This window comes from Glaciecola sp. HTCC2999 (assembly GCF_000155775.1).
Lineage (GTDB): Bacteria > Pseudomonadota > Gammaproteobacteria > Enterobacterales > Alteromonadaceae > Opacimonas.
The window spans coordinates 365,928-423,598 of the sequence record NZ_DS989811.1; the positions used below are offsets into that span (position 1 = coordinate 365,928).

The 57,671-nt window shown below is 40.4% G+C and carries 53 protein-coding genes and 1 tRNA gene (2 of these 54 cut by a window edge); 24 read left to right on the forward strand and 30 right to left on the reverse strand.

The annotated features are described in order from the left end of the window. The 7 genes from G2999_RS05585 to G2999_RS05615 form a co-directional block, all read left to right on the forward strand. A protein-coding gene (locus G2999_RS05585) for a DUF2982 domain-containing protein (RefSeq protein ID WP_010179593.1) crosses the window boundary here: on the forward strand, positions 1-521 show its 3' portion. It extends 178 nt beyond the left edge of the window; only the last 521 of its 699 coding nucleotides appear in the window; its start codon lies off the left edge, out of view; its stop codon occupies positions 519-521. Between the two features lie 143 nt (positions 522-664). Further along, positions 665-1,819, forward strand: a complete 1,155-nt coding sequence (locus G2999_RS05590) for a DUF6538 domain-containing protein (protein ID WP_010179595.1) — start codon at positions 665-667, stop codon at positions 1,817-1,819. Positions 1,820-2,403: 584 nt separating this feature from the next. Next, on the forward strand, positions 2,404-3,378 hold the full coding sequence (locus G2999_RS05595) for a hypothetical protein (RefSeq protein ID WP_010179597.1): 975 nt from the start codon (positions 2,404-2,406) through the stop codon (positions 3,376-3,378). A gap of 117 nt (positions 3,379-3,495) precedes the next feature. After that, entirely contained in the window at positions 3,496-5,220 is a 1,725-nt protein-coding gene (locus G2999_RS05600; protein ID WP_010179599.1) for a DUF4041 domain-containing protein, read from the forward strand. Between the two features lie 379 nt (positions 5,221-5,599). Further along, entirely contained in the window at positions 5,600-6,865 is a 1,266-nt protein-coding gene (locus tag G2999_RS05605; protein ID WP_010179601.1) for a hypothetical protein, read from the forward strand. A gap of 18 nt (positions 6,866-6,883) precedes the next feature. Beyond that, positions 6,884-7,549, forward strand: a complete 666-nt coding sequence (locus G2999_RS11960; RefSeq protein ID WP_010179603.1) for a hypothetical protein — start codon at positions 6,884-6,886, stop codon at positions 7,547-7,549. 2 nt (positions 7,550-7,551) lie between these two features. Then, on the forward strand, positions 7,552-7,908 hold the full coding sequence (locus G2999_RS05615) for a hypothetical protein (protein WP_010179605.1): 357 nt from the start codon (positions 7,552-7,554) through the stop codon (positions 7,906-7,908). Between the two features lie 424 nt (positions 7,909-8,332). On the opposite strand, the gene G2999_RS05620 is transcribed toward G2999_RS05615, so the two are convergent. Then, complete coding sequence (locus G2999_RS05620; RefSeq protein WP_010179608.1) at positions 8,333-9,154, reverse strand: response regulator; 822 nt, start codon at positions 9,152-9,154, stop codon at positions 8,333-8,335. A gap of 332 nt (positions 9,155-9,486) precedes the next feature. Between G2999_RS05620 and parC the strand changes: the two genes are divergently transcribed. Beyond that, the gene (parC, locus tag G2999_RS05625) at positions 9,487-11,853 is read left to right on the forward strand and encodes a DNA topoisomerase IV subunit A (RefSeq protein ID WP_010179610.1); all 2,367 of its coding nucleotides are present in this window, start codon (positions 9,487-9,489) and stop codon (positions 11,851-11,853) included. A 60-nt stretch (positions 11,854-11,913) separates the two neighbouring features. Here parC and G2999_RS05630 read toward each other — a convergent pair whose 3' ends face one another. The 7 genes from G2999_RS05630 to rpe form a co-directional block, all read right to left on the reverse strand. Next, positions 11,914-12,720: a DUF1338 domain-containing protein gene (locus tag G2999_RS05630; protein ID WP_010179612.1), complete on the reverse strand. Its 807-nt coding sequence runs from the start codon at positions 12,718-12,720 to the stop codon at positions 11,914-11,916. Positions 12,721-12,755: 35 nt separating this feature from the next. After that, the gene (gene astD / locus G2999_RS05635; protein WP_029257406.1) at positions 12,756-14,234 is read right to left on the reverse strand and encodes a succinylglutamate-semialdehyde dehydrogenase; all 1,479 of its coding nucleotides are present in this window, start codon (positions 14,232-14,234) and stop codon (positions 12,756-12,758) included. A gap of 24 nt (positions 14,235-14,258) precedes the next feature. Beyond that, a complete protein-coding gene (gene astA / locus G2999_RS05640) occupies positions 14,259-15,275 on the reverse strand; it encodes an arginine N-succinyltransferase (protein ID WP_010179616.1) in 1,017 nt (338 codons plus the stop codon). A gap of 5 nt (positions 15,276-15,280) precedes the next feature. After that, entirely contained in the window at positions 15,281-16,510 is a 1,230-nt protein-coding gene (locus tag G2999_RS05645; RefSeq protein WP_010179617.1) for an aspartate aminotransferase family protein, read from the reverse strand. A 241-nt stretch (positions 16,511-16,751) separates the two neighbouring features. Beyond that, the gene (locus G2999_RS05650; protein ID WP_010179620.1) at positions 16,752-17,369 is read right to left on the reverse strand and encodes an aminodeoxychorismate/anthranilate synthase component II; all 618 of its coding nucleotides are present in this window, start codon (positions 17,367-17,369) and stop codon (positions 16,752-16,754) included. 29 nt (positions 17,370-17,398) lie between these two features. Then, positions 17,399-18,403: a tryptophan--tRNA ligase gene (trpS, locus tag G2999_RS05655; RefSeq protein WP_010179622.1), complete on the reverse strand. Its 1,005-nt coding sequence runs from the start codon at positions 18,401-18,403 to the stop codon at positions 17,399-17,401. A gap of 10 nt (positions 18,404-18,413) precedes the next feature. Further along, positions 18,414-19,082, reverse strand: coding sequence for a ribulose-phosphate 3-epimerase (rpe, locus tag G2999_RS05660; RefSeq protein WP_010179624.1), 669 nt, complete (start codon positions 19,080-19,082; stop codon positions 18,414-18,416). 414 nt (positions 19,083-19,496) lie between these two features. Here rpe and G2999_RS05665 point away from each other — a divergent pair, with 414 nt between their 5' ends. The 3 genes from G2999_RS05665 to G2999_RS05675 all read left to right on the forward strand — a co-directional run bounded on the left by G2999_RS05665 (position 19,497) and on the right by G2999_RS05675 (position 20,886). After that, positions 19,497-20,108 (forward strand): TorF family putative porin, encoded by a 612-nt coding sequence (locus G2999_RS05665; RefSeq protein WP_010179626.1) that lies wholly within the window; start codon positions 19,497-19,499, stop codon positions 20,106-20,108. 184 nt (positions 20,109-20,292) lie between these two features. Beyond that, the gene (locus G2999_RS11965) at positions 20,293-20,673 is read left to right on the forward strand and encodes a hypothetical protein (protein WP_010179628.1); all 381 of its coding nucleotides are present in this window, start codon (positions 20,293-20,295) and stop codon (positions 20,671-20,673) included. A gap of 3 nt (positions 20,674-20,676) precedes the next feature. After that, complete coding sequence (locus G2999_RS05675; protein ID WP_010179630.1) at positions 20,677-20,886, forward strand: DUF2970 domain-containing protein; 210 nt, start codon at positions 20,677-20,679, stop codon at positions 20,884-20,886. Positions 20,887-20,888: 2 nt separating this feature from the next. Here the strand turns inward: G2999_RS05675 and G2999_RS05680 are convergent, their stop codons facing one another. The 8 genes from G2999_RS05680 to pilM all read right to left on the reverse strand — a co-directional run bounded on the left by G2999_RS05680 (position 20,889) and on the right by pilM (position 27,938). After that, positions 20,889-21,731, reverse strand: coding sequence for a Dam family site-specific DNA-(adenine-N6)-methyltransferase (locus G2999_RS05680; RefSeq protein WP_010179632.1), 843 nt, complete (start codon positions 21,729-21,731; stop codon positions 20,889-20,891). A gap of 196 nt (positions 21,732-21,927) precedes the next feature. Further along, on the reverse strand, positions 21,928-22,998 hold the full coding sequence (gene aroB, locus G2999_RS05685; protein ID WP_010179635.1) for a 3-dehydroquinate synthase: 1,071 nt from the start codon (positions 22,996-22,998) through the stop codon (positions 21,928-21,930). A gap of 18 nt (positions 22,999-23,016) precedes the next feature. Then, positions 23,017-23,532, reverse strand: coding sequence for a shikimate kinase AroK (gene aroK, locus G2999_RS05690; RefSeq protein WP_010179636.1), 516 nt, complete (start codon positions 23,530-23,532; stop codon positions 23,017-23,019). A 179-nt stretch (positions 23,533-23,711) separates the two neighbouring features. Further along, on the reverse strand, positions 23,712-25,097 hold the full coding sequence (locus G2999_RS11970; protein ID WP_369769858.1) for a type IV pilus secretin PilQ: 1,386 nt from the start codon (positions 25,095-25,097) through the stop codon (positions 23,712-23,714). A 28-nt stretch (positions 25,098-25,125) separates the two neighbouring features. Further along, positions 25,126-25,614 carry a pilus assembly protein PilP gene (locus tag G2999_RS12640; RefSeq protein ID WP_010179640.1) on the reverse strand — a complete coding sequence of 163 codons (489 nt, stop codon included), beginning with the start codon at positions 25,612-25,614 and terminating at the stop codon, positions 25,126-25,128. Positions 25,615-25,682: 68 nt separating this feature from the next. Further along, entirely contained in the window at positions 25,683-26,288 is a 606-nt protein-coding gene (locus G2999_RS05705) for a type 4a pilus biogenesis protein PilO (RefSeq protein ID WP_010179642.1), read from the reverse strand. Continuing rightward, complete coding sequence (locus G2999_RS11980; protein WP_010179644.1) at positions 26,288-26,881, reverse strand: PilN domain-containing protein; 594 nt, start codon at positions 26,879-26,881, stop codon at positions 26,288-26,290. Before G2999_RS11980 ends, G2999_RS05705 begins: the two co-directional genes overlap by 1 nt. After that, a complete protein-coding gene (gene pilM, locus G2999_RS05715; RefSeq protein WP_010179645.1) occupies positions 26,868-27,938 on the reverse strand; it encodes a type IV pilus biogenesis protein PilM in 1,071 nt (356 codons plus the stop codon). Before pilM ends, G2999_RS11980 begins: the two co-directional genes overlap by 14 nt. 205 nt (positions 27,939-28,143) lie before the next feature. Here pilM and G2999_RS05720 point away from each other — a divergent pair, with 205 nt between their 5' ends. Next, positions 28,144-30,852 carry a penicillin-binding protein 1A gene (locus tag G2999_RS05720; RefSeq protein ID WP_010179647.1) on the forward strand — a complete coding sequence of 903 codons (2,709 nt, stop codon included), beginning with the start codon at positions 28,144-28,146 and terminating at the stop codon, positions 30,850-30,852. Positions 30,853-30,892: 40 nt separating this feature from the next. Then, positions 30,893-32,575: an NAD-dependent malic enzyme gene (locus G2999_RS05725; RefSeq protein WP_010179649.1), complete on the forward strand. Its 1,683-nt coding sequence runs from the start codon at positions 30,893-30,895 to the stop codon at positions 32,573-32,575. Positions 32,576-32,624: 49 nt separating this feature from the next. Here G2999_RS05725 and argA read toward each other — a convergent pair whose 3' ends face one another. From argA to argC, 6 genes are read right to left on the reverse strand one after another with little or no spacing between them, the layout of a single operon-like run. After that, positions 32,625-33,956: an amino-acid N-acetyltransferase gene (gene argA, locus G2999_RS05730; protein WP_010179652.1), complete on the reverse strand. Its 1,332-nt coding sequence runs from the start codon at positions 33,954-33,956 to the stop codon at positions 32,625-32,627. Between the two features lie 12 nt (positions 33,957-33,968). Beyond that, the gene (gene argH / locus G2999_RS05735) at positions 33,969-35,363 is read right to left on the reverse strand and encodes an argininosuccinate lyase (RefSeq protein WP_010179654.1); all 1,395 of its coding nucleotides are present in this window, start codon (positions 35,361-35,363) and stop codon (positions 33,969-33,971) included. Positions 35,364-35,374: 11 nt separating this feature from the next. Beyond that, entirely contained in the window at positions 35,375-36,598 is a 1,224-nt protein-coding gene (locus G2999_RS05740) for an argininosuccinate synthase (protein WP_010179656.1), read from the reverse strand. A 27-nt stretch (positions 36,599-36,625) separates the two neighbouring features. After that, on the reverse strand, positions 36,626-37,546 hold the full coding sequence (locus G2999_RS05745; RefSeq protein ID WP_010179658.1) for an ornithine carbamoyltransferase: 921 nt from the start codon (positions 37,544-37,546) through the stop codon (positions 36,626-36,628). A gap of 19 nt (positions 37,547-37,565) precedes the next feature. Beyond that, positions 37,566-38,345 carry an acetylglutamate kinase gene (gene argB, locus G2999_RS05750; protein WP_010179660.1) on the reverse strand — a complete coding sequence of 260 codons (780 nt, stop codon included), beginning with the start codon at positions 38,343-38,345 and terminating at the stop codon, positions 37,566-37,568. After that, on the reverse strand, positions 38,342-39,379 hold the full coding sequence (argC, locus tag G2999_RS05755) for an N-acetyl-gamma-glutamyl-phosphate reductase (RefSeq protein WP_010179662.1): 1,038 nt from the start codon (positions 39,377-39,379) through the stop codon (positions 38,342-38,344). Before argC ends, argB begins: the two co-directional genes overlap by 4 nt. A 519-nt stretch (positions 39,380-39,898) precedes the next feature. Between argC and G2999_RS05760 the strand changes: the two genes are divergently transcribed. After that, positions 39,899-40,906, forward strand: coding sequence for an alpha/beta fold hydrolase (locus tag G2999_RS05760; RefSeq protein ID WP_010179664.1), 1,008 nt, complete (start codon positions 39,899-39,901; stop codon positions 40,904-40,906). Positions 40,907-40,981: 75 nt separating this feature from the next. Continuing rightward, a complete protein-coding gene (gene trmL, locus G2999_RS05765) occupies positions 40,982-41,446 on the forward strand; it encodes a tRNA (uridine(34)/cytosine(34)/5-carboxymethylaminomethyluridine(34)-2'-O)-methyltransferase TrmL (RefSeq protein ID WP_010179665.1) in 465 nt (154 codons plus the stop codon). 9 nt (positions 41,447-41,455) lie between these two features. On the opposite strand, the gene gpsA is transcribed toward trmL, so the two are convergent. The 4 genes from gpsA to G2999_RS05785 all read right to left on the reverse strand — a co-directional run bounded on the left by gpsA (position 41,456) and on the right by G2999_RS05785 (position 43,709). Continuing rightward, the gene (gpsA, locus tag G2999_RS05770) at positions 41,456-42,454 is read right to left on the reverse strand and encodes an NAD(P)H-dependent glycerol-3-phosphate dehydrogenase (RefSeq protein ID WP_010179667.1); all 999 of its coding nucleotides are present in this window, start codon (positions 42,452-42,454) and stop codon (positions 41,456-41,458) included. A 10-nt stretch (positions 42,455-42,464) separates the two neighbouring features. Next, positions 42,465-42,956 carry a protein-export chaperone SecB gene (gene secB / locus G2999_RS05775; RefSeq protein WP_010179669.1) on the reverse strand — a complete coding sequence of 164 codons (492 nt, stop codon included), beginning with the start codon at positions 42,954-42,956 and terminating at the stop codon, positions 42,465-42,467. Positions 42,957-43,017: 61 nt separating this feature from the next. Further along, entirely contained in the window at positions 43,018-43,272 is a 255-nt protein-coding gene (gene grxC / locus G2999_RS05780) for a glutaredoxin 3 (protein ID WP_010179671.1), read from the reverse strand. 11 nt (positions 43,273-43,283) lie between these two features. Continuing rightward, on the reverse strand, positions 43,284-43,709 hold the full coding sequence (locus G2999_RS05785) for a rhodanese-like domain-containing protein (RefSeq protein WP_010179672.1): 426 nt from the start codon (positions 43,707-43,709) through the stop codon (positions 43,284-43,286). A 173-nt stretch (positions 43,710-43,882) separates the two neighbouring features. Between G2999_RS05785 and gpmI the strand changes: the two genes are divergently transcribed. The 3 genes from gpmI to G2999_RS05800 all read left to right on the forward strand — a co-directional run bounded on the left by gpmI (position 43,883) and on the right by G2999_RS05800 (position 47,230). Beyond that, positions 43,883-45,421 carry a 2,3-bisphosphoglycerate-independent phosphoglycerate mutase gene (gene gpmI, locus G2999_RS05790; protein ID WP_010179674.1) on the forward strand — a complete coding sequence of 513 codons (1,539 nt, stop codon included), beginning with the start codon at positions 43,883-43,885 and terminating at the stop codon, positions 45,419-45,421. 103 nt (positions 45,422-45,524) lie between these two features. After that, positions 45,525-46,598: a murein hydrolase activator EnvC gene (locus G2999_RS05795; RefSeq protein WP_034955400.1), complete on the forward strand. Its 1,074-nt coding sequence runs from the start codon at positions 45,525-45,527 to the stop codon at positions 46,596-46,598. A 203-nt stretch (positions 46,599-46,801) separates the two neighbouring features. Then, positions 46,802-47,230 carry a MerC domain-containing protein gene (locus G2999_RS05800; protein WP_010179678.1) on the forward strand — a complete coding sequence of 143 codons (429 nt, stop codon included), beginning with the start codon at positions 46,802-46,804 and terminating at the stop codon, positions 47,228-47,230. A 12-nt stretch (positions 47,231-47,242) separates the two neighbouring features. On the opposite strand, the gene G2999_RS05805 is transcribed toward G2999_RS05800, so the two are convergent. The 4 genes from G2999_RS05805 to rsgA all read right to left on the reverse strand — a co-directional run bounded on the left by G2999_RS05805 (position 47,243) and on the right by rsgA (position 50,821). Continuing rightward, entirely contained in the window at positions 47,243-47,950 is a 708-nt protein-coding gene (locus G2999_RS05805; protein WP_029257411.1) for a glycerophosphodiester phosphodiesterase, read from the reverse strand. Positions 47,951-47,971: 21 nt separating this feature from the next. Beyond that, entirely contained in the window at positions 47,972-48,835 is an 864-nt protein-coding gene (locus tag G2999_RS05810) for a DMT family transporter (RefSeq protein WP_010179682.1), read from the reverse strand. Positions 48,836-48,847: 12 nt separating this feature from the next. Continuing rightward, positions 48,848-49,714, reverse strand: a complete 867-nt coding sequence (gene asd, locus G2999_RS05815) for an archaetidylserine decarboxylase (protein ID WP_010179684.1) — start codon at positions 49,712-49,714, stop codon at positions 48,848-48,850. Between the two features lie 84 nt (positions 49,715-49,798). Next, positions 49,799-50,821, reverse strand: coding sequence for a small ribosomal subunit biogenesis GTPase RsgA (gene rsgA, locus G2999_RS05820; protein WP_010179686.1), 1,023 nt, complete (start codon positions 50,819-50,821; stop codon positions 49,799-49,801). A 96-nt stretch (positions 50,822-50,917) separates the two neighbouring features. On the opposite strand from rsgA, the gene orn reads away from it, so the two are divergent. The 6 genes from orn to G2999_RS05850 all read left to right on the forward strand — a co-directional run. After that, complete coding sequence (orn, locus tag G2999_RS05825) at positions 50,918-51,493, forward strand: oligoribonuclease (RefSeq protein WP_010179688.1); 576 nt, start codon at positions 50,918-50,920, stop codon at positions 51,491-51,493. A gap of 54 nt (positions 51,494-51,547) precedes the next feature. Beyond that, positions 51,548-51,623: transfer RNA gene (locus tag G2999_RS05830), tRNA-Gly, on the forward strand. Between the two features lie 157 nt (positions 51,624-51,780). After that, positions 51,781-54,225: a TonB-dependent receptor gene (locus G2999_RS05835; protein ID WP_010179690.1), complete on the forward strand. Its 2,445-nt coding sequence runs from the start codon at positions 51,781-51,783 to the stop codon at positions 54,223-54,225. Positions 54,226-54,337: 112 nt separating this feature from the next. Continuing rightward, a complete protein-coding gene (locus G2999_RS05840) occupies positions 54,338-55,936 on the forward strand; it encodes a sulfotransferase (protein WP_010179692.1) in 1,599 nt (532 codons plus the stop codon). A gap of 92 nt (positions 55,937-56,028) precedes the next feature. Continuing rightward, the gene (locus tag G2999_RS05845) at positions 56,029-56,517 is read left to right on the forward strand and encodes a DUF4442 domain-containing protein (protein ID WP_010179694.1); all 489 of its coding nucleotides are present in this window, start codon (positions 56,029-56,031) and stop codon (positions 56,515-56,517) included. Between the two features lie 243 nt (positions 56,518-56,760). Continuing rightward, a protein-coding gene (locus G2999_RS05850) for an acetolactate synthase 3 large subunit (protein ID WP_010179696.1) crosses the window boundary here: on the forward strand, positions 56,761-57,671 show its 5' portion. 808 nt of this gene lie beyond the right edge of the window; only the first 911 of its 1,719 coding nucleotides appear in the window; it begins with the start codon at positions 56,761-56,763; its stop codon lies off the right edge, out of view.

Below are 57,671 nucleotides of genomic sequence, written 5' to 3' on the forward strand. Positions count from 1 at the left end.
TCGCAGGGGTGATTGGTTTTTTTAAAATCAAAGAACCAGACTATTCTGTTATTTTCACTGAAGACGGTATTCACTATCAGCATCGTCACGGTAACTGGGTCATTGCTTGGAATAACCTCCAGCGAGTAGACGCACCGAGAGTGACTCGAGGGGTTGAGCAAGTTGATTTAAGTATGGTGGGATTTAAAATCAAAGACTATGCCCCTTTCTTAGCGCACATTTCACAGCGATTAATGACCAATACGTTAATGGAGCAACGTCCCTTATTGATGCAAAATATGGAAGCTAACTGTAATACTGGTCAGTGTGCAGGGTCCGATCTTATTGAAGACCAAAAATTTAAACTACCCGATGGGAAACTATTAACAGGTGTACAAGGAATGTTTGCCAATCGTATGAACAAACTCAGAGACCGTTTAGGGTATGATGTTTATATCAATGAAGCTGAATTAGATAGAACCGCGGGTGAGTTTGTAGCACTCGTGAAAGCACTTCAAGAAGATGTTAATTTACCTACTTAACGACTTTTTAATTTAGCTAACAATGCTTGCCCATGTTCGATAAGGCTAATTGATTCTTTCATTAGGCGTTAAATAGACCTAAACAGAATCTATACAGCCCTTGTCTAGTCTGCATTCCTTATGACTTAGAAGGGCTTAATTTTATGACTGTGGAAGGCTATGTAGAAGCTAAATACGTTTATCGTCGAAACAACATCTATTATTATTGTCGTTGGATTCCAGCTGACATCAAACCTTATTATTCCAAGCAGAAGATTGTTCATACGCTAAAAACCAAGTCTCATAAAAGAGCCTTAGTAATGGCTAAGTCTATAAATGCTAAAATTGAGGATTACTGGCTTGGAATACGACTCAAAAACTACGATATTGAGACATCCATCTCTATCGATTATTCTGAAAAGCACGATACGCCTACTTTGTTAGAATGTCTTGAGCATTACTTGAAGATTAAAGGCAAAAATAAGCCTAAATCATTTGAAAATACACCTAAACGCGTAGTTAGGTATTTTATAGATAACGCAAAAAACCGCCCTATCAGTTCCTACACCTCAAAAGACGCAATTAACTTTCGAGACATGCTTGTATCTAGAGACTTAAGCCATGCAAGTGTTAAAAGATTACTTGCAACTTTAAAAGCTATCGTTAATTTCTCAATTAAAGAACTTAGTTTAGATATAAAGAATCACTTTTCAGGTATATATTTATCTAAAGATTCTAAGGTATCGAAGAGACCAAGCATTGCGAATGAGCTAATAAACAAAATACAACTTGAATGTAAGGCTATTGATGACGATATTAGCTGGATGCTAGGTTTAATTTCAGATTCAGGAATGCGACTTGCTGAAGCAGCAGGTCTCAAATTAAGCGACATCAACTTAGATGACGAAATACCTCATATAAAGCTAATACCTCACAAGCATAGAACATTAAAAACCTTATCTAGCCAAAGGTTGATACCACTGGTTGGAACTTCGCTTTGGGCAGCTAAACAAGCAGTAAAGAATTCAACAACAGAATTCCTATTTCCACGATATACCGATAGTAATAGTTGCCGTAGCAGCAGCGCTAGTGCTTCAGCTAACAAACTATTAAAAGCTATCATTGGTGATGAGTATGTTATTCATTGCTTCCGCCACAGCTTAAGAGACAGGCTAAGAAACAACAATACGCCAACTGAAATGATTGACCAAATTGGTGGGTGGAGTATGCAAACTGTTGGGCAGACTTACGGTGAAGGATTTAACTTAGAGAACTTACATAAGCAGATGAAGCTTATAGAAATAAGGAATGCAGACTAGACAAGGGCTGTATAGATTCTGTTTAGGTCTATTTAACGCCTAATGAATACTTATACAGCACCGTTTAGGCGTCTTGCTCAGCCTGCAGCTGCGTAAACATAAGGTTATCATGCGAATAACTCATTCTCAACATGCGCATTTTCTTCCTCAGTTTCTTCCACACTTACTAAACAGCCTAATCACCCACTAAACAGTCTGCTAACCCTTGTCTAAACAGGCTAATCAGCACTGCAGCCTATTCAGCTCAACACCACTTCAAGCATGCTTATGTGCATAGGGCTAAACAGCCCTGTATCGCACTGTACAGGGCTTTATGGCTAGCTTTTTAGCTATCTGTAAAGTTTGTATAGGGGGCGGGAGGGGGGCTGTGTAGGGCTTTGTAGTTGGTGTAGGTTGATAGACTTGCTAGAGGCGGTATAGGAAATAGTCTTATTGAAGAGTGCTTAGATGTATGACAGGATGGGATGTATTAATTAAATATAAGATTAATAGAAATATGAAAAGAGCTATTAGTAGTAGTAAATGTCATTTAAGTGTTAAAGAAGAAACCAGCCTATTACTGTGCAATCATTAGGAATTAGTTTATGAAATATGTAATAAGCGTATTTATTGGTATGGTTATAGGGTATTTTTTTAATGATCTTGAGTTCTCTAAATGGATATTCCAAAAAGATGGCGCTAAGTCACTACAAACACAAAAATCTAGTATCAATGAAAAGAAAGTTACGCCTTCAGAAGTGCAAAAAATTAGAATCATTGAAAATATAAACTTATGCTTGGACTCAGCGAACCCTGAGCTAGAAAATCTTATAAATACTAAACTGAACAGTTTGGAAAAAATGGAAATAAAGCTAAAAAAACTCAAAGCTGAAATATTCTCGTACAGTTCATTGCTGAGCAGAGAGGAAAAAGTTACAAAAGAGTGGAATATTGTAAATGACAGTAGTTATGCCAATGACTTAATTACTCTAAGTTTCAATCTTAATGACACTAAGTTCTTATGTGAATATGATAATGAATCTCAATCACCTAATCTTATAAGAGTAAGCAGAAACAATCAGATAGTATTTGATGCCAGAGAAGTAGAAAAGTTAAAAGAAATAGCTGATGAAATTAAAGAAAAAAAAATAATCGAACAAAAAGAATATATTGATCTGAAGAAAAAATTGGATGACGAAGCCAACTCTTATAGGAAAGCATTGTGGAGAGTGCAAAAATATTCAAATGTTGAATATAAATCTTATCTTAAACATCATGAAAAAACTGAATTCAAATCTCAGAGTCCATCTCTTAAAGTAACATGTATGCCCTCAGGACCTAGTATTTATTTTGAAAATTCAAGTATTTATAATCAAAATGCTTACCCTATTTATTTTATGAAGAAAGGCGTTTCCTCTAAATATCATTTTAATATCAGTGGGTTTGAAAGTGAAGTTGGTGGTTACGCCAGTCCTAAAGAGCTTTCCAAGTTTATATCTTTAATGAAAGACGCTGAAACGATTACTTTTAATAACTCTACTTTTAAAATTGAAAATTTGGGACAAGTTCCTTGCTTATAAAGGATGTAGTTTTAATTTTTAAAGCATGGTTTGACAAAAGCCAATGAGTTTTTTTGGACTATATTATAAAACTTACAACAGCGATTAACCTAATTAATTTAAATGAAGGAAGTAGTAATGGAGTTAGTTACCCCCTACAGCATAAACCTAGAGCTCATTATGCTAGGAGTGCTTATCGTTTTACTGTTCTCTGTATGGGCATTACGTCGAAAGCTAAAAAAAACACAGATAGATCTTCGTGATAATGACGCAAAGTTAAAAATTGCAGAGCTAACTCTCGATGAGAGCAATAAAAAATTAAACGCTGCACAAAAAGAGCTAAATAATAGTAAAGCTAAATCTAATGATTTTGAAAAACAAGTAAAACAGCTAAATGAAAAGTATACACCCATAATTGATATGGAATCATATATCAAAAATTTACTTGAAGATGCAACACAAAGAGCTCAATTAAATATTTCAGAGTCAAAAACTATTTTGGATAAGGCAAAGATAAGAGCTGAAAAGAATTTGAGCTCAAGTCGTTTAGCCGCTGAGTCACTTCTTGCTGAGGCTGCTGCAGAGTCAGTGAGTATTACCGCTGAATCAAAAGAATTAAACATTAAAGCTAACAAAAAATTAAGTGAAGCTAAAGAAAATGCGGTGAATTTAACAAAGGAAGCCTACCATGAGGCAGACCGAATCATAGAACTAGCCAAAGCAGAGGCAAAAGAGGTTGCTGGTGATGCATATGAAGCCAAATTGAAAGCAGATTCATATGAATATGCAATTAAAGCAATGAAAAACACAATCGAAGGCTACAAAGATGATTACATCATTCCTAACCATTCAGTATTGGATGATTTAGCTGACGAATTTAGCTTTAAAGAATCAGGTATTAATCTAAAAAATGCTAGAAAACGTGTAAAAGAAATGGTTAAACATGGGCACGCAGGTGATTGTAATTATGTTGAACCTTATAGAAAAACCTATGCGATTCATTTTGCTGTTGATGCGTTTAATGGGAAAGTCGACTCTGCATTAGCGAAGGTTAAGCATGATAATTTTGGCAAGATCAAACAGGAAATAATTGATGCTTTTGCTTTAGTTAATCACAACGGAGCTCCATTCAGAGATGCTAGAATCAATCAGGCATACTTGGACGCTCGTCTTGAAGAGCTAAAGTGGGCAGTGGCGACCCACGAGCTACGACAAATCGAATTGGCTGAACAACGCGAAATAAAACAACGAATAAGAGAAGAAGAAAGAGCTAGAAGAGAAATAGAAAAAGCTATTAAAGAAGCAGAAAAGGAAGAGCGTCTAATTCAAAAAGCCTTAGAAAAAGCTAGGACAGAGTTGGAAAATGCTAATGAAGAGCAAAAGAAAGAATTCGCTTTAAAGTTAGCTGACCTAGAAAGTAAGCTAGAAGATGCTGAATTAAAAGGGCAAAGAGCCCTTTCCATGGCTCAGCAAACAAGGCGTGGGCACGTATATGTAATAAGCAACATTGGTAGCTTTGGTGAAAATGTTTTTAAAATTGGGATGACTCGACGCCTAGAGCCATTAGATAGAGTGAAAGAGCTTGGTGACGCATCTGTGCCATTTTCTTTTGATATTCACGCCATGCTTTACAGTGAGGACGCACCTACTTTAGAAAAGGAGCTACACCGCCGTTTCAATCGTGAATCTGTTAACAAAGTAAACCCTAGAAAAGAATTTTTTAGAACATCATTAGCTGAAATAAAACAGATGGTAGACAAACAAGGCATTACTGATGTTCACTGGACAATGAAGGCAGAAGCTTCCGAGTATAAAGAGTCACTGGCTATAGCTGCAGCTCAACAAGAGGGTAATGTAGCTTAAGCTTAAATATCTATTAAGACTGTTTTTACAGATAAAAAGACATTACAGTTTACATTTATAAAGAGAGTTAAGATCGATCCCAAATGAACTGCACATAATAATTAAAAGTGAAAGGCTCGCAAGGTGCTTATTTAACTGCAATTAACAGAACTTAATATTCTGCAGGGCTTATTTAAACCGTTGATTCAAGACAACATAAGAATACTATTACTATTGGCTTTACAGCCTTTTTAAGCCCTATTAATTAACAGTCGGTAACAGTAAATGACTGAACATAACTGCTGCTTTAAAGCTATAAAACTCTGTATAGAAGGTAATATATGAATACTTATTACTACCTATATAACCTTAATAACTATATATAGACTCCCAAGTACTTATGCATAACACATCTATTAATAAACAAGCAGTCTACAAAGGTGGAAAAGAGTTACTTGAAGAGATTGAAAGCTCTCATACACGATATGAAAACCAAAAGGATGAAAGTGATTACAACTTCTTCTTTTCTGCCCACTTAAAGCCAAATATCTACTCAGAATCCAATGCATTAAACGTTATGGTTAAGAATGTTCTGGATGACTCTGATTACCAGCCCAAGCAGGAGAAGTATCTCAAGGAGTATATAAAGCATATAGAGCTTATACTATTGAACCTGTGTAAATGCGTCATGGAAAGAAGCTGGTGTAAGATACCAATGGATGCAGGGGCGTTTGGGGCTGACAATGACTATCCAAGCCTGAGCTTCAGGCACTTCACAAGGGTGATTAAGACTCTTGAGGGAATGGGCTTTATACAGCTCATTAAAGGCGCTAAATACAGCGAGGGCGGTCAAAGAAGTGCAATACAACCCATAAGTGTGTTGTCAGGAAGAGCTGTTTACATCTATCTTGAGAGCGCTGATATTGCAAAGCCGCCATTCGCTAAAGTTACTAAAAAACCTGGTATTGACTCTGAGCTTACCGAATCCGATGAGATTCAACTGAAGCAGGATATGGAAGACTTAGCTAGACTGAACGAATTCCTACTACCTCACTCTTGGGCTGCCAAGTCATCTATGACACGTATCTATTCTGGTAAGGTTGGGCGTGCTGGGCGTATCTACTGCTCTTTTCAGCGCCTACCACAAAGACGCATTCCAGTGAGAAGTAACTGCCTAATCAATGGCGAGCCAATAGTAGAGGTTGATATTAAGTCATCGCATCCTCGCCTTGCTGTGGCTCTTTTCTATAATAAGAAGCTGTCCAGAACGTTCTATAAAGATATAGAGTTAAATACTGGAGTCTTTCAGGGGAAGGTTAAAGCCTTTTTCCAGTATGCTTTTAGCTGTGATTCTAGAGATAAAGCATTGAACGCTTTTAGGCGTTGTGAGCCTTATGGTGATGAACCTGATTTTAATGCTGTCGAAAAGTATGTATTTAGCATTTACCCCGAACTACCTTATTACCAAGGCTGGGCAATCATAGCTATGAACTATGAAGGCGAGATAATAAAGCGGGTTATGCTAGAGGGTATGGAAAGCAACATAGTTGTACTACCTATTCATGACGCTGTAGCTGTTCAGGAAAAGCATAAGGCTTGGGCTGAGGAAGTCATGGTAAGAGTGTGGAATGACGTAGTGGGTGTTGAGGCTTGTGAGGTTGGTTGATTTAGAAGGAGTGTTTGAATGAAAATATTAAAGATATTATTTCTGCTTATTATTGTATCTTTATTACCAGGTTGCTCTGGGGGAAACTGTGATTACCCCGATGATAGGGCTAAAGATGGAAGTAGATGCGGAGCTAGGGCTGCATCTTTAAAGCCTGGCGGCAGGAATCCTGATACTGATTGGGTCAAATATTTACTACTAGGAGTTGGAGCTGTATGGTTGACATCATCTTTATTTTCAAGCTCCAACTCTAAAAAAGGAAGCCGAAGTTATAAAAAAGAAGAGCCAAAAAAAACACTTAAGCCCCTTAAGACTAAGACTCCGATAATCAATAAGAAAACTCATAAGCAAAATCCACAAAATACCATTTCGACTGATGAGGTGAAAAATAATTTGTTTGTATATTTTGACCTAATTATTGAGCCAGAATTTGAATCTATATTTCAAGCAATCGTAAATCAAGTTGTTAGTAAAAATGGAAATAATTATGATGCCAGCTCGAGATATGTGTTTGCGTACATTGGAAGTTTTGATGGAATTCCAGGGCAAAAGATAGATAAACGTGTTGATCAATTAACTCGATCGCTCATAAAAAATCAAAGTAAAGCAATATTGTATGAATCCGATATAACTGATATTGTTAATATAATTCGTGAAACAAGAGGCCTGCAAGAGGTAAATTAGATATGTTTAGTATTTTCAAAAAATCCAATCCTCAAGATGTTCAGATGACAAAAGATGCTATCTTAGAGCTTGCGGATAAGTGGTGGGATAAAGGTTACCAAAAGTTTTATTTTGAGTTGAGACGTTATCATCATAATCAAGGGAATACTACGCAACATCAAGCTACAGATGAGAAGATTAAATTTATAGACACCCTACTAGAATCATCATTAAAAGCTATTTCTGAAGGATATGGGTTAAATAATAAAAAAATGCAGGAAATGGTCTATGTTAGGGCTAGTACAGCATTGAAAAACTTAGAGGATGCAAAGAAATTAGCTAAAGAACTAAACTTACCAATATTGAGTCATCTTGAGTGATATTGTTAAAAAAGCATTCCAAGTTAAACAATATAAAGCTGCCAAAGGAATAAATCATAATACCCTCTCATGTCTTTTGGGTTTGTCAATACTCCTTTTCCTATACCGCCTCTAGCAAGTCTATCAACCTACACCAACTACAAAGCCCTACACAGCCCCCCTCCCGCCCCCTATACAAACTTTACAGATAGCTAAAAAGCTAGCCATAAAGCCCTGTACAGTGCGATACAGGGCTGTTTAGCCCTATGCACATAAGCATGCTTGAAGTGGTGTTGAGCTGAATAGGCTGCAGTGCTGATTAGCCTGTTTAGACAAGGGTTAGCAGACTGTTTAGTGGGTGATTAGGCTGTTTAGTAAGTGTGGAAGAAACTGAGGAAGAAAATGCGCATGTTGAGAATGAGTTATTCGCATGATAACCTTATGTTTACGCAGCTGCAGGCTGAGCAAGACGCCTAAACGGTGCTGTATAAGTATTCATTAAGCGCTCTAGTTGGCTGTCTAAATTGTGAAGTTGCTGTACCTTAAATCCGGACTCAATCTCAAAACATAAATGCTGTAATTTAGGCACGCCTGTATAACAACAAGCTCCGTGTAGTTTATGAATATTGTCCTGAATAGCTTTTATATTCCCTTCTTTATTATCGTTGCGAATTTCTTGAATGATGTCTGGTAACATGACCATGAATTTAGATAATAAATCTTGAGCTGCTACGTCGTTAAAATTCGCGCGTGTTAAAGCAAGCTCCCAATCAACTATACTGGTATGTTCACTCTCAAGTGGGATGGTTTTATCTGGGGAAACTTCAATTTCACTCGGTTTTGCACACCATGTGAGGATTAAATCAAGGAGGTTTTCAAGCAAGATAGGTTTTGCTAAGAAATCGTCAAAGCCTGAATTAAGGAAACGGTGTTTATCTGCATCAAATGCATGGGCGGTGACGGCAACGATAGGTGTGCCCATGTTTTTTTCAATTTTACGAATGTGCTTAGTCGTCTCTACACCATCCATGATGGGCATTTGAATATCCATAAGGATCAAATCATATTCGTGTTCGTGACAATATTCTAAGGCTACTTTTCCACTATTAGAGGTTGTTAACTTAACGTTGGAATCTTTTAGAAAGGTAGACAATAATACTAAATTTATTGCCACATCATCTACTGCAAGTATCGATAAATAAGGTAGTGCTTTAAGTTTGTGTTGAATCGGACTGACTCGTTTAGCTGTGCTTTGATTTTTGTTCATGACAAATGGTGTGCCTATTTTAATTCTGAAACTACGTTAAACAAACCATTCGTAATCTTTGAAGTTTGATGATTATTTGCAAAATGTTAGGGGGAGCAAATATAAGCTAATGTTTATTCGTATTAATGAATCTACTCGATGACGATACTATGGTCAATGTTGAGCGCTATTTCAACTAATATCTTTTGTCTTCAATTACTGACAATGCATAATGATTGATGTTTATGCTACATCATATTTTTTTGTCGGATTAGTGGTCTATAGCATATCACTCAGAATCATAATGTATTATGATTTGAATAAGACCAATAACAAGAATCCTATGGATCGCTATGAGTAACGAAGTCACAATTAATCAAGACGGAGTTGAACAGCTCCCTATAAGACGCTTTACTGAAGATGCTTATCTTAATTATTCCATGTATGTCATCATGGATCGGGCATTACCGCATATCGGGGATGGCCTTAAGCCAGTGCAACGTCGTATTATTTATGCGATGTCAGATTTAGGACTAAGTGCAAATGCTAAGTATAAAAAATCAGCTCGTACCGTGGGTGATGTACTTGGTAAATTTCATCCTCATGGTGATTCAGCATGTTATGAAGCAATGGTACTCATGGCTCAGCCATTTACGTATCGTTATCCACTTGTGGATGGTCAAGGAAACTGGGGAGCGCCAGATGATCCTAAATCATTTGCTGCTATGCGTTATACCGAGGCAAGGTTATCGCGTTTTTCCGAAGTCTTATTAGCCGAATTAGGTCAAGGTACTGCAGATTGGTCACCTAACTTTGATGGTACCCTCAAAGAGCCCAAAGTATTACCGGCACGATTACCACATATTTTACTCAACGGTGTGACCGGAATTGCAGTAGGGATGGCAACGGATATTCCACCGCATAACGTCCGTGAACTAGCGAACGCTTGCTCGTTACTCTTAGATAACTCGCGGACAGAACTTGGTCAATTACTTGAGCATGTTCAAGGCCCAGACTATCCCACTGATGCAGAAATTATTACACCCAAAGCGGATATTCAAAAGATTTATGAAACGGGGCGTGGCTCAATTAAAATGCGTGCCGTATACACTGAAGAAAATGGCGAAGTGATCATTACTGCATTACCCCATCAAGCATCAGGCGGGAAAATTCTCGAACAAATCGCCGGGCAAATGCAGACTAAAAAACTTCCTATGGTCAGTGACTTACGTGATGAGTCTGATCATGAAAATCCAACGCGTTTGGTGGTTACCCCTCGCTCTAACCGAGTTGATATCGAACAGCTCATGGCACATTTATTTGCGACTACGGACTTAGAAAAAAACTATCGTGTAAATATTAACATGATTGGGCTAGATGGTCGTCCGCAAGTCAAGGATCTCAAATCTATATTGAGTGAATGGTTAGTATTCCGTCGAGATACCGTCACTCGTCGACTACAATACCGTTTGGATAAGGTGCTTGCTCGCCTGCATATTCTAGAAGGCCTGATGATTGCGTTTTTGAATATCGATGAAGTCATTGAAATCATTCGCCACCATGATGAACCTAAACAAGAATTAATGGCGCGTTTTGGACTATCTGATACTCAAGCTGAAGCCATTTTAGAGTTAAAGTTACGCCACCTGGCTAAATTAGAAGAAATGAAGATCAAAGGTGAACAAGACGAGCTGAGTAAAGAGCGCGATGCATTGCAGTTAACGCTGGGTTCTGATCGTCGTATGAAGACGTTGATTAAAAAAGAGCTCATGGCTGATGCTGAAAAGTATGGCGATGACCGACGCTCACCTATTGTGCAACGCGGTGAGTCAAAAGCACTTAGTGAAAAAGAACTGGTGCCCTCAGAACCCGTTACTGTCGTGATATCAGCTAAAGGCTGGGCGCGCTGTGCCAAAGGACATGATGTTGACGCGCCTAATTTAAGTTATAAAGGCGATGATAGCTATTTAGCTAGTGCTAAGGGGCGTAGCAATCAGCCTGCAGTATTCTTTGATTCATCGGGACGCACCTTTAGCTGTGATGCTCACACCCTTCCTTCTGCACGAAGTCAAGGAGAGCCTTTAACTGGGCGCTTTAACATGGTGTCGGGTGAACAGTTTGAACATGTGATCATGGCAAACGAATCTCAGAAATTTCTCATGGCCAGTGATGCTGGTTATGGTTTTGTTGGTTCATTTGCAGATATGCTTAGTAAAAATAAGGCGGGTAAAGCTTACTTATCTTTACCATCAGCGGCTAAAGTATTAACGCCAGTATTAGTAAACGATATTGAAACAGATCGTTGTTTAGCTATATCAAATGAAGGCCGTATGTTGCTGTTTCCATTACGAGATTTACCGAGTTTAGGTAAAGGTAAAGGTAACAAAATTATTAATATCCCTAGTGCTAAGGCTAAGACTCGCGAGGAGTTTATTGTTGCTTTGGCCATAGTGCCAAATGGATGTGATGTTAAAATACTAGCTGGTAAACGTGGTATGACCCTTAAAGCAAGTGATTTAGAGCATTACTATGGTGAACGTGGCCGCCGTGGGAATAAATTACCCCGCGGGTTACAGCGTGTTGATGGTGTTGAAGTTATCGCACCAGATGGGAATCTTGTCGATAGTGAAGCGGCTGTAGATATCTCATCAGACATTGATTTAACAGCGTCAAAAACTAGCGGTTCAGCAGCCAGTGATGACTTATTTAGCGATGACTAGTAAAGGTTCACCAAGTCGAAAGGAGTTGTAATAGTTTCCTTGACTTGGTGAATATTCAGTCTAATTAACATTGGTGCTTTCAAAGATTTTATCTGCTGATGCAGCCACAAATCCCTGATATAGCTGACCGTTAGGTAATGGAAAACGCTGTGCAAACTCATAAAAGCAGCTGGGTAATGTCACAGTATTATCGCTAAATTGAACTGGCATCATATCAGCCATCGTTGAGGACTGTGCTAGACAAACCGATTCATTGCCTTTAATTTCGCCACCTGCAGTGTTTAAAGTAAACCCAGAGGATTTTAATAACGTATTCACGGCGGATAATTCAGTAAGTGAGTTTAAATGATTAACGCTTACTGTAAAATGATTAGCCCTAAAGCCCCATGCAGCCATCCAAGCTGCATATTCCGATTCGCATAACAATGTACGATAATCGGCTTCGCTGACTTGCCAATGGGTACCTGAATATAAAAAACCAGCACTTTTTACAACATTGAAATCCATTGTGTCGACCATCGCATGAATAATTGCTTGAGAGGCTGTTGATAATTCATTGACTTTTAATTCACTGATAAACACTTTAGGCTGATTTGGATCCGGATGTTGGTAATGCCAAGCGTTGAGCTTTTTACTAGAAAAGTCATACTCTCCACTTTGTACATACCCTAATACAGTGAAATGTTTGGCGATATCATTCACAGCGATACCTGGTATAGCAAACGTACGCAATGCTATATGGTCATTTACTAGTTCCGCTTGCTGATTATGCGCTTTAAGTAACGAATGGATTTTATTGGCTGATGGAGTAATCGCCAAATAGTCCTGCCAAAGCCCTGTGAATAGATCATTAATATCTGTATGCATGAGTGTTATCCTAAAAGTGACAAATGTATGCTAACTTAAAAATGTAAGCCTGGACTTAACTTTCCTGGTAATGTGGTTTGTTCTAGCTCTACTGATGCTACAGGGTAAGCACAATAATCAGCTGCATAAAAAGCACTTGCTCTATGATTACCACTTTCACCGACACCACCAAAGGGAGCTGCTCCGCTAGCGCCTGTAATGGGTCGGTTCCAATTGACTATGCCAGCACGGATGTGTTGGAAAAAGACTTCATACATGGCTGCATCATCGGCAATGAGACCGGCAGATAGACCGAATTTGGTATTATTGGCCTCAATAATTGCAGTATCAAAATCATCATAACGGATGACTTTCAACAATGGCCCAAAATGCTCTTCATCGGGTAACTCAGATAATATCGGAGTGACATCGATTATCCCTGGTGTGACTAAACCGGTGTCTTCATTAATATGTGTCAAAGGTAATAGCGCGTTTGCGCCTAAGTTTTCAAGCTCAGATTGAGCACTCACCATCATCTGTGCCGCTCGCGTTGAAATCATCGCTCCCATAAAAGGTTGCTCTACAGCATCATAGACACCCACATCAATCGCTTTGGTTACTTCGATGAGCCTCGCTAAGATGACATCACCTTGTGCCGTGTTAGGGATGAATAACCGGCGTGCACAGGTACAACGTTGACCAGAAGTGATAAATGCAGACTGCACAATATCATGAACCGCAGCGTCCACGTCATTGACTGGACCGATAAGTAATGGATTATTTCCTCCCATTTCTAAGGCCAGAATTTTACCTGGGTGACCGGCGAACTGCTCATGTAGTAGCTTGCCTGTAGTCGATGATCCGGTGAAAAATAAACCATCGATTTGGTTATGCCCTGCTAACGCTTTGCCTGTAGTTACATCACCTTGAACAAGGTTAAGTACACCTTTTGGTAAACCTGCAGCTTCCCATAATTCCACCATTTTTTCTGCGACTAATGGGGTTAAATCTGATGGCTTAAATACCACAGTATTGCCAGCTATTAACGCCGGAACAATGTGCCCATTAGGGAGATGCCCAGGAAAATTATAAGGACCAAATACAGCGACAACACCATGTGGTTTATGACGAATAAATGCTTTACCTTGTGGCATGGGATTTTCTGTTATACCGGTGCGAGTATGATAAGACTTTATGGATAAATTAATTTTACCTACCATCGCCGCTGCTTCTGTGGCGGTTTCCCATAATGGTTTACCGGTTTCTATTGCGATGGTATGTGCTAACAAATCTTGATTCGCTTTGAGCTGCTCAGCGTAAGCTAAGACATGTTCAATTCGCGTATCCACATCTAGCGATCCCCACTGTGAAAAAGCACTGCGTGCGGCATGGATTGCGTGGTTGATTTGTGCGGGGCTAGCCGCTTTACCTGACCAAATTACGGTGTTTTTAGCGGGATCAATTGATTCAATTACAGCGCCTTCACCGGCTAACCATTTACCATTGATGTAATGCATATTCTGTTGTCCTGTCATATATTTTGTTGCCAGTCAGCTGGCTTATTTTAAGGGGGCAATACGTATGTATTCGCCATTATTGACTTTCAATGCAGCTGCAGTTTCTCGCGATATAAGGATGTGGTCATCGGTCACTTCAACGGGTTGCAATACTCCGCGAAAATCAGCCACTTGGGTGTTAATGATGATATGTAAAGGCGCTTGTGGATTAATCGTTGCTACAAGTACTGGTTTCCTAATTGAGTCACGAACTGTTTTTAGTGAGTCTACGTCGGCTTCAATTGTAGGACCCGCGTCAAAAATATCCACATACCCTCGACATTTAAAGCCTTCATTTTTAAGTAATGCTAATGCTGGTTTTGTTTTTTCATGCACTTGACCAATTGCTGCCTGAGCTGCAGAAGATAAAAGATTGACATAAATTGGATATTTAGGCATTAATTCTGCGATAAAGACTTTATTACCAATTCCAGTAAGGTAATCAGCCGTAGGGAAGTCCATTGAGAAAAAATGAGTTTCCAGCCATTCCCAAAACGGTGAGCGTCCATTTTGATCACTCACACCGCGCATCTCGGCAATGACTTGCTCGGTAAAACGGGTCTGATGTTCTGCCATAAACAAGAATCGGACTTTAGACAAAAACCGGCCCATATTAGGTAGTCGAGCTTGTTCACGTAAAAATAACGTGCATATTTCACTCACTCCCGAGTAGTCATTACAGACAGTGAGGATCTCAACCGTATTATGAATATTCAGCTCACGAGAAGCATGTACGACTTTACCTAAATGATAATGATAAAACGCATCTTCAACGCCTACGCTCGATTCGATACCACAGGTGCCAACGACAGTCTGGCTCGCGGTTTCTTCCATGACAAATAGATAGCTTTCATTGGACGGCGTACTGACCTCTTTGTTAAAAGAGTATTCGGAACGGGCAATTTTCTTCGCTAATAAATTATCGTTAACCGGCAATGATGTGAAACCAATACCGGATTCTTCTGCAATAGCATAAAGCGCAGCAAAGTCCTTTTGCTGGATAGGTCTAATGATATTCATAGAAATTACGCAGTTTCTGCGGCAAGTGCGTCTTGCGCTAAGACATGGGCAATGCCTTCTTCAAACCGGCGTAGACCTTCAATGATATCTTCATCCGGGATTACTAATGACGGGGCAAAACGCACTACGTTGATGCCTGCAATTAAGCACATGGTCCCTTTTTCAGTTGCCGCGACCATAAAATCACGGGCACGACCTTGGTATTTTTCGTTCATTGCACACCCTAATAGCATTCCCTTACCACGCACTTCAGAAAACACCTGGTACTTATCATTGATACGGGTTAAATGTTCACGAAATAGGGCCTCTTTGGCTTTCACACCCGCTAAAATTGTAGGGTCATTGATAATATCAAGCGCTTTTTCTGCGATAGCACAGGCTAGTGGGTTACCCCCATAAGTAGAGCCGTGAGTACCGACTTTAAGATGCGAACCAATGGCCTTGGTGGTTAACATTGCCCCAATAGGAATGCCACCACCTAATGATTTGGCTGAAGTTAAAATGTCTGGTACTACATCTAAGCCCATATAGGCAAATAAATCGCCGGTTCTACCTACACCTGATTGTACTTCATCAAAAATTAATAATGCATTATGCTTATCACAGAGTGCGCGGACGCCTTTCACAAATTCAGGATCTGGCACGATAATACCGCCTTCGCCTTGCAAAGGTTCCATCATAATGGCACATGTTTTGTCTGATATGATGGCTTCTAATGCGGCTAAATCATTATAAGCTGTATGAGTAATCGCTCCGGGTTTAGGTCCGAAACCGTCTGAATAAGCAGCTTGGCCGCCCACAGTTACAGTGAAGAAGGTACGGCCATGAAAGCCTTGGTTAAACGCAATGATTTGGTCTTTTTCCGGTCCGTAATGATCGAGTGCCCAACGGCGTGCTAGCTTTAGAGCTGCTTCGTTCACTTCTGCGCCTGAATTGGCAAAATAGACCATGTCAGCAAACGTGGCATCAGTTAGTTTTTTCGCTAATCGTAATGCTGGTTCATTGGTGTATACGTTTGACAGGTGCCAGAGTTTCTCGCCTTGTTCTTTTAGTACATTCACCAGCTCTGGATGGCAATGACCTAAAACATTGACCGCAATACCACCAGCAAAATCGATGTATTCTTTATCGTCCTGGTCCCATATTTTTGAACCTACACCGCGAACGGGTATCATCGCCGCTGGATTATAGTTTGGAACCATGACATCGTTAAATAATTCGCGAGTTACTTGCATTTTAGACCCTATACATCGGTTATTAATTGTCTATAGGATAGGGGGTTTTAACAGCGAAGTAAATGGATTTAGGCTATGTATAACAAGGGTTTGAAAGGTTTTGCATATTATTCGCATAAGTATGTAAAGCTGCAATTCAATCGACTAAGACATAGGCAAGATGAGGGCTTGTATCAGTAGAATAATTTGTATCACATGAAAAACGACTATTTATGTGAAAAATATTTGCAAAGATTCAGTATTAAATTGTTGTTACGCGGAGAAAATTACGCAATATGTCATGCCCAAACTCAGTCAATAATGATTCTGGATGAAATTGAACACCATAAATATGTTGATTTTCATCTTCAATCGCCATGATTTCAATCTGATTAGATTGAAGAAATGTAACATTAGATGAAACTGTCATTTGTTGATCACACCATGCCGTCACCTTAAAATTGTCACTTAACGTTTCAGGTTCAATGATGAGTGAATGATAACGCGTTGCCGTAAAAGGATGAGTCACACCTTTAAATAATTGGCCAGTGCAATGATTTACTTGAGCAGTTTTTCCGTGTTTTATGGTCGGTGCTGAAATGATCTTGGCCCCAAATACTTGAGCAATAGCTTGATGGCCTAAGCATACTCCTAGCATTGGAATTTTACCCGCAAACGTCGCTATGGCATCTAACGTGATCCCTGACTCGTTTGGACTACAAGGGCCAGGTGATAGAACTAAATAATCTGGAGCGAGCGCTTTGATTTCTTCAATGCTAATGGCATCGTTGCGAACGACCTTTACCTCTTCACCTAGCTCAATAAAGTACCGAGCCAGGTTATGCGTAAATGAATCATAGTTATCAATGAGTAACAGCATAGTTTACCTAGTTCAAAGCCACTATTTGATCAACGTGCAGGAATGAAACCTACCGCTTTGTATACATCAGCTAAGGTTTTTGCTGCTCGTTCTGATGCTTTTTCTGCACCGATTTTCATGACTTCATCCAAATAAGTTTGATCTTCACGGATGGCATGAAAACGTGTTTGGATTGGCGTGAGCATATCAACAACAGCGGTGGCAACATCGCCTTTTAAGTGACCATACATCTTATCTGTGTACTGCGGGACTAATTGGTCAATGGCAGTGCCTGTCGTACATGATAGTAAAGACAATAGGTTAGATACACCGGCTTTATTTTCAATGTCGTAGTAAATATTAGCTGCTTCGTCAGAGTCTGTAACAGCACGTTTAATTTTTTTGGAAATCTTTTTTGGATCCTCTAACAATCCTACAAAATTATTCGGATTTTCGTCTGACTTAGACATCTTTTTATTTGGGTCTTGTAAGCTCATTACTCGTGCACCCGATTTAGGAATGTGGGGATTCGGGATCGTTAAGGTGTCACCATAGGCATTATTAAAGCGTGTAGCAATGTCGCGAGTGAGCTCTAAATGTTGCTTTTGATCTTCGCCTACAGGGACCTCGTTCGCTTGATAGAGTAAAATGTCCGCTGCTTGTAACACCGGATAACTGTAGAGTCCGACATTGATATTAGATTCGTTTTTCGCTGACTTATCTTTAAACTGTGTCATTCTGTTGAGTTCACCCATTTGCGTGTAGCAATTTAGCACCCATGCTAATTGTGCGTGCTCAGGGACATGGGATTGCATAAATATCGTGCTTTGTTTGGGATCAATGCCACACGCTAGGTATAAAGCAAGCCCATCTAGACATGCATTTTTTAGCGCTTCAGGGTCCTGACGTACGGTGATAGCATGAAGATCCACTATCATGTACAAGCAGTCGTGTGTTGCTTGCATTGCAACCCATTGCTTTAATGCGCCAAAATAATTTCCGATGGTCAGTTGTCCAGATGGCTGGCAACCACTTAATACAATTGGTTTGCTCATAAATATAGTCTTAGAGTGAAGCTAAGTTACGGCGTATTGTGCTAATGACTTCCGCATAATTAGGTTGGTTAAAGATAGCTGAGCCTGCGACAAACATGTCAGCGCCAGCAGCTGCAATGGCTGCGATGTTATCACAATTGATTCCACCGTCTACTTCGATACGGATATCACGCCCCGAGGCATCGACCAATGCTTTGACTTTGGCAATTTTGGTCAGAGTATGCTCAATAAATTTTTGCCCACCAAATCCAGGGTTAACCGACATAAGTAAAATGTAATCAAGTTTGTGAATGGTATGCTCTAGCACTGATAAAGGTGTGGCAGGATTTAATACTAAACCGGCTTGACAACCCCCTTCAATAATGAGCTGTAAACTTCGGTCTACATGGTCAGATGCTTCCGGATGAAAGCTGATCATACTCGCCCCTGCAGTGACGAATTGCTCAATCATACTATCGACTGGCGTTACCATTAAATGCACATCAATCGGGGCAGTTATACCGTAATCGCGAAGCGCTTTACAAATCGGTGCACCAAAAGAAAGATTAGGTACATAATGATTATCCATGACATCAAAGTGAACCACATCTGCACCAGCCGCTAATACAGTTTCTACTTCTTCACCTAAACGAGCAAAGTCAGCAGATAATATAGATGGGGCAATAAGAAATGATGACATAATAATCTCCAATGAAAGTATTCATATTTTACCTTGGATCAGTGTTGCAAAAAAGCACAATCTTATTTCGTTAATGAAAAACCATTTAATTTACATGGGCTTAACATGTTTTTTTTCGGTGCATTACAGCGTTTGTTGTGCGCTAAAAAAGTGCAAAGTGTAATTAGATATCGTTGAATATGAAGTATATGACGAAACATTATTTTATTTAAAGTCTTTACTTATCAATTACTTATGGTATTTGTTGCTATGTTGGCACAATATCTGAATAGTTAAAGTATAGTTTAGGCAATCATTATTGGATTGACCTAATTAACAGAAAAAATAATGACGATTAAAAATTTTTTATTACTTAACTTAAAGGCTGCAAAACAATAATAAAGCGGCTAACAATTTTATCATTTGGAGAAACACATGAAACTACTTAAATTAACAGCATTATCTGCTGCACTTCTTTCTACTTCTGTCATGGCTGAGTGGTCAGCTAACGTTGGAATGGTATCTGATTATCACTTCCGTGGTATTCAACAAACTCAATCTGCGTCTGCATCAGCGGGTGTGGATTATGAAAAAGGTGGTTTTTATGCAGGTTCTTGGGCTGCCGAAGTTGAAGATGGTTTAGAAGTTGATTTTTATGCGGGTTATGGCATTGAGTTAGACAACGGTTTAGCATTAGGCCTAGGCGCCACTACTTATCAATACACTGGTGATTTTGATTCTGCTTACAACGAATTAAACTTTTCAGCTGGTATGGGTATGTTTAGTTTAGAATATTCTGTAGGTACATGGGATGGCCCAGTAGGTGCGGAAGTGGAAGAAGACTATGATTTCATTGGTTTATCTTTTGAAAATAATGGTTTCAGCGCTACTGTCGGTTCATGGGGTAAAGATTTCTCAGGTGAATACGTTGAGTTAGGTTATGGCACATCTGTGGGTGAGTTCGACGTAGGTGTTGGTCTTGTTATGTCTGGTAGTGACTTAGATGACAAAGAATCTTTATACTTCTCAATCGGTAAATCGTTCTAATTTATTAGAATGTTGTGTGTCATATAATTAGGCTCGATGTCGCTTGTTGACAATGGATTAAAATTTCATGGAAGATGAGCCTAATTATACATAGATAAAAATACAAATAGACTTAGGTGTATTTGTATTTTTTTTATTTACGCCTATAATAAAGGGTGATATAGATTTCAAAGAGATAGTAGATATGGCAGTTTCAAATAAAGTTGTAGTATTTGCATTATTAGGCTTATCTTTTGTGGCAGTAAATTATGTTGTTGCTAACAAGGATGCTAGCTTTGATCTCGCCTGCCAATCAATCGAAAATGATTCGCTGTTTAAATTAAAAGAGATGTCCTCATCCAATACTGTGTCACCTGATAGTGTTCACTTAAAATCAGTGAAATCAAAGTCACTGCAAATTTCGGATTCTTCAGAATGTATCAATGATGCTGATAATAATGTTAGTTGGATGGACTGGGTTTTCTCTTGGCAAGACTCCCCGACATTTCATTATCTAGATTTACTCGAATTGCTAACGCCTGTTGAAAGTAGAGATAGTGCTCATTCCCATAGAGTTAAACCATAACTCATGAGTGATTCTGAACAGACATCTAACAAACCTTCTTTTTTTCAAATAATTAAGGCTGTCAGCGCAAGCATGTTAGGTGTTCAGTCTCAAAAGAACTATCAAGCAGATTTTACAACCAATTCGGTAGTACCCTATTTAATTGTGGGGGTTATTTTTGTGGCTGTATTTATTTTAGGCTTGGTATTGTTAGTTAATATGATCCTGGCTTAATTTTATTTATCCGGCATATATAGCGCGAGTACTTCTTTAACTTTACCTCGTGCGTTGCCTTTTTGACTGATGTTACGTTGCACTGCAAACTTCACTTGTTTACTGGCGTCTTTGTAAAGTGCTTTAGTGAATGGCACTAAGTGATTCGAAATCACCGTTGCAACACCCTGTAGTTGCGCATGTTGCGCGCATGCGACTAAACGCGCTTGTTCATCATCACCAAAACCGTTTCCAGCATACGCCGTAAAATTTGCAGTCCGATTAATTGGAGAATAAGGAGGATCGCAATACACCACATCGCCAATTGAAAGCTGTGCAAAAGCGGTTGCAAAATCACCTTGAACAAATGTTGCAGTTTGCGCTCGCTGAGCGAAAAAACGCATCTCTTTTTCGGGGAAGTATGGATGTTTATAACGGCCAAATGGTACGTTATAACCGCCTTTTTGGTTATATCGACATAAACCGTTATACCCATGACGATTTAAATAAATGAAGAGTGTTGCGCGTTCGATGGGATCGGTTGCACTATTGAATTGTGCACGTAGCGCATAATAAGCGTCAGCGTGATTATACTCACCATTAAAATACATTCGACTTTTTTCAATGATGACGTCACAGGATGTTTTTAGCAGATTGAATAGGGTAATGAGATCGTGGTTCATATCCACCAACAAATACTCATCAAAATCTAAATTCAGGAACACGGACCCGCCACCGACGAAAGGCTCAACTAAGCGACGTTTTCCTTCAGAAGGTAAAATGGCCTGGATATGTGGGATGACTTTCTTTTTACCGCCAGCCCATTTTAAGAAAGAACGGTGAAGATTATTATGTTTATTAGTCATCCGTTAAGAAAGTTTCATATTAATGGCACTGATACCAATTAAAAATGGACATAGCGCGTAAACCTAAGGTGAGTAAGAGTTTACCGCGCGATATCCTTTTTGAATAGAAGAATAAATAATTATTTACATTAAACCACAATTTAACTGACACGTTAGTATTGGATTTTAGATACTGTTAATGACGAATATAAGTAAATTAATCGGCACCTAAAATAGGGATTAATAAATCTAATGTCACATCATCCGTGACAATGGCTGAACCAATACCTGTTGGGATGATAAAGCGTATTTTACCCGCTAATACTTTTTTATCATGACTCATATGCTGCATATATATATCCGTGGTCATGTTATCTGGGCCAGAAATGGGTAAATTAAAAGCGGCATGAAGATCAATAATACGTTGAAGCTCTTGTTCGGTAATACGATGTTGTGCCGCTGCGACTTTAGATGCAATGATCGAACCTGCTGCAACAGCTTCGCCGTGAAGCCAATTTCCATAGCCCATCTCAGCTTCAATGGCGTGGCCGAATGTATGACCTAAATTAAGCAGTGCTCGAAGGCCTTTTTCACGTTCATCTTGAGCGACAATGTCAGCTTTGATTGCACAGCAGCGTTCAATCGCATACCCAAGTGCCTCAGGATCTAAGCTGGTTAGTGAGTTAACGTTATCCTCTAACCAAGTAAACAGTTCTGCATCATAGATGATTCCATATTTAATGACCTCTGCCATACCCGCGTTAAATTCACGTGCGGGTAATGTTGCCAGTGATTGAGTGTCTATCAAAACAGATGTAGGCTGATAAAATGCGCCAATCATATTTTTTCCCAAACGGTGATTGACGGCTGTTTTTCCACCTACAGAGGAATCTACTTGAGATAATAACGTTGTAGGAATTTGAATAAAATCAATTCCGCGCTGGAACGTTGCTGCAACAAAGCCTGTTAAATCGCCGATTACACCTCCCCCTAGTGCAATAAGCGTGGTGTCACGTGATGCATGGCTCTCGAGTAGAAAGCTATGTACTTTCTCAAAATGGATAAGGTCTTTATACTGTTCACCATCAGGTAAACTGATATGACTGACATTAGGGTGCTGTAATGCTTGGATGAGTTTATCTAAATATAGTGGAGCAATTGTCTCATTAGTAACAATAACTACTTTTTCACTAGTAATATGATCAAATAAGCCAGATTGCGTTAACAATCCGGCTTGAATATGTATCGGGTAGCTTCGTGCCCCCAAGTCAACGTTAAGAGTAGGCATGGGGAAAGCTCCTGTAGATTATAATCCGATTTTTTGGATAATTTGGTTAGCGACTGAACGAGCACTTTGGTCATCAGTATCGACCACATAATCTGCCACTTCTTCATAAAGTGGGTTACGTTCTTTGGCTAAATTACGTAGTACCGTTTCAGGATCATCGTTTTGTAGTAATGGACGACGCTTATCTCGCTGTGTACGGGCGACTTGTTTGTCAATAGTGGTTTGTAAATAGACCACAATACCTCGTGCGGATAGGCGATTACGTACTGCCGGAGTGATAATTGAGCCACCGCCTGTAGCAAGGACAATACCTTGTTTATCGGACAGTTCATTAATCGTGTCTAATTCACGCTTTCGAAATCCTTCTTCACCTTCAAGGTCGAAGATCCAGGCAATATCTGCGCCGGTTTTACTTTCAATTTCGTGATCAGAGTCAAAGAATTCGAGATGCAATTCATCTGCAAGGTGTCTGCCAATGGTGCTTTTTCCTGCGCCCATAGGTCCTACCAAAAAGATATTACGTTTTTCAGCCATATCTGGATAATTCACTTTTAAGTAATTGATTTTTAATGGGAAGGTGTATATTTCCTAAGCTACCCATTACGTAGTTGTATCGTAGGCTAACATGCTACAAACACAACGCCTCAGACCTCGTCTAAATTTCGAGTGTGCGGATTATCGCAGTCTTAGGCGTTGCAAGCAAGTTAAATGATTTATTCCATTATTATTTTCGGCGTGACAAATATAAGTAGTTCACGTTTTTGTTCAATGCTAACCTTATTTTTGAACAGCCCTCCCACTAAAGGAACATTACCAAGAATAGGGACTTTAGCGATATCATTGGTACTGATTTTTTGAAAAATCCCCCCTAACACTATGGTTTCTCCATTTTCGACCAATACTTGAGTTTTGATTTCTTGAGTATCGATGGCTACGGCTGGACCTGTAGCAGTTGATACCGTCTCTCCACGAGTATCTTGGGTGATAACGAGATCGAGTATGATACGATCATCCGGTGTGATTTGTGGTATCACTTTTAAACTTAGCACTGCTTTTTTAAAAGCGACTGACGTAGACCCATTAGCAGTAGATTGTACATAAGGAATTTCAGTTCCTTGTTCAATATAAGCTTCTTGTTGATTAGCGACAGTTATCCGCGGGCTGGCGATGATTTCTCCTTTATTTTCAGTTTCAAGAGCTGATAGCTCTAGATCTAAAATGGTGCCATCCATTAAACTGGCAATTTGCACACCTAGCCTTCCTGCAGAGTTAACTATGGGTAAATTCACATTTAAGCGGTCACTGATATCAGGAATAATACCTGCCTTAATATCATTGGCTGCAGCTGCACTTCCAGACACTGCGAGATGACCTTTTTGACCGGTAATCCCCCAACGAATACCTATTTGGTCATCAATATTGTCTCGGACAGTAATCATGCGTGATTCAATTAATACCTGACGAACAGGGATGTCGAGTTCTTTTATCATCTGTATCGCTGTATCTATTGACGTTTGGGTATCACGTAACAAGATGGTGTTGGTACGTTCATCTACTGCAACTGCACCACGATTAGAGAGTATCCCTCCATTAGTAGATTGAATAATTTGTGCAATTTGTTCAGCTTTAGCGTAATTAACGCGATGATTTCGAGACACTAATGGCGCTAAATCCTGTGTTTGTTGCTGGGATTGTATTAATGCATTTTCACGCGCTAATAATTCGTCGTGTGGCGCAATAATAATAATGTTGCCTTCGATTCGCTGGTCTAAACCACGGATGTTGAGAATGGTCGCCAGTGCTTGATCCCAAGGCACATCTTGTAGGTTTATAGTGACATTACCGGTGACTGTATCGGTAGTCACTAAGTTATAGTCATTAAGTTGAGCAATGATTTGTAATACTTGCCGCACAGGTACATCTTTGAAATCTAAACTAATGGGTTTACCGGTATATACACTTCGGTTGTCATTGATAGTTTCAATAATTGGCGTTAACACATTTTGTTCAAGTACACTTGTCTCAAGCGAAGTAGATGTTTGTGCTTGTACCCTAAATACAATAATCAAACTCAAGATGCATATAATGTTCAAATCCATCCTGATGATAATCTTGCTTATCAATAAATTAAGCATTAGGAGCCTCTTTTGAATTCATGTTAATTGATAAACGCGTTTCCTGGCGTCGATAACACCCTGCAACGCTAGGAATCAATTCTGATATGACGGTATGGTCTGGATTAATATGCGTTATTTGACCATGAAACAGGCCAAGGAAATCTCCGATACGTGCATGATGTAGTTTCCCATCAGTGGTTTTCAATAATACTATTGATACCTTATTTACACGTATCACACCTGACATCAGTATGGCTTCCATTGCATATGCTTCAAGTGGCGAGATCTTGCGAGAAATATCGGGGACCGAACAGTTATCATCTTGTAAGTCGGCTGCGTGCTTCAATGTTTTGTTTGGACTGACAAACGGTGAGCGAAAGGTATATGCTTGATATTCGTAATCAGGCAATGGATGGAACTCAGGAACGGTTTCTAAAAGCACGGGTGTTGAGGTTTCTAGTGATTCAGTTGATTGAATGACATTATTGGTTAGAGGCATGCAAGCATTCAGCGTTAAGAAAAAGAGGCTGCTGCATAAGATTTTGGTTATACGGGAAACGATGCGCATCATATTGTGGTAGCTTCTGCTTTATTTAATGTGCGATAGGTCTTTGCTTGCATTTGTAAAACTAAACCTTCTGTTTCATTGGATAAAATAAAATCATGAAGTGTTACAATACGCGGTAACCTTGCTATTTTTGTGACAAATTGACCAAAATCGTGGTATTTACCGACTACTTCTATTTTTATAGGAAGTTCTAAGTAAAACCCTTTCTTTATCTCTGGCTGCCATTGCAATAATTTAAATGAGAGCCCTGCACTTGTTCCAATCGAAGTAATATCGTCTAGTAATCCAGGCGTTTCATTGCTGGTAGGTAAGGATTTCAAGATGAAAGCAAAATATTGCTCCATTTTTTTGAGTTGTGTTTCATGGGCAGGTAAATTTACCGAGACACGATATTTTGCTTGAAACTGACCTTTCAATCTTTCTTCAGCTTGAACTGCAAGGTCTAATACTTGCAGTTTTGGACTGATGAATAAATGCCACCCTAATCCTGCACTGAGGATAATGACGATAGTCGTGATGACTATTTTTACTTTGGGTGGCCAGGTTGAGATTTGATCCACATCGAGTTGATTCAATTCTTTAAATATTGATACGTCAAATAACATTAGTCTTCTCCTGCGGTAATGGCATTATTAGTATGCGGAATAGATGTCAGTGAGCTCGGAACAATCCTCACTTTTAAGCTAAATTGATTGCGTACTTGTGCACCGCTGCTGTTCGCTTTGATAGAATCAAGCTCTTCATGGCTAAAAACATCTGATTGAGTAAGCTCACGCATGAACCTAGCAAGGTGATTGTTTGAATCCGAGTATCCCTCAATTTTCAATACGTCCTTGGTACGATTCATACTTGAAAAGTTAATACCCATGGGAACGAGTCGAGCCATGTGGTCAAATATAGTCGGAGTGACATGTCGTGAGACTTGCAATTGATCCACTAAACGTATTTTTTGCTGTAAGGTAGTTTGCTTAGTCTTGAGTACTCTAATTTGCTTAATTTGGGTATCAACATCCGCAATTTTAGATTGTAAATAGGTATTGCGATTATCTTGTTGAGTCAACATTTCTTCTAGTATGTGCCCACCACTCCACATGCTCAATATTCCAGAGCTAGCCGCTACGAGGAGCAATACAATATAATGTTTTTTCTGACGTTGACGTTGAACCTCTCGCCAAGGTAGTAAATTAATGTATGCCATCACAACTATTCCTTAAGGCTAAACCCGTTGCGATACATAGCATGGGTTTGCACGCTTCAAGTTGCTCTGAAGAAACCTTATCGCTAATAGATATGTGTGTTGTGGGATCTAACAAGTTAACTTCGAGTTCAAGCGCTTGAGAGAGTAATTGAGTGATGTTGGGTAGCATTCCAACGCCCCCGCAAAGCTGAAGGCGTTGAGGTGAGTCTATATCCAGAGTATCTTGCATTAACTGAAAAACACGTAAAATTTGTTGTGTTAACTGGGCATAAAAAATAGGTAAAACATCGGTTTGCCACTGTGGATTCAGTTCATTTTGACTCAACTTATTTAAGATCTCAGTGACTGAGCATTGTTGCGTCAGTGCAATATCCTGTAATAGCGAATTGATGCCAAACTGATGCTCCTTACTGTAAAGGACTTGGTTATTTTTTACCACGATGATATGCATTAATTCATTCCCCACGTGAATGGTGGCATCTTCGCTATTACGATGATCATTATTGAATAAAACTAAATTTTCTAATGCATCAAGTTCAGTATCGACAATGACCGGTTTTAGGCCCGCTTCTCGAACCACTGTCATGCGATTATCGACTAATTGTTTATGCGCTACAGTCAGTAAAACATTATCAAAATGACTATGCGTCGAACGTTGTGGTACTCGTTCAAAATCCCAGTAAACGTGCTCTAATTGATAAGGAATTAAACTATCTGCTTCGATATGGATGTGTTCTTCTAAATGTAAATCATTTAATTGTTTTGGCATGCGTATCATTTTACTAATAACAGCACTACCTGATACCGCAATCACGGTGGCTTGTTGTTTTAACGATAACTTGAGCATGATTTGTTTCAATGTGATAACGATACTATCAAAATCTAGAATATCTCTTTCTTTAAAAGCACTTGTTGGAATTAATTCACAAGCGATGCCTTGGCATTGCCATTCCGATGGCTGCTTACCAGGGGCAAGTAAAACTGCTTTTATGAAGGTTGTACCTATATCAATGCCTAATAAAGGTTTGGTTTTGGGAGTAAAAACGGTAAACTTCACGTTATCTGATTCCTTATTGCGTTAATCCGAGTTTGAACTAAAATTATTTTTGGTAAAACAAAGATGAAAGTGTCATCGTTAATGGCATATACGTATTAAATATATGACATATGGAAGTTATTGCGTTGTGATAAAGCGGTTGAAAAGAGTATTCCGATCTTTAGTATTGTTAGGAATATTAGGCCTAACGCTAGGTCTAATAGGGATGACGTCATTATACTTTTTTGTGAAACCTGATCTCCCTTCGGTTGAGTCTTTACGTGATGTGCGCTTACAAACACCGATGCGTATTTACACACAAGATGGCTTGCTCATATCTCAATATGGTGTCAAACGTCGTATCCCCGTGACTTTGGACAATGTGCCACAAACCTTAATCGATGCTATTTTGGCGACAGAAGATTCCCGATTTTATGAACATAAGGGAATTGACCCTATAGGTATGCTCCGAGCGCTAATGAATTTAGTCGTCACCGGCGAAAAAGGCCAAGGTGGGAGTACGTTAACTATGCAAATTGCTCGTGGCTTTTATTTGTCACGTGAAAAAACGTACATTCGTAAAATAAAAGAAATCTTTATAGCTTGGCATATTGAGCAAACATTGACTAAAGATGAAATCCTGACGCTATACCTAAATAAAGTCGAACTAGGACATCGTGCATTTGGTTTTGGTGCTGCAGCTCAAGTCTATTATGGCAGCACATTAAATGAATTGAATTTAGCACAATTAGCTACATTAGCCGGATTGCCAAAAGCGCCTTCAGTACTGAATCCAATTTCAAAACCTGAACGGTCGATTGAGCGTCGGCGCGTTGTTTTATTACGTATGCTGGATGAAGGGTATATTACGCGCCAAGAATTTCGCCTTGCTCGAGATGCCCAAGTTACTGCTCAAAAGCATGGTGCAGAAATTGAATTTTCTGCGCCATATCTAGCTGACATTATTTATAATGAGATGGTGGATTTGTATGGTAAAGAAGAAGCAGAAACCGGTGGTTATAAGGTCTATGCTACTGTCGATTCCACTCTCCAGCGAGCTGCGCAAAATGCTGTAGTACAAAATATTCATGATTATGATGAGCGCCATGGTTATCGCGGTGTGTTGACTAACGTAAATGAATTACATGAGTTGTGGCAGTTTGAAAATAATATTGAGCCAACTAACCCTGAGTTAATTCAAACTCAATTTCCAGAAATAACGCTTTCTGATGATGCGCTCAAAGAAGACTATGATGATCCTGTATCTGTTCCTGACTCTGACTCTGATGTAGAGAAGCTCTCCCCTAGCGAAAGATTAGTGAATGAGTTATCTCAAAGCCGTTTACTTGAATTACTTAAACAGGTTGATTCAGTCAAGCCTTTAGCACCTGCTGTTGTCATGTCCGTTGATGAACGCTCTATTGGTGTATTGGATCAAGCCGGCGCATCAATAACGATTCAATGGCCCGGTCTTGCATGGGCTAGACCTTACATTAATGATCATCGACAGGGCCCTATACCAGAAAGCGCGCGAGAAATCGTTAAGCCTGGTGATGTCATTTATATTCGCTTAGATGCAGAAAAAGGATGGTTTTTATCTCAACTACCAGAGGTTACCAGTGCATTTGTAGCGCTGGATCCAAATGATGGGGCTGTGCAGGCTATTGTTGGAGGATATAATTTTTATCAAAGTCAGTTTAATCGTGCAACACAAGCTAAGCGTCAAGTCGGCTCAAATATCAAACCTTTTGTTTATTCTGCCGCTTTAGAAAATGGGTATACGATTGCCAGTGTGATTAATGATGCGCCTATAAACCAGTGGGATGCGAGTAGCGGTATTGCATGGCGGCCACAAAACTCGCCAGCAGTATACGATGGGCCTATCCGTATGCGCACAGCGTTAGGGAAATCTAAAAACGTAGTTTCTGTGCGCTTATTACGTGCGGTAGGGATAGAAAATACAGCAAGGCATTTAGCTCGATTTGGTTTTGATCTAGATGATATTCCTCGCGATGAAACATTGTCCTTAGGTTCTGGCTCACATACACCATTAGAAGTCGCTACAGGTATAGCAACCTTCGCTAATGGTGGTTTTGCCGTAGCTCCTTATTTTATTGAACGTATCACTAATGACAATGACGTGACGTTATATAAAGCAAATATGCCGCAAGCTTGTCAAACCTGTGAAAATAAAGCGATAGTCCCTGCATCAGAAGTTGAAAATACAAATATGGATACGTTGGAAGCTTTATTAGCTGAAACACTAACCGACACTTTACCAGTTGATGCTGAATCTGAACCCAATGAAGTTATTCCCGCTACCAGAGTCATTAGCGCACAAAACGCATTTTTAATTTCTCAAATGATGCGCAGTGCCGTTCGCGCTAATGGGAGTTGGAATAAAAATACCTATTGGCTTGGCACCGGTTGGCGTGCACGAAATATTTTACAACGCACCGATATAGGTGGAAAAACAGGGACCACTAATGATTCACGTGACACTTGGTTTAGTGGTTTTGCCCCAGGTTTAGTGGCTACTAGTTGGGTTGGTTTTGATGATAATGCTCGACAATTAGGTCGTACGACCCGAAATCAACATTTGGTCAATATGAATCCAGAAAAATTTAACTGGATAGGCAATGCCTTAATAGGTTCGGAAGATGGAGCTAAAGCTGCACAACCAGCCTGGATCCGTTTTATGCAAGTCGCTTTAGCAGGTGTGCCGCAGGGTGTTGAGAATATTCCTGATGGGATCACGCAAGTGCGCATCGATAGAACAACAGGAAAATTGACAGACCGAACTGATCACACTTCAATGTTTGAATATTTCGCTATAGGGACTCAACCTACTATTAAAGTCAGTGAAAATGAGGTGGTTGATCCACTTGAAGAAGAACAAGAACCCGTTACCGAAGACGGCGATGATATTTTTTAAATATCAATTAATGTAGCAGCACACGACAGAGAATCACTCAATGACGACACGATATCTATACACAGCCTATTCAGGTCCCGCTTTACTCGAAACGCCATTATTAAATAAAGGTAGTGCTTTTAACGAAACTGAGCGCAAAATCTTTAATTTAATGGGATTGCTACCCACTCGTTATGAAACCATTGAGGAGCAAGTAGAGCGAGCATACATGCAATATTCAAGCTTTACAGACCCACTAAATAAGCATATTTATTTACGTAACATCCAAGATACGAATGAAACATTGTTCTTTAAGTTATTACAGCAACATATCGAAGAAATGATGCCCATTATTTACACTCCGACGGTAGGCGATGCCTGTGAAAAGTTTTCCGATATTTATCGCAGTTCTCGTGGGTTATTTATCTCTTACAAAGAGCGTCATAACTTAGATGATATTTTACGGAATGTGACTAAACCGAAAGTGAAAGTTATTGTAGTAACGGATGGTGAGCGTATTTTAGGATTAGGTGATCAAGGCATTGGGGGAATGGGGATCCCGATTGGTAAGTTATCTTTGTATACAGCGTGTGGTGGTATTTCACCTGCTTATACATTACCGATTACATTAGATGTAGGGACAAATAATCAAAAATTACTCGATGATCCGATGTATATGGGAGCACGGCATGAACGTATAGCACAAGACCAATACGATGAATTTATTCAATTATTTATGGAAGCTGTCAAACGTCGTTGGCCTGAGTCAATGGTTCAGTTTGAGGATTTCGCTCAACCTAATGCGATGCCAATTTTGAATAAATACCGTGATGAGTATTGTTGCTTTAATGATGATATACAAGGTACTGCTGCTGTTGCCTTAGGCACGTTATTAGCTGCGTGCCGGATGAAAAACAAAAAACTTTCTGATATGCGGGTGGCATTTGTTGGAGGTGGTTCGGCTGGATGTGGTATCGCTGAGATGTTAATTCAGCAAATGCGCCATGAAGGTATGTCTGAAAACGATGCGCGTAAACGTATTTACATGTTGGATCGCCTCGGTTTGATAACTGAAGGGCAGACTGGGTTACGTGATTTCCAAGCGAAACTTGCCCAGCGACCTGATGATATAGTTGATTGGGCAATTGCAGGCGATTATGCTTCGTTATTTGAAGTCGTTCAACATGCTAAACCTGATATATTGATTGGAGTATCAGGGGTACCAGGCTTATTTACTCAAAAAGTGATTGAGTTAATGGCTCAGCACCATGAATTACCCATTATATTTCCATTATCTAACCCTTCGCGTCAAGTCGAAGCTCATCCATTAGATGTGATTAAATGGACTCAAGGGAAAGTTATTATTGCCACTGGGAGTCCATTTGGAGAGGTAGAATACGAGGGTAATGCATACCATGTTGCTCAATGTAATAATTCATATATCTTCCCGGGTATTGGGCTTGGCGTGATTGTTTCAAAAGCCAGTGTTATTAGTGATGAAATGATCATGGCTAGCTCTAATACATTGGCAGATGTATCTCCTTTAGCTAATACTGGCAAGGGGGGATTGTTACCGCCATTAACCGAAATTACCGAGTTAAGTAAATCGATAGCATTCAAAGTAGCGAAAGTGGCCATGCAACAAGGACACGCGCTTACAGTGAGTGATGAGGAGCTTAAGGGACGAATCGATAAATATTTTTGGTCACCCGAGTATCGTCAATATAAACGAACAAGTGTGTAGTGGAGAACGGAATATAACGTTTCTGTGACAGGCTTTAATTAGCGGTAAACTATACCGCTAATGTAAACACTTTAGATTTGCGAGTGAAGTTATAGAGCTCTTGTTTTTGGGTCGGCAAATCACTGATACTGCCTTCAACAAAGCCTTGTTCTAAGAACCAATGAGCAGTCAATGTTGTTAACACAAATAAAGAGTGGAGCCCTTGCTGTACTGCTTGGCTTAGTAAGGCCTCCAGCACCCTTTCTCCACGATTTGCACCGCGGTAGTCACCATGTGTAGCCACACAAGCAATCTCACCTAAGCCTTCATCTGGGTAAGCATATAAAGCGGCACACGCAATGATCATCCCATCACGCTCAATCACAGTAAATTGATCAATTTCATTCTCAAGACGTTCACGCGAGCGTTTGACCAATGCACCAGATTCTTCCAGTGGCTTGATTAAACTTAAAATCCCTACCACGTCATTGATGTCTGCTGGGCGAAGCTGTTCATAATGATTTTCCATGACCAATGAACCGGTACCATCTCGTGTAAATAGCTCTTTGATAAGCGCACCATCGATATCATAACTAACACAATGTGCACGGGGAGTACCTTTGTCAACACTATCATGTAGTGCATGTATGACACTCGGCTCATTAACTAGATTACCTTGGTCTTGAAGCATCTCAAAGCGGGCAAGTTCAATGTTTCTATGGAGCACTAATTCAATACCTGAGTCAGTGCTCACTCGCTCCATAATCCCCTTGTATTCGGAGAAAGCAATCAGTTTGTCAGCACCTAGGGCGTAAGCAGCTTGCGTCGCTACTTCTTCGTGAGATAAGTTGAACACTTCTCCTGTTGGAGAGTAACCAATCGGAGAAAGTAACACGATTGAACCATCGTTTAAATGGTCATTGATGCCTTGAGCATCAATTCGACGAACTGAACCGGTATTTTCATAATCTATCCCACCGCGAACACCCATAGGTTTAGCTACCACTAAATTACCTGAAGCCACACGAATTTGGGCGCCATGCATCGGTGAGTTGGCCAATCCCATCGTCAGTAATGCTTCAACTTGCGAACGCACTGAACCGGCTGCATCTTTAACGCATTCTAAGGTGGTTTTATCCGTGATACGAATATCATCAGCAAAACGCCCTTTGATGTTTCTTAGTGCAATACGTTCATCAATTTGAGGTCGTGCACCATGGACAATAACCACGCGCACGCCTAAAGTATTAAGTAGAGCAATATCGTGAATGATAGTAGGTAGGGTGGGGCTTTCAATCGCTTCACCGCTAAGCATCAATACGAAGGTCTTGCCACGATGGGCATTAATATATGGCGCTGAATTACGAAACAGCGTGATCATATCTTGATGTGACAACACCATGTTAAATAACCCTTATGGCTGCTGTAGCATTTGTGCTTGAACAAATGCTTGGGCAGATTTGACAGCTTGCGTTACAGGTTCAATACCCGTACCCCCTAGAATGTTGCGCTTATCGACTAAATATTCTAGTTGCAAAATAGGATACACATCGTCTTCAATGGTATCTGAGAATTGTTGTAGCTCAGCAATGCTCAATTCTTCCAGTGCTTTATTTTGACTAAGTGCAAAGACGACCGCTTGACCCGAGATATCATGGGCAGTTCTAAACGGGATCCCTTTCCCCACTAGGTAATCAGCCAGTTCAGTCGCGTTAGCATAGCCTTGTTTAGCCGCTTGTTCACAACGAGCTTTATCAAGTGTTAAGGTCTCTAAGACTTCTACCCCAATAGACAAGCAGATATGCCATTGTGTCACTGCATCAATCGCGCCCTCTTTGTCTTCTTGCATATCTTTGTTATACGCTAGAGGTAAGCCTTTCATGGTCACTAATAAACCTTGTAATGCACCAAAAACACGGCCACATTTACCACGCATGAGTTCTAACGCGTCTGGATTTTTCTTTTGTGGCATCAAGGAAGAACCTGACGTCACACTGTCGCCAAGTTTGATGAACTGGGCTTCACCTGAATTATAGAAAATTAAATCTTCTGCTAAGCGTGACATATGCATCATGCTGGTAGAGGCGCAGAACAATAATTCTAATACAAAATCACGGTCGGATACGGCATCCAAACTATTCACACACGGGCCGTCAAATCCTAACTCACTAGCAATAGTTTCACGGTCTACCGGATAAGTTGTACCTGCGAGTGCACCACAGCCTAGGGGACATTGATTCATACGCTGTGCTAAGTCATCCAAGCGCGATAAATCACGCTTGAGCATTTCCACATACGCTAACGCCCAATGCGCAAAACGAACCGGTTGGGCACGTTGTAAGTGAGTATAACCAGGTAAAATGACTTGAGTGTTGTGGTCTGCTAAAGTGACTAGCTGACTGATAAACGCCACTAAATCACTGCGGAGCATCGCAACATGATCTTTTACCCATAAACGAAAATCAGTCGCAACTTGGTCATTACGTGAACGTCCAGTATGCAGTTTACGGGCGACATCGCCTAGTTGTTCGGTTAAGGTCGCTTCAACAAAGCTGTGAATATCTTCTTCACCTTTGCCAATATAATCGAGCTCACCAGCTTCGGCTTGCGTGATCAGTGCGTTTAGTGCGTCTTCTAATTGTGTTTGCTCAGCAGACGTTAATACGCCTGCTTTACATAACGCTCGTGACCAGACAATCGAACCTGTCATGTCTTGAGTCGCCATCACCATGTCAAATCCGATTGAATCATTGACTTGACGGAACATATTACTGCTTCCACCGGCGAATCTACCACCCCATAATGCCATGCGAATGACTCCTATTTTTCCATGTCGTGCATTGCTTTAATGCGGCTTGATAAGCTAAATAAACGAATAAACCCTTCAGCATGAGATTGGTCATATACATCATCTGCACCAAATGTTGCAAAATCTTCAGAATACAAGCTATTTGGCGATTGACGTTGTGTGACCGTTGCTGTGCCTTTATATAATTTAATAACAATTTCACCAGTAACAAGCTTAGCAAAAGACTCTGCACCAGCAATCAGCGCATCATTTAACGCAGTAAACCAACGGCCGTCATACATAACATGCGCAAACTCTAAACCTAACTGTTCACGATATTTAAGTGCCGATTTGTCTAGCACAAGTGTTTCTAATGCTTTATACGCTTTGACCAACACAGTTCCACCTGGGGTTTCATAACAACCGCGTGATTTCATGCCAACCAAACGGTTTTCGACGATATCAATTCGTCCCACACCATGAGGAGCTGCTAAACGATTCAGTTCAACTAAGGCATCATAGGCGCCAAAAGCCTGACCATTTACATGCGTAAGTTCACCTTCAGCAAAGGTTAAGCTAACTGCTTCAGGCGTATCAGGAGCGTCCATTGGATCTGTCGTTAATGTCCAAATACCTTTAGTCGGTTCGCACCAAGGATCCTCTAGCTCACCACCTTCATGAGAAATGTGCCATGCATTAGCATCTCGGCTATAAATTTTTGTGGCAGATGCTGTTGTTTTAATATTACGTTCAGCAAGGTAATCTAATAAATCTTCACGTGAAACCATATCCCACTCACGCCACGGAGCAATAACCGTTAAGTCTGGGGCTAACGCTGCAAATGCACCTTCAAAGCGAACTTGGTCGTTTCCTTTACCGGTACAACCGTGGCATAGTGCATCTGCACCAACTTTACGAGCCACTTCTACTTGGGCTTTGGCTATCACTGGACGAGCCATAGACGTACCTAATAGATATTCTCCTTCGTACACAGCGCCTGTTTTTACTGTAGGGAAGATGAAGTCTTTCACAAATTCTTGTTTTAAATCCATGATATAGCATTCACTCGCGCCACTCGCGATCGCTTTGTCATGTAAGCCTTCAAGCTCTTCATCGCCTTGACCTACATCCGCAGCAAAGGCGACAACTTCACAGTCATAGTTTTCTTTTAGCCAAGGAATGATCGCAGAGGTATCCAAACCGCCAGAGTAGGCGAGGACGACTTTTTTGATAGCAGGTTTTGTTGTTGATTTCACAGGTATACTCTTATAAATAAACAGATGTTAGTTGATCAAATTACCTAATAAGGTAATCAAAATAGCGTTTTGTGCGTGCATTCTATTCTCTGCCTGCATCATTAGCAATGATGCAGATGAGTCTATTAATGAACTAGTAATTTCTAAGTCACGATGAGCGGGTTGGCAGTGCATTACATATTCTGCTCCACACTGCTGCATCAGCGCTTCATTGACTTGATAGGGCATGAATTTTTCTTTAATCTCACTTAGCGGAGTATCATCACCCATCGATAACCATGTATCAGTGTAGATAACATCGGCGTTATCTAATTTATCAATATCGGTAAGTTGTGTGATAGATGCACCGGTTTGTAAGGCAAGTTCTTTCGCCATCGCGACAATCTCTTGGTCAGCTTCATGACCTATAGGAGTGACAACGACTTGATTGACACCAAGTAAGGCACCGACAATCAATAATGAATGAGTGACATTATTACCATCACCGATGTACGCCATGGTTCGTCCCTTGACGTCGTGGAAGATCTCAGCCATAGCCAAATAATCTGCCAGTGCTTGGCACGGGTGATACAGATCACACAGCGCATTGACTACTGGTACAGATGCATGTTCAGCCAGCTCTTCTAGTGTTTCATGTTTAAATACACGTGCAATGATGCCATCACACCAGCAGGATAAATTAAGAGCCATGTCTTTCGTGTCTTCACGACCTGCCAAGTTATTTGATTGGCTATCAAGATAAACGAGATGACCACCGAGTTTTTGGATCCCAATATCAAAACTTACTCGGGTACGAAGTGACGGTTTTTCAAATAATGCAACTAAGGATTTACCTCTTAATGCATCACGATAGTCGGAAGGCGACTTTTTAACATTCAAGGCTAAATTTAGCAGTGCTAGCATTTGCTCAGTACTGGTATCTTTGAATGTAAGTAAGTTATTTTGCATAGTTCGTCCTGTCTGTGCGTTATTCGGGTAAAATATGAGTGCCAACACCTTGTAGGTGTGGACGTAAAAAAGCTTCTGAATCAGACCACGCACCAATGACAACACGACGCTTCAAGGTGTTGGCTGCAGTAAATGCCGCATCAACTTTCACACGCATCCCATCAATTAAGACATTTTCTTGGGTGAGCGCATCGGCTTGAGCAGGAGTGAGGCTATCGACTTTATTTTTGTCTCCGTCCAGTACTCCTGGTACATCAGACAATAATAACAAATCAGCATGGAGTAAACAGGCAATAGCCGTTGCGGCTTGATCGGCGTTAACATTCACAAGTTGGCCATTGGGCAAAGCCCCAATAGAGTTGATAATGGGTAATTGCCCAATTTGTAATAAGGTTTTGGGGAGATGCGCTGCATGGGGTTGTGCATCGCCGACACAACCTAGCTGACGGTCAATAATTGTGCATTGTGTCATGTTGCCATCGGCTAAAGTAAGACCCACTGCAGCAATACCTTCTTTAATGGCAAAGCTAAGCATAGCGGTATTATATGTCCCGGCTAAAGCGCCTGCAACATATGGCATATGCGCTTCTGGGGTAACACGTAAACCGTTGAGTTTATGACTCTCTAAACCAAGGGCTTCTAATGTTTTTTGTACTCCAGCGCCACCGCCATGAATGATTACGACAGGGCGGATAGATTGAAGTTTGGCAATATTTTGAAAAAAAATGTCTTGGCCAACAGGTGCATCAATAAATGCACCGCCGACTTTTATCACAAGGGGTGTCGGTGAGGATGTCATAGCTCACCTTTATGGTTTATGGTTGGGATTAACCCTGCACTGATGGGATACTGTTGTGATAAATTAGCGCATTGAACCGCCTGAGCCGCAGCACCTTTAAGTACATTATCAATCGCAGTCGTGACTACAATATACTGAGATTCAGCATCATACTGGTAAAATACATCACAAAATGGTGTGTTCACGACATCATCGATTTTAGGAGCACGCTCGCGCAACCGTACACATGGAGTATCTGCATAAGATTGGGTAAAGGCTGCATCCACTTGGGCTTGAGTCGTTCCTGGAGCTAGTTGAGCTGTAATTGTTGCGAGTATACCGCGTTTAAAATTACCTAAGTGCGGGGTGAAAATGATGGGTTGACCCAGGTAAGCTTCAATTTCTGGTTGGTGACGATGGCTTAATATGCCATAAGCTTGTAAAGATACCTCACAAAAACTATTGACCATAGACGCCTTGCGACCCGCGCCACTGACACCGGATACTGCATTGATGATAGGCCGTGTATCTGTTAATAAAGACGCAGAGGCGAGTGGTTTTAACCCTGTAAGGCTCGCGGTAGGATAGCAACCTGGGACGGCTATGACCGATGCCTCGGTAATTTGTTGAGGGTACCATTCCGCTAGGCCATAAACAGCTTGTTCACGCCACTCGTCACACTGATGTTCAAACCCATAATATTTAGCAAATACATTTTTATCGGCAATTCTAAATGCCCCAGATAAATCATAAATGACAGCCCGTTTACCGGCTAATACGGGCATCCAATCATGACTGGCTTCATGTGGCGTGGCTAAAAAGATAGCATCACAATTCAAGGCTATTTGAGCCAAAATTTCATCATTAATCGGAATAAGGGGTAAGTCACACACGCCAATTAAATTGGCATGGCACTGGCTTACAAGTTGTCCTGCATCTGCAGAATGCTCTGATACATATAGGGTTTCTAGACTAAATCCAGGGTGCTTTGCTAAAATATCGACGAGTTCAGCACCGGTATAACCACTAGCGCCGATAATGCATGTTTTGATCATGTTGTTGGGGATCCTGTCACTATGATGTCGTTGTTTATTCGATGATATTGTCACTTTATAAGAAAAAACACTTTTACCTTTACCAAAAAACAGACACGATGCTGACTTTCAGTAAAGGTAAAAAGTGAAGCTACTTCACTTTTGCACACTCATTGCAAATGACTCAATAGTAGCCTAAGTAGGGAGAGTGTAAATCAACGTATAGTATTATAGTACAACAATATAATATTTATGCAAATTAAATGTATAAATATTCATTTTATTTTATCTTATGTCGCTTATGTGGATAGTGTGTTAAATGACAGCTTTAAATAACTGTCTACACGATATAATTTGTGTATTGTCAGACAAAAGTTAGACAGATACACTCTTAAATATATTCAACCACTGATAATTCCTGTTATTTGAATCATAGAACACATCGCCATAGAGATTATGAGCCAGACGACTATGATTAATGAAGCTTAATGTGGATTGATTACAAACGTATTACAAGATTTTATTTCGGGAGTGTCCTTTTTGTCAGAAAAAACCAACACATATGAACAATTGAATAAGCATGCACCTTGTTGGACAACTGAAACTGCCTTAGCACAAGGACATGGTCAAGTTATCGATGAATGGTTTGCACAGCATGCTCAAACCGGCAGATTAACCACTCAGGATGGTATTCAATGTGCATATGCCATTGTTCGCTTACCAGACAATACCCAGTCAATTGTCATCAGTGCTGGACGTGTTGAAAGTTATGTGAAATATAAAGAAGTCATCTATGATTTGGCTCATGCGGGCTTTGATATTTATATCATGGATCATCGCGGGCAAGGCTTATCGCAACATAGTTCAGATAATTTGATGCATGGGCATGTTGAAGATTTTGACCAATATGTGACTGACTTATTGCAGTTTGTAGATACACATGTTTTACCGCATTGTGCTACGCCTCAATTATTATGCCATTCGATGGGTAGTGCTATTGGTGCTTTGGCATTACTAAAACGTCCTCAATTATTCAAACGCGTGGTATTCAGTGCACCTATGTTTGGGTTATTAGTACCTGTGCCGCTTTGGCTGGCCCATGCGATGATGTTTATAGGTATGTTCGTTAGTCGCTTACTGGCTAAACCGTTGTATTTTGTCGGTCAAGGTGATTATGCACCTGAGTTATTTGCGCAAAATAAATTAATGCAATCCCAAGTGCGCTATGAACGGTTTCGTCAATCACAACAACAATACCCGCAAACACAATTAGGTGGAGTGACATATCAATGGGTTAAGGCGGCCAATCAAGCATTAGAAATTCTAAATGAGCGTGCTAACGAAATCGCAATACCTGTCCTATGTCTCAATGCGCAAAAAGACGCCGTAGTAGATAATCAATTGCAGTTTGCTTTATTGCAACAGATGCCTAATGCACAATGGTTATCTATTGAAGGGGCGAAGCACGAGGTATTATTCGAACAAGATGTAATGCGTCAGCAAGCACTAGATGCCATTCTTGGTTTTTTTGAACATGATGATGAATAATCTAGGCAGTATTACGTGACATCTCTTCCTATCATCTTATAATTCATTATTAAATAAGCTATTCGAGAAACTGCTATGCTTGATATCGTTCTATATGAACCAGAAATCCCACCAAATACCGGTAATATAATCCGTCTATGTGCGAATTCTGGGTTTGCCTTGCATTTAATTGAGCCATTGGGCTTTGAATGGGATGACAAAAAAGTACGACGTGCAGGACTGGATTATCATGAATTTGCGAATGTACAACGCCACGCTAACTTAGATGCTTACTTAGCATCGGCAAAGCCTCAGCGGATTTTTGCATGTACCACAAAAGGCTCAATGTTTCATTCAAAGGCCAGTTATGCCCCTGGAGATTGTTTAATTTTTGGGCCTGAAACTCGCGGCTTACCACATGACTTTATACTAAGCTTACCACCTGAACAGCGAGTGAGGATCCCGATGTTATCAGATAGTCGCAGTATGAATTTATCCAATTCTGTTGCAGTGTTTATTTATGAAGCTTGGCGCCAAATGGATTTTGAAGGTGGGGTATAGTGAACACTATTATTCGTGTTTAGGAGAACGGCTTAAGAGTGCTTGAGCTGCAAGTTTTACATCTTTTCCTGCATAAAGCACTTGATAAATTTGTTCACAAATAGGCATTTCAACACCCACTCGATGAGATAGGGCGTGCACCTCCTCGGTGTTTCTGAAACCTTCCACGACTTGACCAATTTCTGCAATGGCATCTTCGACGGTACTCCCTGCACCAAGCGCTAATCCAAAGCGGCGGTTACGAGATTGATTATCCGTACACGTCAGTACCAAATCACCTAATCCTGCCATACCGGTAAATGTATCAGGAGATGCATTCAACGCACGGCCTAATCGTGACATTTCAGCTAAACCTCGAGTAATAAGTGCTGTTCGAGCATTGGCACCAAACCCTAATCCATCAGCTAAACCTGCGCCAATGGCAATCACATTTTTAACTGCACCACCAAGTTGCACACCAATAACGTCGGTATTTAAATACACACGAAAAGATTTTTCACAGTGTAGCTTATGTGCAATGCTTTCGCCAAAAGCGGCATCTTTAGTTGCAAGGGATATCGCTGTTGGTAAACCCGCCGCCATTTCTTTAGCAAACGTCGGACCGGATAAAATAGCAAATGGACGAGCAGGTCCCACTATATCTGCAGCCACTTCATGTAATAGACGCCCGGTTTTCGGTTCTAAGCCTTTCGTTGCCCAAACAATACGATGAGCCGCTGTGAGGTGCGGTGCTATGAGTGTAAGTGTTTCAGCAAATGCATGAGAAGGGACAACGACTAATATATCCTGGCTGTGGGCAAGTGTTGCTTGAATATCGGATTGGGGAGTTAACCCTTGAGGAAATCGATAACCGGGTAAATAAGCACTATTTTCCTGAGTTTGAGTCATCAGTGAAACATGCGTCCCACTACGACCCCATAACCATGTATCTACGCCATTGCGTGCTAAGCACATTGCTAATGCGGTACCGTAAGATCCGGCTCCAATCACGCTAATGACGTTAGACATTTAGTTATCCTTATGCATCAGCTTGTGGTGCATTACCTTGTTCATCGGCGGCACGTTTTTGTAAATACGCCTGGAACACGGCATCAAAGTTCACTGGTGCAAGATTTAATGCAGGGAAAGTTCCACGATTAACTAAGTTTGAGATAGCTTCACGCGCATATGGAAATAATGTATTTGGGCAAAAAGCACCCAATAACTGTGCACGGTTAGCTTCTGGTACTGCACCAATTTGGAATAAACCTGCTTGTTGCACTTCACACAAGAACGCCACTTCATTTTCAATGGTCGCTGTTACAGTAACAGATAGCACCACTTCGTATAAATTTTCTTCAATAGCCGTGGTTTTAGTATCTAAGTCTAGTTTAACTTCTGGTTTCCACTCTTTAGTAAAAATAGCCGGTGAGTTAGGTGTTTCAAAAGAGATATCTTTGGTGTAAATACGTTGAATGTTGAATTGCGCTTGTTGAGGTGCTGCGCCATTTACCTGTTGTTCATCAGCCATGCTGTAAATTCCTAATAAAATGTTGAAAGTAAGTTAAAAATTTGCGATCTCACTTAATATGTCAAGCGAGTAGCGCATCTAATTTGCCAGCTGATTCGAGGGCAAACAAATCGTCACAACCACCGATATGTTGGTCATTAATAAATATTTGTGGCACGGTAGAGGCACCATTTGCGCGTGCGATCATCGTGTCTCTAAGTTCAGGATGGACTTGAATATCAATATTTGAAAACTCGACCCCTTTTTTCTTTAACAATGCTATTGCATGTTTACAAAAAGGGCAAAAAGCTTTTGTATAAAGCTCTACAGTTGCCATATAAATATGCCTTATTTAGTTGTGGGTAAGTTAGCCGAAGTCCAAGCGCTCATTCCACCCTGTAAAACAGAGGCTTCTGTAAATCCGGCTTTTAACAACGCAGAAGCGGTCTTCTTGGCACTCATTCCCATTGCACATACAACAATAATGGGTTGTGATTTATGTTTTTCAAGTTTACTAAAATCATTGCTTTCTAATTCGCTTGATTTGATTTGACGCGCCCCAACTATGTGACCTTTTTTAAACTCTTCTTGCTTACGGATATCTAGAAGCACCGCATCTTCTTTATTGATTTTTAAGGTCGCCTCATGAGTATTTAGCTCTTTGACTGGGGAAAGCGCACCTGCAATATAGGTATATAAGATTAAGATGATTAAGGCTAACCAGATTCCAGATAAGAAAAAGTTATCTTGTGCGAACTCGATGATTTGTTCCATGACAGATCCACTACTAAAATTTAAGAACGCAAATTATAGCGAAATTACACCATTTGACTAGTACTCTTATAAATAGTTAAAAAAATATCGACCAAAGTACGTTCAGTGGCTTTATAGATGCGCCGTAAAATGCTAATTTATAGAGGTAAATTAATTCATATTTTGAGGTACACATGTCACAGCACAAAACCCCATTAGCATTGTTGATTCTAGATGGTTGGGGCTATCGAGAAGCGAGCGAAAATAATGCAATTTTAGCGGCAAATACACCGAACTTAGATGCATTACGGGAACAGTACCCTAACACGCTCATCTCTGGTTCAGGCCTTGATGTGGGTTTACCTGATGGACAGATGGGTAATTCTGAAGTTGGGCATGTCAATTTAGGTGCGGGTCGAGTGGTGTACCAAGATTTTACCAAAATCACCAAAGCCATTGCCGATGATGAATTCCAACACAATCCAGTGTTAGTGAATGCTATTGATAAAGCAGTGTCTGCTGGAAAAGCAGTACATTTACTCGGATTATTATCACCCGGTGGTGTCCATTCTCACGAAGATCATATTTTTGCCGCGATTCAACTGGCGGCCTCTCGTGGTGCTCGTGATATTTACTTGCACGCCTTTTTAGACGGACGCGACACTCCACCGCGCTCAGCTCAAGCGAGCCTTGAAAAAGCAGATGCAGTATTTGCTGCTGCGGGGGTTGGTAAGACTGCGACTATCATTGGCCGTTATTATGCAATGGATCGCGATAATCGCTGGGATCGTGTCGAAAGCGCTTATACTTTAATGACAAAAGGACAAGGGTTGCATACAGCTGATAATGCTGTTGCTGGCCTAGAAGCTGCCTATGCACGGGATGAAAATGATGAGTTTGTAGGTGCGACAGTCATTGGCGATGCAGTGACTATGAATGCCGGTGATACTGTGATTTTCATGAATTTCCGTGCCGACCGAGCTCGTCAGATGGCGCATACATTTGTTGATGAAATATTCACCGGATTTGAACGTGGCGCGGCGATTGCATTGTCTGATTTCGTGATGCTGACTGAATACGAAAGTAATTTAGCTATCCCTTGTGCCTATCCACCAGAGCCATTACATAATGTTTTGGGTGAGTGGTTACAAAATAATGGTAAAACCCAGTTGCGTATTTCTGAAACTGAAAAATTTGCTCATGTGACTTTCTTTTTCTCTGGCGGAAAAGAAGATGAATATGGTGGAGAGCAACGTATTTTAATCCCATCTCCAGATGTGGCAACCTATGATTTACAACCAGAAATGAATTCTACTTTATTAACTGATAAGTTAGTTGAGGCAATTCTTGCTCGTGAATATGATGCCATAATTTGTAATTATCCGAATGGTGATATGGTTGGTCATACTGGCAACTTTGCAGCTGCAGTTAAGGCTTGTGAAGCCGTCGATACTTGCATAGGACGTGTCGTAGAGGCGCTAAAAGAAGTCGGTGGTGAGTGTTTAATTACAGCCGATCATGGTAATGCTGAGCAAATGCAAGATCCGAATACAGGGCAAGCACATACTGCGCACACAAGCGAGCCAGTGCCTTTTATTTATGTGGGTCGTGATGCCACAGTGAGAACGGATGGCACCTTAAGTGATGTCGCCCCGACAATGTTACATCTAATGGGTATGACACAACCTAAAGAAATGACTGGAACACCTATTATGCAGCTAAAAGCTGACTAAAATGAAGGTAGTTGCCGCTGTATTTAATCTGGTAGTTTATTTGCAATCATCATGGATTCGCTCAGTGATAAGAGTCAACACTGTATGTCTCGTATGTTTGTTAATGAGTGTGACCGTCGTTGCGCAAACTGCTGATTTGAAAGCGGTACAGTCTAAAATTAAGCAAACTAAGGCGGAGCTCCAGAACAAAGAGCTCCGTCGAAGTGAGATTTTTTCTGCACTTAAAAAACAAGAAGAAGCCATAGCAATTACCGCGAAAGCATTGAATCAAACGCAACTAGCACTCAACCAAAATAAAGTAGAACGGGACGATTTAACCAATAGAAAAACTATCTTAGAAGAAAAAATTAAAAAGCAGCAAGCAATTATGGCAAAGCATATCAAAGGTTCATATGTTGCTGGAAACTACGACTATGCCAAGATGCTGTTTAATCAACAGGATGCCGCTAAATTTGAGCGTGTGTTGACGTATTACCAATTCTTATATAAACAGCGCAAACAATCTATAGATCAATTTCGTAATTACATAAGTGAATTAAGCCAATTAGAGCAGGCATTAGAGGCTAAAAAAATTGAACTATCAGCATTACTGACACAACAACAAAAACAGCAATTAGCACTGAACACTCAACGTAGTAAGCGAGAGCTTTCCATTAAAGAGTTAGAAGCGGATATTCAATCAGATACTGCAAAAATAAAGCAATTAGAGGCTGATGAGCAACGTATTGCTCAGGCAATTGAACAAGCTAAAACAGATAATGCCGCACAGGCAACATTTGCAGGATTATTACCATTTAAAGGGGCATTGTTGCGCCCAGCACAAGGTCGCTTGCGTCGTTTATTCGGTCGCATACGTCAAGGCGAAGTGCGTTGGAAGGGGATCTTGATCCAAGGCGAAGTGGGCTCAGAAATTAGAGCGATTCAATCTGGTCGAGTGTTATTCTCAGAATGGTTACGTGGCTTTGGGTTGGTGATGATTATCGATCACGGAAAGGGTTATATGTCGGTGTATGGATATAATCAAGCACTTCTTAAACAGCCTGGTGAAACCGTTAGTCGCGGTGAGCCCATTGCTTTGATGGGGCAATCAGGTGGACAATCACGCCCTTATTTGTATTTCGAAATTCGCAGGAAAGGGATCCCGGTTAATCCCACCGTATGGTTATCAAAACGCTAAATATTATCCACGGTAGCTTTCGTTATGGTTAAAACATAGCCTTTATAGAACAGAAAAATGTATCTGAAACGACATATCACTCATTTAACTTAAGTACTATCTAAGTCGTGACGCAACAATGCTGCGTAAGAATAAAATATAGATCAGTAAATACTTTATGTTATACTATAACATCGAACGATTTATGAATGTGATAGAAGACCGTGGCAAAATCGAACAATACATCTAATACAACTGACAATGTGCAATTTGATCGAGCAGGTATCTGGATATCTGGCTTGTGTGCTGTGCATTGTTTAGCCTTACCCGTATTACTGCCTATGGTACCTTTAATTGCCAGTTCATTTTTTGCCGAAGCTTGGTTCGAAAAAACGATATTGTCGATTTCCATTTTAATTGGATTTATCGGTTTATTTATTGGATTTTACAAATACCACCGCCAATTATATCCTCTCTACTCTTTAACTATGGGCGGCTTAATTTATTGGAATAAAGATATTTTTGGGCATCATTTTGAGCCGCTAACTATAGCTATAGGGGCGATACTTATTATTGCTGCACACTTTATTAATTTAAGGTTGTGTCGAGAATGCAATGATTGCGCAAATAAGAGTTGCAATACACCAGCCTAAGTCATCATCTTGTTACTTAAACTGATTTAACATTCTGTCTGTTTGGTTCGTAAATATCGCATCGACCTGCCATTGAGCAAATATTTTGGCTTCTTCCAGATCATCTACTGTATAGACCCAAACACGTTTACCGTTTGCATGCGCATCGTCTACAAGTGCCTTGCTCACTATATCACTTGCTACTGCCACAATATCAAAGTTACCAGACACCGCGTATTGAGCTAAGTCTTTTGGTAAATGGCCAATCAAACCTCCAAACTGACAATCTGGCAGTGCGTGTTGGCAAGCATCTAATAAATAATGATCAAAAGAAGAGATAACGGTATTGGCATCGATAAGACCGGTTGCCCATAATTCTTGTAAATACATGATCAATTCAGGGAGATTATCTGTGGATTTAAGTTCAATATTGACCAAGCATTGATTGTTAATGAGTGTTAATACTTCATGTAGTGTTAGGATCTGATATTCAGTCAGATGCTTGGGCAGAAGTTTATGAATTGGGATATTTACATGATGCGTTCGTATAAGGTTTGTATCATGTAATATCAGTGCTTGACCATTGACGAAATGGACATCAAATTCAATTCCATAGACACCTTGAGCTAGTGCTATTTCAAATGCCTTTAAGCTATTTTCTAACGCAAGTGCGCTTGCCCCTCGGTGTGCGATAATCTGCATAGATAAAGGATTGTTGCTACTAGACAAGGACGATGACATACACAACCTTTTGATTTTGAATTATCGGCTCTGACGTTGAGCATGAATGGTTTCATAAACCGCTGCTGAGATGACCATCAGTCCACCCACAATAGTCTGCCAACGCGGATCTTCACCTAATAATAAAATAGCAAACACAATGCCGTAAAACGGCTGCATACAAGCGACTAATGAAAATGTTTTAGCACGTAAATGCTGTAATGCTGCTGCAACGGCTGCGTGGGGTACTGCAGTAAAAAATACACCTAATATCGCTAATAATATCCATGAGTGAGTATTTGCGGTACTGATCTCTTCAATCCCTAGAAATAAGATACAGCCGGTAATGATTAACGTTTGAAAAGCCATGGCCCGTGTACCTGAATAATGCGAGAAATATTTGCGGTGCATCAAATTACGCAAGGAATACAGAAAAGCGGAGAATACGCCGACGATGATCCCATACGTGACATCATTGTCTATTGAGCCATCGGGTACCATAATAGCAATACCGATAAACACCACCAAGGCGCTCACCACATCTTGCCAAGCTAGTTTGATCCCTTCAAAAAAAGGTTCTAATAACACAGTGATCACAGGAAAAGTAAATAAAGCTATGATCCCAACAGATACCGACGCCAGCTGCATCGCCAAAAAATAAGTCACCCAATGTGCAGCCATTAGAACACCAAGCAGGCTGCCTATCAGATAATCTCTACGGGAGTTCAAACGTACAGACTCTCCTAAAAAGCGGACCAATACACATAAAAAAACACATGCAAATAGTGAGCGCCCTAAAGTAATAGCCATCGCTGAAAGAGGAATGATTTGAGAGAATAACGCCGTCCCACCTAATAATATTACGGTGAAGTGGAGCGAATATAAACTGCGTTTAACAGGATCCATAGTAATGATAGGCTAATCGTTTGTTTTTATAGTAGCAAACGGTTGACCTAAACGCGTGACATCATCGGCTTTTAGCGTGCCGAAATCGACTTTATTAGGTTCAAAACATGCCACGATAGTTGAACCTAGTTTAAATAAGCCCATTTCTTCGCCTTTTTCTATGGTCACGCTATCTCCCGAAGCATCTGTATATTGCCAATGGGTCACATGTTTACCGGTCGGTGGTGTAACATTTCCGGCCCAAATGGTCTCGATACTCGCCACTATAGTTGCACCTACTAAGACGATGGCCATTTTTCCAATTTCGGTATCAAAAATAGCGACAACGCGCTCATTTCGAGCGAATAATCCAGGTACGTTTTGTGCCGTAAGTGGGTTGACGGAAAATAACTCGCCCGGTACGTAGATCATATCAGTGAGTTTTCCTGTCATCGGCATATGAATACGATGATAGTCGCGAGGTGATAAATAAATGGTCGCAAAATCGCCACCTTTAAAAGGGGCTGCAATCGTTGCATCCCCGCCCAGCAGGGCTGTAAGGCTATAGTGATGGCCTTTAGCTTGAAAGATGGTATCACCTTTGATGGGACCTAATTGACTGACTCTGCCATCCACAGCGTGACCGAGTTCATTAGTGTCGTCACTGAAAGGTCTCAAACCATCTTTCAGTTCGCGGGTAAAAAATGCGTTAAATGAAGGATAATATTCAGGAGCTTCATGCTTAGCTTCACTCATATCAACGTTAAATTGTTTGATAAAGGCTTTGATGATTGTAGTGGTGAACTTCCCATGCTCGCCCGCAGCTAATGCGCCGACTAATCGCGAAAGCGCATGTTTAGGTAAGATGTACTGTAACTTAACTTTGAACCAATTGACCACAACAAAAATTCCATGAATGTAAAAAATTGTTGCTATTGTACTAGAAAATAATAACGTTGTACTCTATCAAAACGGACTTAATCATCAGCTTTTTGAATAAGTTGGACGCTTATCATCCATTGAGTCTATTATTTTATGGTAGGACTCATAACGGGCTTCATCAATATCACCGTCAATAACCGCAGCGCGGATTAAGCAACCAGGATCATCGCCGTGTTTACAGTCTCTAAATTTACAACCACCTAGGTAATCTCTAAATTCAATGAAACCTCGTGTAATCTGCTCTTCTGGTAAGTGCCACAATGAAAATTCTCGGACTCCAGGTGAATCAATTACATCGCCACCTTGAGTAAAGTGCAGAAGTTTCGCCGTAGTCGTGGTGTGAGTACCTAAACCCGAGTTATCAGAAATATCACCGACTACTTCATCTGCTTCAGGTAATAATTGATTCACTAAAGAAGACTTACCAACACCCGATTGTCCTACAAAGACACTGATGTTATCGGTTAATAATTTAGCAAGCTCATCAATACCTTCGCCAGTCACACAGCTAGTCAGAAGCACTTTATAGCCGATCTCATGATAAATTGTTAATAGTTCAATGACCATTTCGCGGTCTTCTTCATTGAGCAATTCCATTTTATTCACAACAATCACAGGTTGGATTTGTACATCTTCACAAGCAACAAGATAGCGGTCAATGATATGCGGTGATAAGGTCGGGACAATGGAGCTGACGATAATAATTTGGTCAATATTAGCTGCAATCGGTTTCACGCCATCATAAAAATCAGGTCGAGTGAGTACTGTTTTTCGATCATGGACTATTTCTATGACACCTAAATCACGTGGTTCAGATGAAATGCTTGGACAAAAAACAACGCTATCACCACACACTACCGAGTTGATAGTGCGACGTATATGACACTTATGCTGAACACCTTGTTCATCCTCGACATTCGCATGTTTACCAAAACGCCCAACGACTAAGCCCGGTTGAGCAACGCCTAAATGATCATGTTCGATGGGCGCTTGTGCTAATCGTTTGCTTCGATTGGTTGAAACTTGTCTTTTTTGACGGTGGGTGAGTTTTGGTTTTTTTGCCACAGTTGCCTAGTCAATGTAAGATATTACTTAATTTGGTTCTTATGTTACCGTTAAGGTATATGGATTACCATGTATTAATTAATAACAGGATATATTATGACGGATCAACACTCCTCTCATGTTAGTGAACATTATCATGAACAAAATTTAATTTGGATCGACATGGAGATGACCGGCCTTGACCCGGAAGAGTGTGTGGTGCTCGAAATTGCAACTATCGTTACGGATGCGCAGTTGAATATCTTAGCCGAAGGACCTGTTATAGCGATCTATCAGCCGGATGATGTATTGGCCAACATGAATGAGTGGTGCATAGAAACTCATGGTAAAACGGGATTGACGCAGCGCTGTCGAGAAAGTAAATACAGTGTAGAAGAAGCACAAGCGGAGACCATTGCATTTTTACAAGCCTATGTTCCTGAGAGAACATCCCCCCTATGTGGTAATACCATAGGGCAGGATCGACGTTTCATGGTGAAATATATGCCAGAACTTGAAGCATATTGTCACTATCGTAGTATTGATGTCAGTACCATAAAAGAATTAGCTGTACGTTGGAAACCTCAGGTTTTAAAAGGTTTTCGCAAGAAAGGAGTGCATCTTGCGCTAGATGATATTCGTGAGTCAATCAGTGAATTGCAATACTATCGAGAGCATGTTTTTAAAATTTAATGCATAAAAGACTTGCAAGGTGTGTAAATGTTTGTAAAATGCGCACCCTAAATTGCGGGAATAGCTCAGCTGGTAGAGCACAACCTTGCCAAGGTTGGGGTCGCGAGTTCGAATCTCGTTTCCCGCTCCAAATACGAAAAAACGCCTAAATTAACGAGATTTAGGCGTTTTTTTTTTGCTTGAATAATATTTAGGTTGTAGAGCATTTCCAAACCAATTAAAATCAATGGATAGCAATAATACTAACCTTAATTTATCCCTCACATTACTACAACGGGAAACACATCATGACAAACTCTGTATCACAACGATTTAATACATCGTTAGTTGCTCTGGCAGTTGCTTCTACTTTAGTACCTGCTCATTATGCTATCGCACAAACAGCAGAAGCCCAAATTGAAAAAATTGAAATTACTGCGACTCGTCGTTCAGGCACAGTTCAAGACGCGCCTTTAAACATCACAGCACTTACTTCTGATACATTAGCTGAGCAAAATATTGGTCAGTTAGAAGATGTTGCACGTTGGGTACCTGGCTTGACTGTGGTTGATCAAGGTGGACGCTCAGATTCGCCGATCATCGTACGTGGTTTAAATACGAATTCTACAGGGCCTGGGGCTAACGGCGGAACCGTAGCCACGTATGTAGGGGAATTACCTCTATTTGTGAATATGCGTTTAACGGATATCGAACGTGTTGAAGTACTGATTGGTCCACAAGGTACATTATATGGCGCGGGCACATTAGGCGGCGCTATTCGTTATATTCCTAAGGCAGTTGAATTAGATTTAACTTCAGGTGAAGTGTATGGTGATGTGTTTACATTATCCGAGTCTAACGGCAATGGTGGTGAGTTTGGTTTTGTGTTTAACACGCCACTTATCAATGATGAACTGGCTATTCGTGCATCGTTAAATTACTACAACGACCCAGGTTTTATTGATTATAATTATGTGGTTCGTCAAGGTGGGGTGTCATTAGCTGACCCTGATTGGACTGATGCTCAAGCCGTTTCAGATAATTTACGTCAAGTAAAAGATGCAAATGGCGAAGATACTATCACTGGTCGTATTGCTGTTCGTTGGGCGCCGTCAGATACATTTGATGCGACGTTAGCATATTTTTATCAAAGCCAAGATATCGAAGGTCGTTCCATTTCACATTATAACGCGCTGCCAGCTAGTAATGCACTGAGCGGTCAGCCAGGTCCGTTTGATTCTGCCTACCGTTATGAAGAACCGCGTGAAAAAATTGATCAGCTATTATCATTAGAAGTGACAGCGGATTTAGGCTTCGCTGAACTAACAGCGGCAGCAGGTTTGTCATCATTCGAAGCAGATGGTCAACGCGATCAAACGGATTTGTTAATCCGTTTAAACTACAGTTATGAAGATTTCCCAGCATTTTCAGCCTTTACCCGAGAGCAAGATGGCGCAGATGTGACCACGGGAGAGATCCGTTTAGTGTCTACCAGTGATTCTGATTTTAGTTGGATTGCCGGTGCGTTTTATAATAAAAGTGAGACAGATGGTATTTCTGAAGAATTTACTCCAGGTTACGATGTATTCTTAGGAGGCTCACGTCCAGATGCACTTGAGTACTTATCGGTAGGAGATGCTACCGTTACTGAGTCAGCAATCTTTGGTGAACTGACTTACCAAATCAACCCTAAATGGGATGTGACCTTTGGTTTACGTAGTTATCAGTATGATGTGGAATCAACATCTGCGATTGATTTGCCATTGTTCTACACTGTTTTTGATGGCCGTGGAGCAGATTCTATAGTCTTAGATTTCGAGACTGAATCAGCAGATGACTCTGGAACGTTATCTAAATTTAATACTTCATATAAAATTAGTGATGATGTCATGGCATACTTCACTGTTTCTGAAGGTTTCCGTATTGGTGGTGCTAACGGCGTAGCTGCATGCCCTGCTGACATTGCTACTATTACGAACCAAATCGTATGTGCATTGCCAAATGAACAGGTGTTTGTGGCGGATACGACCACTAACTATGAGTTAGGGGTGAAATCCTCGTATTTCCGTAATCGTTTATATGTGAATGCTTCAATATTTGATATTGATTGGGAAGATGCACAAGTTGCTGGCGCGACGGTAAATGGTGCTCAGCCAATTACTGCCAACGCACAAGGTGCAGGCTCTAAAGGGGTAGAACTCTCTGTACGTGGTATTATTACTGATGAATTAACTGCCTATGCGACTTACTCAGGTGTCGAGGCGACCTTGACGGAAGATGCCCCGTTCTTATTCGGTGTGATAGATGAGCAGGGCACGGCCATTCAGGACTTTTATGATGGTAAAGCGGGTGACCGTTTATCGGGTGCCCCAGAACAGCAATTGTCTATGGGCTTTAAATACTCAACGGAAATCCTAAACGGTAAAGGATTAGACATTGTTTACGGTCTTACAGCACAAAGTGATGTGGTGACTAAAGTTGGTGGTCGTGCTGATGGTGAATTGATTCCTGGCTTTGCATTAAGCAATGTGAGTGCGACAGTGACTGAAAATAATTGGGCGGTTACCCTTTATATCGATAACTTATTCGATAAATATGCTTATACTTCAGTGCGTCGAGATCGCGCAGATCTTGGCTTAAACCAAGTTCCTTCACAAGCATTAAACCGTGTTGATTTACTTCGAAATTACGGTCGTTTCGTTGTGCAGCCACGTAAAGTAGGTGTGAAGTTTAGCTATACATTTGATATGTAATATTCCTAGATAGCTAACTAACCGGTGTCGATGAGGTTTCTTATCACACCGGTTTTTTAATGCCTAAAAACACGGTAAACTTCACTTATTCAAGCCAATATAGTTTGCTAACATGACCGCTCATTCTTTACATCAGTCGATACTCACATTTTTTTCTCAGGGCAAATGGGTGGATGCGCATCCTTTAGTTGTTCAGTTAATACAAATAACGGTATCTAAACATGATAAAGAGAGTGTGCATTTCCATGCCGAAGGGTATTTTCTTTTAGGAATATTGAACGCCGAATTAGGCCAGTTCAATAAGGCAACCCAGTGTATTATTCAAGCTAACAAGATCTATGCTAAAGATGAGTACCATGCTTATCTAGCCAAATGTTGGGCGTTATTAGGTGATACCAACGCTGCGATGCGGTCGGTCGATAGCATTGCATTATCACGTTTGAATGAACCTAATGCACTGGATACTGTGGGGGTAGCACTCAGTCGTATTGGCTTTCATGATGCCGCATTACCGTTTTTCGAAAAAGCGATAGAACTTAAATCCTCGATTTTTCAATACTTTTATAATTATGGGATGTCATTAAAATTCGCGGGTAAATTCAGCCAAGCTAAGGCAGCCTATGAGCGTGCACTAGAACTGAACCCAAAACATGCTCCTACACATTTTGCATTATCAGATTTAGGTCAAATTAATGATTCAGAGCATCATATAAAAAGATTAACGACTTTACTCGATGATGAAAGTGTTGGGGTAGATGATAGAATGCATTATGCACATGCATTAGCGCTTGAATTACAGGCGTTAGGACGCCACCCTGAAGCATTTAATGTATTGGTGCAAGCCAAAGCAAAAAAAGCCATTTCGATCGAGTATGACATTGCCCGTGATCAGGCGTTATTTGCAAGCATAAAAAAAACGTTTTGCGAGCAAGTCACCCATAATATTCAAGCATCAACATGCACATCGAACCGACCTATCTTTATTGTGGGGATGCCTCGTTCTGGCACGACTCTCGTTGAGAGGATTTTATCGCATCATTCACAGGTGGGTAGTGGTGGTGAACTACAAGATTTTGGCATCGCGGTAAAGCAACTAACTAAAACTTCAGGTCAAACTGTTCTTGATATACCGACATTGACGGCGTCTGCATCTTTGGATATGACACAATTAGGCCAATTATACTTAGATAAAACTCAACGAATAGCACCCGATAACCAACGATTCATTGATAAATTACCGTTTAATTTTTTCTATATACCGTTAATTCAACGTGCTTTACCTAATGCAAAGATCATTGTCATGCTTCGTGATCCTATGGATACCTGTATTGGTAATTTTAGACAGCTTTTCTCATTGAATTCACCTTATTATCATTATGCATTTAATTTGGATACAGTGGGGGAGTTCTATGCTCAGTTTCGCCAGCATATTGATCACTGTTTTAGTATTAACCCTGATAATATCCGTCTCCAACAATATGAAACGTTAGCTCAATTTCCAGAGACTGAAGTCCAATCATTATTAGCATTTTGTGAATTGGATTATGAAGCGCAATGTGTGGATGTACAGAATAATACATTGCCAGTGTCTACTGCCAGTAAGATGCAAGTCAGACAACCTATTAATACCAGTTCTATTGGCCGTTGGAAAAAATTTGGTGAAGCAACACAGCCACTTCAGGACATATTACATCGTTATGGACTTATGTAGCGTTATAGTTACCCATCAGCAGGGATGTTTTGTAGCATTTTTAAAAGCACACTATTATAACCAATATAAAAAATTATCTAAGGTAACTATTTATGTCTAAAGTTAATCCGTTACGCAATATGGTATTAAAAGTACAATCCTACCCTCTATGGCTACAAAGGTTTGTATTGACGCGAATTTTTCGATATACCGTGAAGCTTAGTGGCACTGTTGGACAAGATATTTTAGGTACCGATCTTGATTCAGTTACGTTTCGTCAAAAAAACAGGAAAAAGGTACAAAATCATATTGGTGGTATCCACGCAGCAGGCATGGCACTATTAGGAGAGTCTGCAACAGGGTTTATTGTCGGCGTTAATTTACCCGGTGATAAATTACCTTTACTGAAATCTATGCATGTAGATTACACGAAACGTGCTTCAGGTGAACTCATCGCAGTGGCAAGTTTAACACAAGAACAAATGACATTGATGCAAACTGCTGAAAAAGGCGAAGTCAACGTGAAAGTTATGGTGACTGATGAAACAGGTAATGCCCCTATTGAGTGTAAATATGTGTGGGCGTGGATCCCTAAAAAATAAGGGTAGACCATCGTCTAAATGAAAGTGTAATACAGGCTAGTAAAATATAGATAGGGTTGATTGTTACACATATGTTAATAAAAATTCTAATTTCTGCGTTTTAATCCCTATTAAGATGATAATTATCCTAACTTTTTATATATTTAGGATATAAATTTCACTATTTGTGTTTTTCGGGTTTTAACTTCCTAATTCGTAAAGTACACTAACAATAATTAATACAAATAAGCTTGGAGATAGACAGTGAAAATGATGTCTGGCGCTGCAATGGTAGTGCAAACCCTAAATGATCTTGGGGTCAAACATGTTTTTGGTTATCCTGGTGGAGCCGTTCTTGATATTTATGATGCGCTTTTTGCACAAGATCAAGTCGAGCATGTACTTGTCAGACATGAACAAGCAGCAGCTCATATGGCTGACGGTTATGCTCGTTCAACTGGTATAACGGGTACTGTACTGGTGACATCTGGTCCTGGTGCTACCAACACCTTAACCGGTATTGCGACTGCCTATATGGATTCTATTCCTATGGTCGTATTATCTGGTCAAGTTCCTTCTCAGCATATTGGTGAAGATGCTTTCCAAGAAACAGATATGGTCGGTTGTTCTCGTCCAGTGGTAAAACACAGTTTCTTAGTGAAACGTGCTGTGGATATTCCTAAAGCAATTGCCCAAGCATATTACATTGCTAATACTGGCCGTCCAGGGCCGGTGGTTGTTGATTTACCAAAAGACATTGTGAATGTAGCAGAAACACATCCATATGAATTTCCTGCAGATGTGACGATGCGTTCTTATAATCCGGTATTGAAAGGACATAATAAGCAGATCCGTAAAGCTGTCGCTTCGATGACTAAAGCAAAACGTCCAGTACTATATGTTGGTGGTGGTGCTATTACCGCTGAAGCGCAAGGTAAAGTCACTGAATTAGCAGAATTATTAGGTTGTCCAGTGACCTGTACATTAATGGGCTTAGGCGCTTTTTCTGGAGTACATGAGCAATTTGTAGGTATGCTGGGTATGCATGGTACGGTAGAAGCGAATAAAACGATGCATAATGCAGATTGTATTGTCGCCTTAGGTGCGCGTTTTGATGACCGAGTGACTAACAATGTCGAAAAGTTCTGTCCGCATGCTGATATTATTCATGTAGA

What these genes read in the sequence shown, in the direction of transcription:
- gpsA (WP_010179667.1), bottom strand. Translation starts at nt 42,454, where the DNA reads ATGTCTAACGTCATTAGCGTGATTGGAGCCGGATCTTACGGTACCGCA.
- grxC (WP_010179671.1), bottom strand. Translation starts at nt 43,272, where the DNA reads ATGGCAACTGTAGAGCTTTATACAAAAGCTTTTTGCCCTTTTTGTAAA.
- G2999_RS05630 (WP_010179612.1), bottom strand. Translation starts at nt 12,720, where the DNA reads ATGCATACAGATATTAATGATCTATTCACAGGGCTTTGGCAGGACTAT.
- argA (WP_010179652.1), bottom strand. Translation starts at nt 33,956, where the DNA reads ATGGTGTTGTCACATCAAGATATGATCACGCTGTTTCGTAATTCAGCG.
- parC (WP_010179610.1), top strand. Translation starts at nt 9,487, where the DNA reads ATGAGTAACGAAGTCACAATTAATCAAGACGGAGTTGAACAGCTCCCT.
- aroK (WP_010179636.1), bottom strand. Translation starts at nt 23,532, where the DNA reads ATGGCTGAAAAACGTAATATCTTTTTGGTAGGACCTATGGGCGCAGGA.
- G2999_RS11970 (WP_369769858.1), bottom strand. Translation starts at nt 25,097, where the DNA reads ATGGATTTGAACATTATATGCATCTTGAGTTTGATTATTGTATTTAGG.
- argH (WP_010179654.1), bottom strand. Translation starts at nt 35,363, where the DNA reads ATGGCATTATGGGGTGGTAGATTCGCCGGTGGAAGCAGTAATATGTTC.
- G2999_RS05650 (WP_010179620.1), bottom strand. Translation starts at nt 17,369, where the DNA reads ATGCTGTTACTCATTGATAACTATGATTCATTTACGCATAACCTGGCT.
- G2999_RS05705 (WP_010179642.1), bottom strand. Translation starts at nt 26,288, where the DNA reads ATGTTATTTGACGTATCAATATTTAAAGAATTGAATCAACTCGATGTG.
- G2999_RS05605 (WP_010179601.1), top strand. Translation starts at nt 5,600, where the DNA reads ATGCATAACACATCTATTAATAAACAAGCAGTCTACAAAGGTGGAAAA.
- G2999_RS05590 (WP_010179595.1), top strand. Translation starts at nt 665, where the DNA reads ATGACTGTGGAAGGCTATGTAGAAGCTAAATACGTTTATCGTCGAAAC.
- argC (WP_010179662.1), bottom strand. Translation starts at nt 39,379, where the DNA reads ATGATCAAAACATGCATTATCGGCGCTAGTGGTTATACCGGTGCTGAA.
- G2999_RS05595 (WP_010179597.1), top strand. Translation starts at nt 2,404, where the DNA reads ATGAAATATGTAATAAGCGTATTTATTGGTATGGTTATAGGGTATTTT.
- G2999_RS05680 (WP_010179632.1), bottom strand. Translation starts at nt 21,731, where the DNA reads ATGACTAATAAACATAATAATCTTCACCGTTCTTTCTTAAAATGGGCT.
- orn (WP_010179688.1), top strand. Translation starts at nt 50,918, where the DNA reads ATGACGGATCAACACTCCTCTCATGTTAGTGAACATTATCATGAACAA.
- secB (WP_010179669.1), bottom strand. Translation starts at nt 42,956, where the DNA reads ATGGCTGATGAACAACAGGTAAATGGCGCAGCACCTCAACAAGCGCAA.
- G2999_RS05845 (WP_010179694.1), top strand. Translation starts at nt 56,029, where the DNA reads ATGTCTAAAGTTAATCCGTTACGCAATATGGTATTAAAAGTACAATCC.
- G2999_RS05645 (WP_010179617.1), bottom strand. Translation starts at nt 16,510, where the DNA reads ATGCAAGTAACTCGCGAATTATTTAACGATGTCATGGTTCCAAACTAT.
- G2999_RS11980 (WP_010179644.1), bottom strand. Translation starts at nt 26,881, where the DNA reads ATGGCATACATTAATTTACTACCTTGGCGAGAGGTTCAACGTCAACGT.
- G2999_RS05620 (WP_010179608.1), bottom strand. Translation starts at nt 9,154, where the DNA reads ATGAACAAAAATCAAAGCACAGCTAAACGAGTCAGTCCGATTCAACAC.
- G2999_RS11965 (WP_010179628.1), top strand. Translation starts at nt 20,293, where the DNA reads ATGGCAGTTTCAAATAAAGTTGTAGTATTTGCATTATTAGGCTTATCT.
- trpS (WP_010179622.1), bottom strand. Translation starts at nt 18,403, where the DNA reads ATGAGCAAACCAATTGTATTAAGTGGTTGCCAGCCATCTGGACAACTG.
- G2999_RS12640 (WP_010179640.1), bottom strand. Translation starts at nt 25,614, where the DNA reads ATGCCTCTAACCAATAATGTCATTCAATCAACTGAATCACTAGAAACC.
- G2999_RS05785 (WP_010179672.1), bottom strand. Translation starts at nt 43,709, where the DNA reads ATGGAACAAATCATCGAGTTCGCACAAGATAACTTTTTCTTATCTGGA.
- G2999_RS05675 (WP_010179630.1), top strand. Translation starts at nt 20,677, where the DNA reads ATGAGTGATTCTGAACAGACATCTAACAAACCTTCTTTTTTTCAAATA.
- argB (WP_010179660.1), bottom strand. Translation starts at nt 38,345, where the DNA reads ATGACATCCTCACCGACACCCCTTGTGATAAAAGTCGGCGGTGCATTT.
- G2999_RS05665 (WP_010179626.1), top strand. Translation starts at nt 19,497, where the DNA reads ATGAAACTACTTAAATTAACAGCATTATCTGCTGCACTTCTTTCTACT.
- trmL (WP_010179665.1), top strand. Translation starts at nt 40,982, where the DNA reads ATGCTTGATATCGTTCTATATGAACCAGAAATCCCACCAAATACCGGT.
- gpmI (WP_010179674.1), top strand. Translation starts at nt 43,883, where the DNA reads ATGTCACAGCACAAAACCCCATTAGCATTGTTGATTCTAGATGGTTGG.
- aroB (WP_010179635.1), bottom strand. Translation starts at nt 22,998, where the DNA reads ATGCCTACTCTTAACGTTGACTTGGGGGCACGAAGCTACCCGATACAT.
- G2999_RS05600 (WP_010179599.1), top strand. Translation starts at nt 3,496, where the DNA reads ATGGAGTTAGTTACCCCCTACAGCATAAACCTAGAGCTCATTATGCTA.
- rpe (WP_010179624.1), bottom strand. Translation starts at nt 19,082, where the DNA reads ATGTCATCATTTCTTATTGCCCCATCTATATTATCTGCTGACTTTGCT.
- G2999_RS05720 (WP_010179647.1), top strand. Translation starts at nt 28,144, where the DNA reads ATGACGTCATTATACTTTTTTGTGAAACCTGATCTCCCTTCGGTTGAG.
- G2999_RS05745 (WP_010179658.1), bottom strand. Translation starts at nt 37,546, where the DNA reads ATGCAAAATAACTTACTTACATTCAAAGATACCAGTACTGAGCAAATG.
- astA (WP_010179616.1), bottom strand. Translation starts at nt 15,275, where the DNA reads ATGAATATCATTAGACCTATCCAGCAAAAGGACTTTGCTGCGCTTTAT.
- G2999_RS05840 (WP_010179692.1), top strand. Translation starts at nt 54,338, where the DNA reads ATGACCGCTCATTCTTTACATCAGTCGATACTCACATTTTTTTCTCAG.
- G2999_RS05725 (WP_010179649.1), top strand. Translation starts at nt 30,893, where the DNA reads ATGACGACACGATATCTATACACAGCCTATTCAGGTCCCGCTTTACTC.
- astD (WP_029257406.1), bottom strand. Translation starts at nt 14,234, where the DNA reads ATGACAGGACAACAGAATATGCATTACATCAATGGTAAATGGTTAGCC.
- G2999_RS05810 (WP_010179682.1), bottom strand. Translation starts at nt 48,835, where the DNA reads ATGGATCCTGTTAAACGCAGTTTATATTCGCTCCACTTCACCGTAATA.
- G2999_RS05805 (WP_029257411.1), bottom strand. Translation starts at nt 47,950, where the DNA reads ATGTCATCGTCCTTGTCTAGTAGCAACAATCCTTTATCTATGCAGATT.
- G2999_RS05795 (WP_034955400.1), top strand. Translation starts at nt 45,525, where the DNA reads ATGAGTGTGACCGTCGTTGCGCAAACTGCTGATTTGAAAGCGGTACAG.
- G2999_RS11960 (WP_010179603.1), top strand. Translation starts at nt 6,884, where the DNA reads ATGAAAATATTAAAGATATTATTTCTGCTTATTATTGTATCTTTATTA.
- G2999_RS05835 (WP_010179690.1), top strand. Translation starts at nt 51,781, where the DNA reads ATGACAAACTCTGTATCACAACGATTTAATACATCGTTAGTTGCTCTG.
- G2999_RS05615 (WP_010179605.1), top strand. Translation starts at nt 7,552, where the DNA reads ATGTTTAGTATTTTCAAAAAATCCAATCCTCAAGATGTTCAGATGACA.